This window comes from Haemophilus sp. oral taxon 036 (assembly GCF_002998595.1).
Taxonomy (GTDB): domain Bacteria; phylum Pseudomonadota; class Gammaproteobacteria; order Enterobacterales; family Pasteurellaceae; genus Haemophilus; species Haemophilus haemolyticus_K.
In genome coordinates, this window is sequence record NZ_CP027235.1 from 1129214 (window position 1) to 1186884 (window position 57671).

46 protein-coding genes and 2 pseudogenes (2 of these 48 running past the window's edge) are annotated in these 57671 nt (G+C 37.5%); 35 read left to right on the forward strand and 13 right to left on the reverse strand.

All coding sequences use genetic code 11. The annotated features are described in order from the left end of the window. From C3V42_RS05505 to pnuC, 4 genes are all read left to right on the forward strand, one after another. On the forward strand, positions 1–721 hold the 3' portion of the coding sequence (locus C3V42_RS05505) for an amino acid ABC transporter substrate-binding protein (RefSeq protein ID WP_106013926.1). Its footprint begins 53 nt before the window's first position; 721 of the gene's 774 nt are visible here — the last part of the coding sequence; its start codon lies off the left edge, out of view; it ends in the stop codon at positions 719–721. After that, a complete protein-coding gene (locus tag C3V42_RS05510) occupies positions 705–1421 on the forward strand; it encodes an amino acid ABC transporter permease (protein ID WP_005633396.1) in 717 nt (238 codons plus the stop codon). Before C3V42_RS05505 ends, C3V42_RS05510 begins: the two co-directional genes overlap by 17 nt. Before the next feature lie 9 nt (positions 1422–1430). Further along, positions 1431–2198 (forward strand): amino acid ABC transporter ATP-binding protein, encoded by a 768-nt coding sequence (locus tag C3V42_RS05515; RefSeq protein ID WP_106013927.1) that lies wholly within the window; start codon positions 1431–1433, stop codon positions 2196–2198. 151 nt (positions 2199–2349) lie between these two features. After that, a complete protein-coding gene (gene pnuC / locus C3V42_RS05520) occupies positions 2350–3027 on the forward strand; it encodes a nicotinamide riboside transporter PnuC (protein WP_106013928.1) in 678 nt (225 codons plus the stop codon). Between the two features lie 69 nt (positions 3028–3096). Here pnuC and gorA read toward each other — a convergent pair whose 3' ends face one another. The 3 genes from gorA to ispB form a co-directional block, all read right to left on the reverse strand. Continuing rightward, positions 3097–4467: a glutathione-disulfide reductase gene (gorA, locus tag C3V42_RS05525; RefSeq protein ID WP_106013929.1), complete on the reverse strand. Its 1371-nt coding sequence runs from the start codon at positions 4465–4467 to the stop codon at positions 3097–3099. Positions 4468–4623: 156 nt separating this feature from the next. After that, a complete protein-coding gene (locus C3V42_RS05530; protein WP_106013930.1) occupies positions 4624–5361 on the reverse strand; it encodes an epoxyqueuosine reductase QueH in 738 nt (245 codons plus the stop codon). A 50-nt stretch (positions 5362–5411) separates the two neighbouring features. Beyond that, complete coding sequence (gene ispB / locus C3V42_RS05535; protein WP_106013931.1) at positions 5412–6401, reverse strand: octaprenyl diphosphate synthase; 990 nt, start codon at positions 6399–6401, stop codon at positions 5412–5414. A gap of 213 nt (positions 6402–6614) precedes the next feature. On the opposite strand from ispB, the gene rplU reads away from it, so the two are divergent. The 5 genes from rplU (at position 6615) to C3V42_RS08745 (ending at position 9573) form a co-directional block, all read left to right on the forward strand. After that, positions 6615–6926 carry a 50S ribosomal protein L21 gene (gene rplU / locus C3V42_RS05540; RefSeq protein WP_106013932.1) on the forward strand — a complete coding sequence of 104 codons (312 nt, stop codon included), beginning with the start codon at positions 6615–6617 and terminating at the stop codon, positions 6924–6926. Between the two features lie 20 nt (positions 6927–6946). Further along, complete coding sequence (rpmA, locus tag C3V42_RS05545; RefSeq protein ID WP_005626413.1) at positions 6947–7204, forward strand: 50S ribosomal protein L27; 258 nt, start codon at positions 6947–6949, stop codon at positions 7202–7204. A 79-nt stretch (positions 7205–7283) separates the two neighbouring features. Beyond that, entirely contained in the window at positions 7284–8204 is a 921-nt protein-coding gene (locus C3V42_RS05550; protein WP_106014315.1) for a DMT family transporter, read from the forward strand. 27 nt (positions 8205–8231) lie between these two features. Further along, positions 8232–9401 (forward strand): Obg family GTPase CgtA, encoded by a 1170-nt coding sequence (cgtA, locus tag C3V42_RS05555; RefSeq protein ID WP_106013933.1) that lies wholly within the window; start codon positions 8232–8234, stop codon positions 9399–9401. A gap of 64 nt (positions 9402–9465) precedes the next feature. Continuing rightward, positions 9466–9573: a hypothetical protein gene (locus C3V42_RS08745; RefSeq protein ID WP_346426120.1), complete on the forward strand. Its 108-nt coding sequence runs from the start codon at positions 9466–9468 to the stop codon at positions 9571–9573. Positions 9574–9637: 64 nt separating this feature from the next. On the opposite strand, the gene typA is transcribed toward C3V42_RS08745, so the two are convergent. Next, positions 9638–11488: a translational GTPase TypA gene (gene typA, locus C3V42_RS05565; RefSeq protein ID WP_106013934.1), complete on the reverse strand. Its 1851-nt coding sequence runs from the start codon at positions 11486–11488 to the stop codon at positions 9638–9640. A 247-nt stretch (positions 11489–11735) separates the two neighbouring features. Between typA and glnA the strand changes: the two genes are divergently transcribed. From glnA to wbaP, 13 genes and pseudogenes are all read left to right on the forward strand, one after another. Beyond that, on the forward strand, positions 11736–13154 hold the full coding sequence (gene glnA / locus C3V42_RS05570) for a glutamate--ammonia ligase (protein ID WP_106013935.1): 1419 nt from the start codon (positions 11736–11738) through the stop codon (positions 13152–13154). Positions 13155–13278: 124 nt separating this feature from the next. Further along, positions 13279–14343, forward strand: coding sequence for a dTDP-glucose 4,6-dehydratase (gene rffG / locus C3V42_RS05575; RefSeq protein WP_106014316.1), 1065 nt, complete (start codon positions 13279–13281; stop codon positions 14341–14343). Positions 14344–14415: 72 nt separating this feature from the next. Continuing rightward, complete coding sequence (rfbA, locus tag C3V42_RS05580; RefSeq protein ID WP_106013936.1) at positions 14416–15288, forward strand: glucose-1-phosphate thymidylyltransferase RfbA; 873 nt, start codon at positions 14416–14418, stop codon at positions 15286–15288. 1 nt (position 15289) lies between these two features. Then, positions 15290–16168 (forward strand): dTDP-4-dehydrorhamnose reductase, encoded by an 879-nt coding sequence (gene rfbD, locus C3V42_RS05585; protein WP_106013937.1) that lies wholly within the window; start codon positions 15290–15292, stop codon positions 16166–16168. A 12-nt stretch (positions 16169–16180) separates the two neighbouring features. Next, the gene (locus tag C3V42_RS05590; protein WP_106013938.1) at positions 16181–16756 is read left to right on the forward strand and encodes a GTP pyrophosphokinase; all 576 of its coding nucleotides are present in this window, start codon (positions 16181–16183) and stop codon (positions 16754–16756) included. Continuing rightward, positions 16753–17295 (forward strand): dTDP-4-dehydrorhamnose 3,5-epimerase, encoded by a 543-nt coding sequence (rfbC, locus tag C3V42_RS05595; protein WP_106013939.1) that lies wholly within the window; start codon positions 16753–16755, stop codon positions 17293–17295. The genes C3V42_RS05590 and rfbC overlap by 4 nt, the downstream gene beginning before the upstream one ends. Before the next feature lie 11 nt (positions 17296–17306). Then, entirely contained in the window at positions 17307–18092 is a 786-nt protein-coding gene (locus C3V42_RS05600; RefSeq protein ID WP_106013940.1) for an ABC transporter permease, read from the forward strand. Between the two features lie 6 nt (positions 18093–18098). After that, on the forward strand, positions 18099–18833 hold the full coding sequence (locus C3V42_RS05605) for an ABC transporter ATP-binding protein (protein WP_106013941.1): 735 nt from the start codon (positions 18099–18101) through the stop codon (positions 18831–18833). A gap of 14 nt (positions 18834–18847) precedes the next feature. Then, the gene (locus tag C3V42_RS05610) at positions 18848–21604 is read left to right on the forward strand and encodes a glycosyltransferase (RefSeq protein ID WP_106013942.1); all 2757 of its coding nucleotides are present in this window, start codon (positions 18848–18850) and stop codon (positions 21602–21604) included. Beyond that, positions 21604–23196 (forward strand): LTA synthase family protein, encoded by a 1593-nt coding sequence (locus tag C3V42_RS05615; RefSeq protein WP_106013943.1) that lies wholly within the window; start codon positions 21604–21606, stop codon positions 23194–23196. The genes C3V42_RS05610 and C3V42_RS05615 overlap by 1 nt, the downstream gene beginning before the upstream one ends. A gap of 4 nt (positions 23197–23200) precedes the next feature. Then, a complete protein-coding gene (locus C3V42_RS05620) occupies positions 23201–24061 on the forward strand; it encodes a glycosyltransferase family 2 protein (protein WP_106014317.1) in 861 nt (286 codons plus the stop codon). A gap of 7 nt (positions 24062–24068) precedes the next feature. Next, a complete protein-coding gene (locus C3V42_RS05625) occupies positions 24069–24986 on the forward strand; it encodes a glycosyltransferase (RefSeq protein ID WP_106013944.1) in 918 nt (305 codons plus the stop codon). A gap of 1 nt (position 24987) precedes the next feature. After that, positions 24988–26405: pseudogene (gene wbaP, locus C3V42_RS05630) on the forward strand (undecaprenyl-phosphate galactose phosphotransferase WbaP). A 180-nt stretch (positions 26406–26585) separates the two neighbouring features. Here wbaP and hrpA read toward each other — a convergent pair. The 3 genes and pseudogenes from hrpA to C3V42_RS05645 all read right to left on the reverse strand — a co-directional run bounded on the left by hrpA (position 26586) and on the right by C3V42_RS05645 (position 31320). Continuing rightward, positions 26586–30496 (reverse strand): annotated as a pseudogene (gene hrpA, locus C3V42_RS05635) (ATP-dependent RNA helicase HrpA). Next, on the reverse strand, positions 30493–30867 hold the full coding sequence (locus tag C3V42_RS05640) for a DUF423 domain-containing protein (RefSeq protein WP_106013945.1): 375 nt from the start codon (positions 30865–30867) through the stop codon (positions 30493–30495). The pseudogene hrpA and the gene C3V42_RS05640 overlap by 4 nt, the downstream one beginning before the upstream one ends. Then, the gene (locus C3V42_RS05645) at positions 30868–31320 is read right to left on the reverse strand and encodes a DUF441 domain-containing protein (RefSeq protein WP_106013946.1); all 453 of its coding nucleotides are present in this window, start codon (positions 31318–31320) and stop codon (positions 30868–30870) included. 132 nt (positions 31321–31452) lie between these two features. Here C3V42_RS05645 and C3V42_RS05650 point away from each other — a divergent pair, with 132 nt between their 5' ends. Then, positions 31453–33315 carry a monovalent cation:proton antiporter-2 (CPA2) family protein gene (locus C3V42_RS05650; protein WP_106014318.1) on the forward strand — a complete coding sequence of 621 codons (1863 nt, stop codon included), beginning with the start codon at positions 31453–31455 and terminating at the stop codon, positions 33313–33315. A gap of 79 nt (positions 33316–33394) precedes the next feature. Here the strand turns inward: C3V42_RS05650 and tal are convergent, their stop codons facing one another. The 4 genes from tal to C3V42_RS05670 form a co-directional block, all read right to left on the reverse strand. Then, positions 33395–34348, reverse strand: coding sequence for a transaldolase (gene tal, locus C3V42_RS05655; protein WP_065265422.1), 954 nt, complete (start codon positions 34346–34348; stop codon positions 33395–33397). 123 nt (positions 34349–34471) lie between these two features. Next, a complete protein-coding gene (locus C3V42_RS05660; protein ID WP_106013947.1) occupies positions 34472–35338 on the reverse strand; it encodes a DUF535 family protein in 867 nt (288 codons plus the stop codon). A 158-nt stretch (positions 35339–35496) separates the two neighbouring features. Beyond that, positions 35497–37494: a transketolase gene (gene tkt / locus C3V42_RS05665; protein WP_106013948.1), complete on the reverse strand. Its 1998-nt coding sequence runs from the start codon at positions 37492–37494 to the stop codon at positions 35497–35499. A 111-nt stretch (positions 37495–37605) separates the two neighbouring features. Next, on the reverse strand, positions 37606–38244 hold the full coding sequence (locus tag C3V42_RS05670; RefSeq protein WP_106013949.1) for a YtjB family periplasmic protein: 639 nt from the start codon (positions 38242–38244) through the stop codon (positions 37606–37608). Positions 38245–38300: 56 nt separating this feature from the next. Between C3V42_RS05670 and serB the strand changes: the two genes are divergently transcribed. The 6 genes from serB (at position 38301) to ispC (ending at position 44514) form a co-directional block, all read left to right on the forward strand. Continuing rightward, a complete protein-coding gene (gene serB / locus C3V42_RS05675) occupies positions 38301–39245 on the forward strand; it encodes a phosphoserine phosphatase (RefSeq protein WP_048952760.1) in 945 nt (314 codons plus the stop codon). Positions 39246–39262: 17 nt separating this feature from the next. After that, complete coding sequence (locus C3V42_RS05680) at positions 39263–39754, forward strand: YajQ family cyclic di-GMP-binding protein (RefSeq protein WP_005629625.1); 492 nt, start codon at positions 39263–39265, stop codon at positions 39752–39754. 83 nt (positions 39755–39837) lie between these two features. Then, a complete protein-coding gene (gene hslO / locus C3V42_RS05685) occupies positions 39838–40719 on the forward strand; it encodes an Hsp33 family molecular chaperone HslO (protein ID WP_048952761.1) in 882 nt (293 codons plus the stop codon). A gap of 173 nt (positions 40720–40892) precedes the next feature. Next, positions 40893–42509, forward strand: coding sequence for a phosphoenolpyruvate carboxykinase (ATP) (gene pckA / locus C3V42_RS05690; protein ID WP_046939458.1), 1617 nt, complete (start codon positions 40893–40895; stop codon positions 42507–42509). 150 nt (positions 42510–42659) lie between these two features. Continuing rightward, positions 42660–43217, forward strand: coding sequence for a ribosome recycling factor (frr, locus tag C3V42_RS05695; RefSeq protein ID WP_106013950.1), 558 nt, complete (start codon positions 42660–42662; stop codon positions 43215–43217). A 109-nt stretch (positions 43218–43326) separates the two neighbouring features. After that, positions 43327–44514 carry a 1-deoxy-D-xylulose-5-phosphate reductoisomerase gene (ispC, locus tag C3V42_RS05700; RefSeq protein ID WP_106013951.1) on the forward strand — a complete coding sequence of 396 codons (1188 nt, stop codon included), beginning with the start codon at positions 43327–43329 and terminating at the stop codon, positions 44512–44514. Positions 44515–44623: 109 nt separating this feature from the next. Here the strand turns inward: ispC and C3V42_RS05705 are convergent, their stop codons facing one another. Then, positions 44624–49138, reverse strand: coding sequence for a S6 family peptidase (locus C3V42_RS05705; protein ID WP_106013952.1), 4515 nt, complete (start codon positions 49136–49138; stop codon positions 44624–44626). 130 nt (positions 49139–49268) lie between these two features. Continuing rightward, positions 49269–51164, reverse strand: a complete 1896-nt coding sequence (gene gss / locus C3V42_RS05710; RefSeq protein WP_106013953.1) for a bifunctional glutathionylspermidine amidase/synthase — start codon at positions 51162–51164, stop codon at positions 49269–49271. 229 nt (positions 51165–51393) lie between these two features. Here gss and yedE point away from each other — a divergent pair, with 229 nt between their 5' ends. The 6 genes from yedE to C3V42_RS05740 all read left to right on the forward strand — a co-directional run. Next, a complete protein-coding gene (gene yedE, locus C3V42_RS05715) occupies positions 51394–52452 on the forward strand; it encodes a YedE family putative selenium transporter (RefSeq protein ID WP_106013954.1) in 1059 nt (352 codons plus the stop codon). Between the two features lie 103 nt (positions 52453–52555). After that, complete coding sequence (gene rnr / locus C3V42_RS05720) at positions 52556–54904, forward strand: ribonuclease R (protein ID WP_106013955.1); 2349 nt, start codon at positions 52556–52558, stop codon at positions 54902–54904. Between the two features lie 55 nt (positions 54905–54959). Further along, positions 54960–55703 carry a 23S rRNA (guanosine(2251)-2'-O)-methyltransferase RlmB gene (gene rlmB, locus C3V42_RS05725; RefSeq protein ID WP_065265410.1) on the forward strand — a complete coding sequence of 248 codons (744 nt, stop codon included), beginning with the start codon at positions 54960–54962 and terminating at the stop codon, positions 55701–55703. 211 nt (positions 55704–55914) lie between these two features. After that, entirely contained in the window at positions 55915–56457 is a 543-nt protein-coding gene (gene aroK, locus C3V42_RS05730) for a shikimate kinase AroK (RefSeq protein WP_065265409.1), read from the forward strand. 20 nt (positions 56458–56477) lie between these two features. Beyond that, positions 56478–57566, forward strand: a complete 1089-nt coding sequence (gene aroB, locus C3V42_RS05735; RefSeq protein WP_065265408.1) for a 3-dehydroquinate synthase — start codon at positions 56478–56480, stop codon at positions 57564–57566. A gap of 1 nt (position 57567) precedes the next feature. Continuing rightward, positions 57568–57671, forward strand: the 5' end (the start) of a protein-coding gene (locus C3V42_RS05740; RefSeq protein WP_065265407.1) for a Dam family site-specific DNA-(adenine-N6)-methyltransferase. It continues 751 nt past the right edge of the window; only the first 104 of its 855 coding nucleotides appear in the window; it begins with the start codon at positions 57568–57570; its stop codon lies beyond the right edge, outside the window.

Below are 57671 nucleotides of genomic sequence, written 5' to 3' on the forward strand. Positions count from 1 at the left end.
CACACTTTCAAACGCAGGTGAAATTTCAGAACGCGTTGAGAAAACAAAGACATTGCTCGTAGGGACAGAAGGGACTTATGCGCCATTTACTTTCCATGATAAAAGTGGAAAATTAACAGGCTTTGATGTAGAGGTTATTCGTAAAGTGGCTGAAAAGCTCGGTTTGAAAGTAGAATTTAAAGAAACACAATGGGATGCAATGTATGCAGGGTTAAATGCAAAACGTTTTGATGTGATTGCAAACCAAACTAACCCAAGCCCAGAGCGTTTAAAAAAATACAGTTTCACAACGCCTTATAATTATTCTGGTGGGGTGATTGTAACAAAATCATCGGATAACAGCATTAAATCATTTGAAGATTTGAAAGGGCGTAAATCTGCGCAATCTGCAACAAGTAACTGGGGGAAAGATGCAAAAGCTGCAGGCGCGCAGATTCTTGTAGTAGATGGTTTAGCACAGAGCTTAGAGCTCATTAAACAGGGGCGTGCAGAAGCAACAATTAATGATAAATTGGCGGTATTAGATTATTTTAAACAACATCCAAATGCTGGTTTAAAAATTGCTTATGATCGTGGGGATAAAATTCCAACAGCCTTTGCTTTTTTACAAGGTGAAGATGCATTGATTTCAAAATTTAATCAAGCACTTGAAGCGCTTCGCCAAGATGGTACATTAAAACAGATTTCAATTGAATGGTTTGGTGATGATATTACTCAATAATTGGTTGGCGAGTCTTCCATTTATGAGCGCAGAACGAGCTGATTATGTAATCAGCTCGTTTTGGCCTATGTTGGAAGCAGCAATTTTATACACATTGCCATTGGCAGTCATTTCCTTCTTCTGTGGTTTGCTTATTGCAGTGATTGTTGCGGTTATTCGTACTTTGCCTAGCCCTAATTTACCCTTAAAATTGTTACAGGCTTTATGTCGAGTGTATATCTCTATAATTCGAGGTACACCGATGTTAGTACAAATTTTTATTATTTTTTATGGATTACCTGAAGTTGGTATTACTTTAGAGCCCTTCCCAACAGCCATTATTGCATTTTCTATTAATATTGGTGCTTATGCAGCAGAGACAGTTCGAGCTTCAATTATTGCTATACCTAAAGGGCAGTGGGAAGCCTCTTATGCGATAGGTATGAATTATCGACAAGCATTTATTCGTACAATTATGCCACAGGCTTTACGTATTTCAGTACCATCGCTTTCTAATACTTTTATTAGTACAGTGAAAGATACTTCATTAGCTTCTCTTGTTTTAGTGACAGAATTATTCCGTGTGGCACAGAATATTACGGCAGCAAACTATGAATTTATTTTAATTTATAGTGAGGCAGCTTTGATTTATTGGATTTTCTGTTTTGTTTTATCTTTCTTACAAGATCGTCTTGAAATTCGCTTATCTCGCCATTTATAAGGAATGTTTATGTTAAAAGTAACCGATATTCAAAAAAACTTTAATGGCAATGATGTATTAAAAGGCATTGATTTTGAGATAAATAAAGGTGAAGTTGTCGCTATTTTAGGTCCCTCAGGCTCAGGGAAAACGACATTTTTGCGTTGCCTAAATTTGTTAGAGCGCCCAGAGAAAGGTAAGTTAGTTTTTACTGATGGTGATTTGAAAATTGATTTTAGTCGAAAAATTACGAAATCGGATGAATTAAGTTTACGCCGTCGTTCATCAATGGTATTTCAACAATATAATTTATTTCCTCATCGTACAGCACTTGAGAATGTAATGGAAGGGATGCTGGTGGTTCAAAAACAACCGAAAGAGCAGGCTCGAAAAAAAGCATTAATGTTGTTAGAGAAGGTTGGGTTAAGAGCTAAAGCAGATTTATTTCCATCACAACTTTCTGGTGGGCAGCAACAACGAGTTGGTATTGCTCGTGCCTTGGCGGTACAACCAGATTTAATTTTATTAGATGAACCTACATCTGCGTTGGATCCTGAATTAGTAGGCGAGGTATTGCAAACCCTTAAAATGCTTGCACAGGAAGGATGGACTATGATTATTGTTACTCATGAAATGCAGTTTGCGAAAGATGTTGCAGATCGTGTGATTTTGATGGCGGATGGGCATATTGTAGAACAAAATACAGCAGATAAATTCTTTACTTGCCCAAAACAAGAACGCACTCGACAATTTTTAATGCAAGCTAAAATGCCTTTAGACTTAGATTACTGTATTTAACTTTCTTATTACTTTTAAAAGAGAGTGACTACTCGTTTTTATTGGATAAAATTTGGTGTACAAATAACGTTTAGAATAATCTGATAGAATGTTTTACATAAAAAGAATAATTGTGTAAAAATGCCGACCTGAAAACTTAAAAGGAGTAAAAATGACTTTAATTGAACGTCTTAAGCAAGAGTTTATTACTGGCTGGAAGCCTTTTGAAGTAATATGGCTTGCGCTTTTCATCATCGCGCAGATTTTGGCTTATGTACAAGCGCCAGATTCTTGGTTAGCAATGATTTCTGGTATTTCCGGTATTTTGTGTGTGGTATTGGTAAGTAAAGGTAAAATTAGTAATTATTTCTTTGGATTAATTTTTGCTTACACTTATTTTTATGTCGCTTGGGGATCAAATTTCTTAGGCGAAATGAATACCGTACTCTATGTATATTTGCCTTCTCAATTTATTGGTTACTTCATGTGGAAAGCTAATATGCAAAATAGTGATGGTGGAGAAAGTGTGATTGCAAAAGCGTTAACTGTTAAAGGGTGGATGACATTAATTGTTGTGACTACGGTTGGTACTTTGCTTTTTGTTCAAGCATTACAAGCAGCTGGTGGTAGTTCAACAGGTTTAGATGGTCTAACCACAATTATTACAGTTGCTGCACAGATTTTAATGATTTTGCGTTATCGTGAACAGTGGTTGTTATGGATTGCTTTAAATATCCTTTCTATTTTCTTATGGGCAGAAACTCCAGCCATGTACTTAATGTACTCAGCCTACTTACTTAACTCGTTGTATGGTTATTATAACTGGACGAAATTGGTTAAACGTAGCTAAACACACTTAAGCAAAATTAGAAACAAAAAAGAGCGGTAATTTACCGCTCTTTTTTCTTTGCTTTGAAGATTAACGCATGGTCACGAATTCTTCTGAACCCGTTGGGTGAATAGCCACGGTGTTATCAAAATCAGCTTTTGTTGCGCCCATTTTGATTGCTACGGCAAATCCCTGAATCATTTCATCTACACCGAAACCAATACCATGTAAACCCACAACTTTTTCATCTTTACCCACACAAACTAATTTCATTTTGCACGGTTGGCGATGTTGCGTTACCGCAGTGTACATTGCAGTGAAAGAGGATTTATATACCTTAACATTTTCAGCACCATATTGTTCGATAGCTTGAGGTTCAGTTAAACCTACAGTGCCGATTGGTGGATGGCTGAATACAACGGTTGGAACTAAATTGTAATCTAAATGTTCAGTCGGTTTATTATTGAATAAACGCTCAGAAAGGCGACGACCTGCTGCAACTGCAACTGGTGTTAATTCAATGCCGTTTTCGATAATATCGCCTACTGCATAAATGCCTTTCACATTAGTATTTTGATATTTATCTACTTTGACATAGCCGTGTTCATTTGTTTCTACACCTGCATTTTCTAAGCCAATTTTATCAGTCGCAGGAACACGACCAGCAGCCCAAATAACACAGTCCACAGTAATATCAGATTGACCATCACATTTTACTGTAAGAGATCCATCTGCATTTTTAACAATTTCTGATGGTGTGGAATTGGTATGTAATTGAATTCCATCTTGCGCAAGCACTTCCACTAATGTTTCTACGATTAATGGATCTTGATTACGCATTGGCGCATGACGACGTACTAATAAATGCGTTTCCACACCTAGGCTGTTTAATACACCAGAAAGCTCAACGGCAATATAGCCAGCCCCAATAACAGCAGCGCGTTTTGGTAATTCGGTTAATGCAAAGAAACCATCTGAATCAATGCCGTATTCCTGTCCTTTAATGTTTGGACGATATGGGCGACCACCGGTTGCGATTAAAATATGATCTGCGGTTACTTGTTCTTTTGTACCATCAGCAAGTGCTACTTCAATAGTATGAGCATCGACAAATTTTCCGAAACCGTTAATTACATCAATGTTATTTTTTGCTAATACATTGTTATAAGATGTATGAATACGACCAATATAGGCTTGGCGACTTTCAATCAGTTTTGAAAAATCAAATTTTTTCACTTCAACATCAAAACCATAATCTGGCGCATAATTGTTAATTGCTTCTGCAATGTGTGCACCATAAAACATTACTTTTTTAGGTACGCAACCTACATTTACACAAGTGCCGCCAAGATGCTTGGTTTCAATGATTGCGCATTTTTTTCCATAGCTTGCAGCACGATTTAGAGAAGCAATACCGCCACTGCCACCGCCAATAGCGATGTAATCATAATGTTTAGTCATAGTTTGATCCTTTTTTGAACTCAAAAATTTTCCGTATTTTGCCTAATTTTTATGAAGAATGCTATAAATTGATGTAATTGGTCTTTTTAAATGTCTATCAATCTTAATTTTAAAAGAAAATAAGGCTGAAAATATCAGCCTTATTAAAGAGAGAGCTTAATCTGGCGTATAATAAAGTTTACCAATTTCAATTTTTTGACGCCCCGTCTCTTCACGCCATTTATTACTATCACGTAAAGAATACACACAACCGCAATATTCCTGTTGATAAAACCGCTCCCGTTTACTAATCTCAATCATGCGTTGCGAGCCACCTTCTTTTCGCCAGTTATAATCCCAATAAATAACATCATCATATTTTTCTGCAGCGCGATGCCCACAGTCATTTATTTGATTCATATCCTTCCAACGAGAAATACCCAAGCAACTAGTAAATACAGGGAAACCATGTTCATGAGCATATTCAGCAGCTTTTTCAAAGCGCATATCAAAACACATAGTACAACGAATTCCCCTCTCAGGCTCCCATTCCATTCCTTTGGCACGATCAAACCAATTTTGACGATCGTAATCTGCATCAATAAATGGAATACCAAATTTTTTAGCAAAACGAATATTTTCTTCTTTACGAATTAAATATTCTTTGAGTGGATGAATGTTTGGATTGTAAAAATAAATCGTAAATTCAATACCAGATGCAAGGATTGCTTCCATCACTTCACCCGAGCAAGGCGCACAGCATGAATGTAAAAGGAGTTTATTATGTCCATCTGGCAACTCTAGTTTTTCACGAATAAAAGGTGCATTAGGATCTTTACGTACCTTTTGTTTACGAGTTTTACCTTGAAAATTAACCGCACTTTGCTCAGGTTTAGATTGAAGTTCTGTATTCATAAAGTTTAATTAAAATTAATGGGTACCAAGTATATAAGCTAAATTAAGAGCTAATAATTTCTATCCACAGACAAATAAGCCAAAGAAATCAACGCTTTCTTATAATCACTGTCTGGCAACATTGCAATTGCATCTACTGCCTTTTGAGCTTCTTCTTTTGCACGATTCATCGTGTAATCTAAAGACTTATGCTCAGCCATAATGGCTAATACTTCATCAATAGCTTCACGTTTACCGCCTTGCTCAATCGCTTCGCGAATTAATGCAGCCTGTTGAGCATTACCATGACGCATAGCGTGTAGCAGAGGAAGGGTTGGTTTTCCTTCAGCTAAATCATCACCTACATTTTTACCTAGAGCTTGCGCATTTGCACTATAATCCAATACATCATCCACGAGCTGAAATGCAGTTCCAAGATAACGCCCATAGTCTTGTAAAGCCTTTTCTTGATCTTCTGTTCCACCTGCGACAATTGCAGCAGCCTGACCAGCCACTTCAAACAAACGGGCAGTTTTGCTATAAATTACACGCATATAATTAGCTTCGCTCGTTTCAGGATCATTAACATTCATTAGCTGCTGAACTTCACCTTCCGCTAAAACGTTAGTCGCATCGGCCATAATTCCCAAAATCTTCAATGACTCTAATTGTGCAACTAATTGAAATGCACGCGTATAAATAAAGTCTCCTACCAGTACACTGGCAGCATTTCCAAATTCTGAATTCGCCGTAGCGCGCCCACGACGCATATCGGACTCATCCACCACATCATCATGTAGTAAAGAAGCAGTATGAATAAATTCAACAAAAGTAGCACAAGTAATTGAATTAGAGCCTTCGAATCCTAAAGATCGAGCTGCAAGAACTGCGATCAATGGACGGATCCGCTTACCACCGCCTTGAACAATATAAAAACCTAACTGTCCTATTAACGGAACATCTGAATTAAGCTGAGCAAGAATATTTTGATTAACTTTTTGCATATCGGGATCGGCAAGCTTCTGGATCTCGTCTATGCTCATAAGATCTTGTTTCTTCATTTTTTCATCAATTATTAGTCAAAAGTGCGGTGCATTTTACCTGAATTTTCAGACTTTCTGAAATCAATCCGCAAATGAAGGGAATTTTTTTATTTTATTGTAAATAAATTCTTGCCATAGGTAAGATTTTTCCGTAGAATTTACGACCTATTTATATGAATTTTTAAGTGTGGACTGCTAAAGAGCAGGGAAACACAATTAAGCGGAGTATTTATGTACGCAGTTTTCCAAAGTGGCGGTAAACAACACCGTGTGAGCGAAGGTCAAGTTGTTCGTTTAGAAAAACTTGAACTTGCAACTGGTGCAACAGTTGAGTTCGATTCTGTGTTGATGGTCGTTAATGGTGAAGATGTTAAAATCGGTGCACCAGTAGTTGCTGGCGCAAAAGTAGTGGCTGAAGTAGTTGCACAAGATCGTGGCGAGAAAGTTAAAATCGTTAAATTCCGTCGTCGCAAACACAGCCGTAAACAACAAGGTCATCGTCAGTGGTTCACAGAAGTGAAAATCACTGGGATTCAAGCATAATTTCAGAGGAGATCAAGTAGATGGCAACTAAAAAAGCTGGTGGTTCAACTCGTAACGGTCGCGATTCTGAAGCTAAACGCCTTGGTGTTAAACGTTTCGGTGGCGAATCTGTATTAGCAGGTAGCATCATTGTTCGTCAACGTGGTACTAAGTTCCACGCGGGTAGCAACGTAGGTATGGGTAAAGACCACACCTTATTCGCAACTGCAGATGGTAAAGTTAAATTTGAAGTAAAAGGCGAGAAAAGCCGTAAATACGTAAGTATTGTTACTGAATAATTTAAAATCTATTCGATTCAAACGCCCTACAATTTTGTGGGGCGTTTTGTCTTTTTTAATTTCACATAAGCGAGCAGCAATGAAACAACAACCTTTATTAGGCTTTACCTTTGCGCTTATTACCGCTATGGCTTGGGGATCCTTACCTATCGCTCTCAAACAAGCTTTATCTGTAATGAATGCGCAAACTATCGTATGGTATCGTTTTATTGTAGCCGCAATCTCATTATTAGTCCTACTTGCTTATAAAAAGAAATTACCTGAATTAATGAAAGTCGGCCAATATGCTTGGCTTGCTCTTATTGGGGTAATTGGTCTTACCGGCAATTTTCTATTATTTAGTAGTTCGCTGAATTATATTGAGCCTTCAGTTGCACAAATTTTTATTCATTTATCCTCTTTTGGAATGCTCATCTGTGGTGTACTGATCTTCAAAGAAAAATTGGGGCTGCACCAAAAGATTGGGCTTTTCTTATTGTTAATTGGTTTAGGATTATTCTTTAATAATCGTTTTGATGTTTTTGCCGGACTAAATCAGTATTCAACAGGAGTCATCTTAAGCGTAGCAGGCTCTCTTATTTGGGTCGCTTATGGAATGGCGCAAAAATTAATGTTGCGTAAGTTTAATTCACAACAAATCTTGCTAATGATGTATTTAGGTTGTGCCATAGCCTTTATGCCGATGGCTGAATTCTCGCAAGTACAAGAACTCACACCTTTAGCTCTGATTTGTTTTATTTACTGCTGTTTAAATACCTTAATTGGATACGGCTCTTATGCGGAGGCACTTAATCGTTGGGATGTATCAAAAGTCAGTGTTGTTATCACACTTGTACCTCTTTTCACAATCCTATTTTCTCATATTGCCCATTATTTTAGCCCATCAGATTTTGCAGCACCAGAATTGAATAATATTAGCTATATTGGCGCATTTGTTGTAGTATGCGGGGCAATTTTATCCGCGATTGGACATAAATTATTACCGCATAAAACTCATTAAAGTGCGGTTTATTTTGGAGAACTTTTAATGAAATTTATTGATGAATCCCTTATTCGAATTGAGGCTGGGGATGGTGGCAACGGTTGTGTAAGTTTCCGTCGAGAGAAATTTATTCCTAAAGGCGGCCCTGATGGTGGCGACGGTGGTGATGGTGGCGATGTATATTTACAAGCGGATGAAAACCTTAATACCTTAATCGATTATCGCTTTAATAAACGCTTTGCCGCAGAGCGTGGAGAGAATGGACGGAGTTCAGATTGTACAGGACGTCGCGGTAAAGATATTATTTTACCTGTTCCCGTAGGAACTCGCGCTATTGATAACGACACTAAAGAAACCTTGGGAGATTTAACCCAACACGGTCAAAAAATGTTGGTAGCCAAAGGTGGTTATCACGGTTTAGGGAATACCCGTTTCAAATCATCGGTAAACCGTGCACCGCGTCAAAAAACAATGGGAACACCGGGCGAAAAACGAGATTTATTATTGGAATTAATGCTACTTGCTGATGTGGGAATGCTCGGTTTACCTAATGCTGGTAAATCCACTTTTATTCGTGCCGTTTCAGCAGCCAAACCAAAAGTTGCAGATTATCCATTTACTACCTTAGTGCCAAGTCTCGGGGTTGTGAAAGTGGACGACTCACACAGTTTCGTAGTCGCCGATATTCCAGGATTAATTGAGGGCGCAGCAGATGGTGCAGGGCTAGGAATTCGCTTTTTAAAACATCTAGAACGTTGTAGAGTGCTTATTCATTTAGTCGATATTGCTCCAATTGATGGTTCTAATCCTGCAGATAATGTTGCTATTATTGAATCTGAACTTTTCCAATACAGTGAAAAATTATCAGAAAAACCACGTTGGTTAGTATTCAATAAAATTGATACGATGAACGATGAAGAAGCTGAAGAGCAGGCTCGAGAAATTACTGAACAATTGGGTTGGGAAGAAGATTATTACCTAATTTCAGCTGCAACAGGGAAAAATGTTCCACCACTTTGTCGTGATATTATGGACTTTATCATAGCGAATCCACGCGAAGCTGAAATACAACAAGTTGCACCTGAAGAAGTAAAATTCAAATGGGAAGATTATCATCAAGAACAACTAGCTGAGCATCAATTTGATGATGAAGATTGGGATGATGATTGGACCGAAGAAGATGATGAAGGCATAGAGTTTATCTATAAACCTTAATAAAATAGCGGTTCTAGTAGTTCATAAGCTATATGTTTCTAAATACTTAAAAGAGCTTTGTGATATAGGTGTTTTGAGTGAGATATCTTTGGGAAGAGATAAATTATTTATTCATCCTAAATTGATGTCGTTACTACGAGGTGAAAATAACGAATTTACACCTCATATATAATTTTCATAAAACTTTATGATGGATTTAGGAAAATAAAAATGGGATCTTAATGATCCCATTTTTGTTAGTGAGTACTCGTGCTGGTTGTCGTACGGTTTGCACGTTTACGATCGTTTTCCGTTAAGAGTTTTTTACGGATACGGATCGATTCAGGTGTCACTTCCACTAACTCGTCATCATCGATAAACTCGATGGCTTGTTCAAGTGTAAATTTCACCGGTGTGGTTAAGACGATTGCATCATCTTTACCTGATGCACGCATGTTAGTGAGTTTTTTACCTTGTAAACAGTTAACGGTTAAGTCGTTTGTACGGCTGTGAATACCGATAATTTGACCCTCGTAAACTTCTACGTTGGCTTCGATCATTAATTTACCACGCTCTTGTAAACTAAATAGCGCATAAGCAAGTGCTTTACCTGTTGCGTTAGAAATTAATACACCGTTTTTACGTTGGCCGATTTCACCAGGTTTGATGTCATCGTAGTGATCGAAACTAGAGTAAAGCAAACCGGTACCTGACGTCATAGTCATAAATTCACCACGGAAACCGATCAAGCCACGGCTTGGGATGATGTATTCTAAACGAACACGGCCTTTTCCATCTGGCATCATATCGCGAACTTCACCTTTACGAATACCTAATGCTTCCATGACAGAACCTTGATGTTGTTCTTCTACGTCGATAGTCACTTGTTCGTAAGGCTCTTGTTTTCTACCGTCGATTTGACGATAGATTACTTTAGGACGAGAAACTGCAAGCTCATAACCTTCACGACGCATATTTTCAATTAATACAGAAAGGTGTAATTCACCACGACCAGAAACACGGAATTCATCTGGGTTTGGTGTTTCTTCTACGCGTAATGCCACGTTGTGAACTAATTCTTTGTTTAAACGTTCAAGAATTTGGCGAGAAGTCACATATTTACCTTCTTGACCTGCAAAAGGTGAAGTATTTACACAGAAGAACATGGTTACAGTTGGTTCATCAACAGTTAATGAAGGTAAGGCTTCAACGGCATTGATATCACAAATAGTATCCGAGATATTTAATTCACCTAAACCGGTAATGGCAATGATGTCTCCTGCGTAAGCAATATCTTCTTCATAACGTTGTAAACCAAGGTGACCTAATACTTGCCCCACACGGCCTTGACGAGTTTTACCTTCGCCATCAATGATAGTCACCGGTTGATTTGGTTTGATTGCACCACGTTTGATACGACCGATACCGATAACACCCACATAGCTGTTATAGTCTAATTGGGAAATTTGCATTTGGAATGGTGCATCTAATTCCACTTTTGGTGGTTCTACGTGTTGAACGATCGCTTCAAATAACGGCGTCATATCTTCCGCTAATTCTTCGTGTTCAAGTCCTGCGACACCATTTAATGCAGATGCATAGATAATAGGGAAGTCTAATTGTTCATCCGTTGCGCCAAGGTTAACGAATAAATCGAAGACTTGATCCACCACCCAATCAGGACGTGCACCTGGGCGGTCAACTTTGTTGATAACTACGATTGGTTTTAAACCGTGAGCAAAGGCTTTTTGGGTTACGAAACGCGTTTGTGGCATTGGACCGTCAAACGCATCTACCACTAAAAGTACAGAGTCCACCATAGAAAGCACACGTTCTACTTCACCACCGAAGTCGGCGTGTCCCGGGGTGTCTACGATGTTAATGCGATAACCATTCCAGTTAATTGCGGTATTTTTTGCAAGAATGGTAATACCACGTTCTTTTTCAAGATCGTTTGAGTCCATTACGCGTTCATCAACATCACCACGAGTGGATTCAAATGTACCAGATTGTTGAAGAAGTTTGTCAACGAGGGTGGTTTTACCATGGTCAACGTGAGCGATAATTGCGATATTGCGCAATTTGTTAATATCAATGTCGTTTTTCATTTATTACTTTCTTAAAGTTTAAGTTTTATAGGATGGAATTTTTATACCACCGAATAGTCCAAGTAGTTTAAATTGGTGAGTAGAACTCACCCTACAAGAGAATGTTGAAATGGCAAAAATTATACACGATATTTCGTTACTCTGCTATGCTGGTTGATAAAATAAATCCCATGAAAAAAGCAAGTGGTTGCGTTATAATACTCTTTTAATTTTTATAAAGATTATATAGCAAAATAGAGGACTCCTTATGCCAAATGCAAATGTAATTGCCAACGTATTCAAACTGATCGAAGAGAACGATATTAAGTTCGTGCTACTTCGCTTCACTGACATTAAAGGTAAAGAACACGGCGTTTCCATCCCGGTTAGTCTTGTCGATGAAGATATGTTTGAAGATGGCAAAATGTTCGATGGCTCTTCTGTTGAAGGTTGGAAAACCATTAACAAAGCCGATATGCTTTTAATGCCAATTGCTGAGACAGCAGTAGTCGATCCATTTGCGCAGATCCCAACACTTTCAATTCGTTGTAGCGTTTATGAGCCAACAACCATGCAAAGCTATGATCGTGATCCGCGTTCAATCGCTATTCGTGCAGAAAACTATATGCGTTCAACAGGCGTTGCAGATCAGGCATTCTTTGGTCCAGAACCAGAGTTCTTCTTATTTGATGATGTGCGTTTTGATGTATCAATGAACCGTGCTTCTTTCGCCATTGATGACATTGAAGCCGCTTGGAACACCAATAAAAAATATGAAGGTGGTAACAATGCTTATCGTCCATTGAAGAAAGGTGGTTATTGTGCGGTAGCTCCAATTGATACGGCTCATGATATTCGTTCTAAAATGTGTTTGATTTTAGAAGAGATGGGCTTAGTCATCGAAGCTCATCACCACGAAGTGGCAACCTCGGGTCAAAACGAAATTGCAACTAGATTCAATAGTTTAACCTTAAAAGCGGATGAAACGCAAATCTATAAATACGTGGTACAAAACGTTGCACTAGAACACGGTAAAACCGCTTGCTTTATGCCGAAACCAATCACAGGTGATAATGGTTCAGGCATGCACTGTAATATGTCATTAAGCAAAGATGGTAAAAATATTTTCCAAGGTGATAAATATGCCGGCCTTTCTGAAACCGCGCTTTATTACATCGGCGGTATCATTAAGCACGCTAAAGCATTAAATGCCTTCACCAACCCAAGCACTAACTCATATAAACGTTTAGTGCCAGGTTTTGAAGCGCCAGTGTTGTTGGCTTACTCTGCAAGCAACCGTTCTGCTTCAATCCGTATCCCGGCAGTAACCAGCCCGAAAGCAATCCGTATTGAAGCGCGTTTCCCAGATCCATTGGCAAACCCATATTTAGCATTTGCTGCATTATTAATGGCAGGTCTTGATGGTGTGGTGAATAAAATTCATCCAGGCGATGCAATGGATAAAAATCTTTACGATCTTCCACCTGAAGAATTAAAAGATATTCCAGCAGTCGCGAGCTCGCTAGAAGAAGCATTGAATTCATTAGAAAAAGATTATGAATTTTTAACGCAAGGTGGGGTGTTTACTAAAGACTTTATCGAAGCATTTATTAATATTAAACGTAAAGAAGTAGAGCGTTTAAATATGACGCCACATCCAGTTGAGTTTGAGATGTATTATTCTTAATTAATATTAATAAAAGGATTTCATTAATACAGGAAGTGCGGCTAATATTAGCCGCATTTTTATTGTGAATTATTCTATTTAATATATAATGCCGCAAATTTTTAAACTTTGAGAAAATATGAATATGAGTAAAAAAATTCTTATTACCGGTGGTGCAGGTTTTATTGGTTCTGCGTTGGTTCGTCATATTATTGACAATACACAAGATAGTGTTGTGAATGTCGATAAACTTACTTATGCTGGAAACTTAGAATCTTTAGAATCAGTGGAAAATAATCCTCGTTATACATTTGAAAAGGTAGATATTTGTGATGCAAGGGCGTTAGCTAATGTATTTGAACAGCATCAACCTGATGCAGTGATGCATTTAGCGGCAGAAAGTCATGTTGATCGTTCTATTGATGGTCCTGCTGCCTTTATCGAAACTAATATTGTGGGAACTTATACCCTATTAGAAGCGGCTCGAGCTTATTGGAATTCTTTAAATGATGAGAAAAAAGCGACATTCCGTTTTCACCACATTTCAACAGATGAGGTATATGGTGATTTAGAAGGCACTGATGATTTGTTCACTGAAACTACACCTTATGCTCCTAGCAGTCCTTATTCAGCATCTAAAGCTTCAAGTGATCACTTAGTTCGTGCATGGTTACGTACTTATGGTTTACCAACGATTGTGACTAACTGCTCAAATAACTATGGTCCATTCCACTTTCCCGAAAAACTTATTCCATTAATGATTTTAAATGCACTAGATGGAAAATCATTACCTGTTTATGGAAATGGTCAACAAATTCGTGACTGGTTATTTGTAGAAGATCATGCTCGTGCATTATATAAAGTAGTAACCGAAGGAGAAGTAGGAGAAACATACAATATTGGTGGGCATAACGAGAAAGCAAATATTGATGTAGTACTTACTATTTGTAGTTTATTAGAAGAACTAGTGCCAAATAAACCAGCAGGTGTAGCGAAATACGAAGATTTAATCACTTATGTGAAAGATCGACCAGGTCACGATGTGCGCTATGCGATTGATGCAGCTAAAATTGGACGTGAATTAGGCTGGAAACCACAAGAAACCTTTGAATCAGGCATCCGCAAAACAGTGGAATGGTACTTAAACAATAAAAAATGGTGGAGTCGCGTATTAGATGGCTCATATAATCGCGAACGTTTAGGTAATTAATTATTAACAAGCGGTGAGATTTTTATATTACAAAAATCTAAGAAATACCCCGCTCTTTTGAAAGGTATCCTTATGAAAGGTATTATTCTCGCAGGCGGCTCTGGTACTCGCCTTTATCCCATTACTCGAGGAGTGTCTAAGCAACTATTGCCTGTTTATGACAAACCGATGATTTACTATCCACTTTCAGTATTAATGTTGGCAGGCATTCGAGATATTCTTATTATTACTACCCCAGAAGATAATGAAAGTTTCAAGCGCTTGTTAGGTGATGGTCGTGATTTCGGGGTGAATTTACAATACGCAATTCAACCAAGCCCAGATGGTTTAGCTCAAGCATTTCTTATTGGTGAAGAGTTTATCAAGGGTGATAGCTGTTGCTTAGTATTGGGCGATAACATTTTCTACGGCCAACACTTTAGTCAAATGTTGCAAGAGGCAGTTAAACAGCCCCACGGTGCCACAGTATTTGGATATTTAGTGAAAGATCCAGAGCGCTTTGGCGTGGTGGAATTTGATGAAAACTTCAAAGCGGTTTCGATTGAAGAAAAACCAGTTCAACCAAAATCAAATTATGCCGTAACAGGTTTATATTTTTATGATAACCGCGTGGTGGAATTTGCAAAACAAGTGAAGCCATCAGCGCGTGGAGAATTGGAGATTACTACTCTTAACGAAATGTATTTAAATGATGGATCACTCAATGTGCAATTGCTCGGGCGTGGTTTTGCTTGGTTAGATACCGGTACACATGAAAGTCTTCACGAGGCAGCTTCTTTTGTTCGTACTATTGAGAATGTACAAGGATTACAAGTTGCATGTTTAGAAGAAATTGCTTGGCATAATGGCTGGCTTACCTCGGAACAAGTAGAGCAATTGGCTAGACCTATGGAAAAAAATGAATATGGGCAATACTTACTCCGATTAATCAAAAAGGATAAATAGCATGGCAAAATTTTTGATTACAGGAGCAAGAGGGCAGGTAGGCTATTGCTTAACCCAACAATTACAAGGCAAGCACGATATTCTTGCCGTAGACCGTGATGAATTAGACATCACTGACCAAAGTGCGGTGCAACAAGCGGTCGAAAAATTCCACCCAGATGTGATTATCAATGCAGCTGCACATACGGCAGTAGATCGTGCGGAAACGGAAATTGAGCTTTCAGAATCGATTAACGTGAAAGGTCCACAATACTTAGCTGAAGCGGCTAATTCTGTTGGCGCTGTTATTCTCCACATTTCAACTGACTATGTGTTTGATGGTCAACGATCAGGCAAATATAAAGAAAGTGATACCACCGATCCACAAGGGGTTTACGGCAGAACTAAACTTGAAGGTGAGCGAGCAGTTGCAGCGGCTAACGACAAATTTATCGTCCTTCGCACCGCTTGGGTATTTGGTGAACATGGCAATAACTTTGTCAAAACGATGTTACGTTTAGCAAAAACTCGCGATACATTAGGCGTCGTAGCAGACCAAATTGGTGGACCGACTTACGCAGGTGATATTGCGCGTGTTTTAATCCAAATCGCTGAAAAAATTATCAATGGCGAAACTGTTGAATACGGTGTTTATCACTTCACTGGAGAGCCTTATGTCAGCTGGTGCGAGTTTGCCAAAGCGATTTTTGCTGAAGCTATTTCGCAAAACGTATTAGAAAAATCACCGCTTGTGAATGCTATTACCACAGCTGATTACCCAACACCAGCCAAACGTCCAGCAAATTCTTGCTTAGATTTAACTAAAATCCAACAAGTGTTCGGCATTCAACCAAGCGATTGGCAAACTGCATTGAAAAACATTAAGGCATATACAGAATAAAAAAGGGAAAATATGCTTGAGAAAATAGAGCGTTTAATTAATGAAATCAATAAAGTTCATCTTGCTTTTTCAAAAGATTATTTTGAAACAGATAAAATTGAGAAAGTTAATTTAAAACATACGCTGGCAAAAGTGCCTGTTGAGCATATTTTATCTTACCGCTTAAATTTACACGAATCGATTAATGATTATTTATATCGTGCAGATTTATATGATGTACCTTACTTTTACCGAGTAAAAACATCAGAATCTATTTTAGATAAAATTGAACGATTCAAACAACGTAGTGAAGGCTATCCAGTTAATAGCATTTTAAATGATATTTTTGGCGCGAGAATTATTGTTTCTTCTAAAGACATTGGTCAAGTGATGGAGCAATTAGATAATTGGAAAGAAAAATATGGCTTAAAAAATTGGTATTTACGCGATAAAGATGAATATGTAGGCATTCATATTTATTTCAAAAATGCCAGCAACTTTTATTATCCTTGGGAATTGCAAGTTTGGGATAAGAAAGACGCCGAAAAAAACATTCAAAGCCACCGAAAATATAAACGTAATTTTGTAAAAAATAAGGATTCTCAATGAAAATTATTGACACCAAAATTCCCGATGTAAAATTATTAGAACCACAAGTGTTTGGCGATGAACGAGGTTTCTTTATGGAAACCTTTCGGGACGAATGGTTTAAACAAAACATAGCAGACCGCACCTTCGTGCAAGAAAACCATTCAAAATCAGCGAAAGGCGTATTGCGCGGGTTACATTATCAAACCGAGAATACGCAAGGCAAATTGGTGCGCGTTGTTTCTGGTGCAGTGTTTGATGTAGCAGTAGATATGCGCAAAAGCTCTCCAACTTTCGGGCAATGGGTCGGTGAGATCTTGTCTGAAGAAAACAAACGTCAGTTATGGGTGCCTGAAGGTTTTGCCCACGGTTTTTATGTATTAACCGATGAGGCTGAATTTACTTATAAATGTACGGATTACTATAATCCAAAAGCAGAACATTCGCTCATTTGGAATGATGAAACTGTCGGCATTGAATGGCCGCTTGAGGGGACGCCAAGTTTATCTGCTAAGGATTTATCAGGGAAGGTGTTAGCTGAAGCGATGAAATTTAAATAGGTTTTACTATTATGAATAAAAATAATTATTTATTTGAGTTATTTAATTATAGAGAATTATTAAATCAGTTAGTTATAAAGGATATTAAATTAAAATATAGAAGAAGCTATCTAGGATATATATGGAGTATATTAAATCCATTACTCATGATGTTTGTATTAGTGATTGTTTTTTCTAACTTATTTAAGTTTGATATACCTAATTTTGCTGTTTACTTATTAACTGGTCAAGTTATATTTGGGTTTATTGCTGAAGCTACATCTATGGCAGTCAACTCAATTACAAGTAATGCATCTTTATTAAAGAAAACTTATGTTCCAAAGTATATATTTACAATTGCAAAAGTAACTAGTTCATTGGTTAACTTATTATTCTCATTAGTAGCTTTAGTTTTAGTAATGATTTTTACTCAAGTTGAACCTACTTTGAATATCTTGTGGTTCCCAATTGTTATATTACAAGTTTATATTTTTGGTTTAGGTATTAGTTTAATACTCGCTGCAATGGCTGTTTTCTTTAGAGATATTCAGTATTTATGGGGAGTATTTATATCTATTTGGATGTACTTAACACCAATTATTTATCCTATTTCTATTATCCCTAAAGAGTATTTATGGGCTTATCAGAATTTTAATCCTATGTATAGTTATGTTCAACAATTTAGGAGCGTAGTTTTAGAAGGTTCATCATTGCCAATAGATCTATTAATTCAAGGAACAATATGGAGCCTTGTTGTTTTAGTGTTAGGGATTCTAATTTTTAAAAGAAAACAAGAAGAGTTTATTTTATTTATCTAAGAAACTATGAGTGATTATATTATAAATATTAATAATGCTAGTGTAAGATTTAATAAAGCATCTGAAAATATAACAGGCTTGAAAGAGTATATTATTAAACTAGTAAAAGATGAGCTAATGTTCCAAGAATTTTTTGCATTAAAAGATATTAATTTCAAGGTAAAACGTGGAGAATCTTGGGGACTAATAGGAAATAATGGTTCTGGGAAATCAACCTTATTAAAATTAATTAGTGGAATATTAAAACCATATCAGGGAACTATTACAATATCTGGTCAGATTTCACCGCTAATTGAATTGGGTGCAGGATTTGATCCTGAATTAACTGCCAGAGAAAATATTTATTTAAATGGGGCCCTTTTAGGGTACAGTAGAAAATTTATTCATAGCAATTTTAATAAGATAGTAGATTTTGCAGAACTACAGGATTTTTTGGATATTCCTATTAAAAACTTCTCATCAGGAATGTCGGCTAGACTAGGATTTGCTATTGCGACTGTAGAAAAACCAGATATTCTCATTGTTGATGAAGTGTTAGCTGTGGGAGATATAGGCTTCCAACAAAAATGTAAAGCAAAAATGGAAGAGCTTCTGAGTGGTGGGACAACATTATTATTTGTGTCCCATTCTATTGAACAAGTGAAAGAGCTTTGCCAATATGCTATATGGTTAGATAAAGGTGAAATCAAAGCTATGGGGAACATTTCGGAAGTATCTTCTGCCTATCTTTCAAGTGTTTAATTTTTGGGGAAATAATGAACAATTTTGAATTTAGAAATCTAGTTAAAGAGAATCAAAAACTAAAATATGAGCTATCTTCTCTTTCTAAAGACTCTAAGAAAACTCAACAAGAGCTAAAAGATGAAATTAATAAGTTACGAGAAATTAATGCATTTTTTCATGAGAAAATTCAAGAATTAGAAAAAATAATTTCTTTAATGGAGAATAGTCGTTCTTGGAAGATGACTAAAAATGCCCGGAATATAGGTGATAAATTAAGAAAAATTAAAAGAATTTATCAATTGTTTCCTGTTGCGATTAAAAGTAAAGGAGGGGTTATTAGTTTTAGTAAATTATTCTATTCAAAAATTAAGCAAGGTGGGATAAAAAATTTAAGGTATTCAATACAGACTTTTATAAATCATAATCAGGCTCAACATATTCCAACTATAACTGGAAATCATAAAGAAAATATTGATTTTTTATTTAATGTTAATAAGAATCCAAATGATATCTTTAATACTACAGTAGTCATTATAGCGGAAATGAGTATACCACAATGTACCAAATATCGCGTTACCCAGAAAAAAGAATTATTTGAATCTTTAGGAATTAAATGTGAAGTAGTATCTTGGACTGATTATTTTAAAGCAAAGCATTTATTATCATTAAGTAGTCTAGCTATATTCTATCGGGTTCCTGCTTACGATAGCGTTATGTCATTAATTGGAGAATGCAAACGTTTAGGAATTAGAACATTTTGGGAGGTTGATGATCTTATTTTTGACACTAGAGTATTGGAAAATAGTCGTACAATAAATTCCTTAGATAGCAATACTATATCCTCACTATTAGAAGGAGCTAGATTATATAGAGAAGCAATGATAGCCTGTGGCGAAGGAATTGCATCAACTCCTGGATTAGCTCAGGAAATGATAAACGCTGGTTTGAAAAATGCCTATATTATTGAAAATGCACTAGATCTTCAAACACTCAACACAGCAACAGCAATTACAAGTCAATCAGTGAAATCAGAGCCTGATAAATTAATTAGGATTGTTTATGGTTCAGGTACTTCTACACATAATATTGATTTCGAAGAAGCTGCCCCTAGTTTGGCTCGTATTTTGAAGGAAAATAAAGATGTTATCTTTAGGATTATTGGTATTCTAGATTTACCTGATTATTTTAATGGATTAGAGTCTCAAATTGAGCGTATAGGTTTTTGTCAATATGATGAGTATTTAAGATATTTATCTGAATGTGATATTAGTATTGCACCACTAGAGAATTATATATTTAACGAATCAAAAAGTAATATTAAGTATATTGAAGCTTCTATTGTAAAAGTTGCTTCTATTTCTTCTCCATTAAGTGCTTTTACATCTGTTATCACAAATGGGGAAAATGGGCTTATTGCTAAAACTCAAGATGAATGGTATCAAGGTTTTAGTAAACTGATTAATGATAAAAAGTACCGTTTAGAACTTTCAGATGCAGCTTATAAAAATGTATTACAACATTATGAACCATCTCAGATTGCTAAACAGTTGAAAGTATTATTACCTAAACAGGTTAAAAAGCAAAGAAAACGACTTATTTCATTTAATGTATTTTATCGTCCACGCTCTTTTGGTGGAGCAACTATAGTTGCTGAACAAATTAATGATTTAATTGTTCAAGATCAAGATTATGAAGTTTTTGTTGTTACTACGTTACCTCAAACAAGTTATTTACAGCCATATAGTGTCATGCGATATGAGTTAAATGGTACAACAATTTTTGGAATTTGTGTGCCTAATGAGGCCATGGAACAATATGAGAATAAGAATGTTTATAATGTTATTTCTGATATTCTTGATCTTGTAGATCCAGATATTGCACATATTCACTGTATTCAAGGTTTGGGTGTAGGAGCGTTAGATGCTTGTACTCAACGTAATATAAAGACAGTGGTGACATTACATGATGCTTGGTGGATTTGTCCTCGTCAATTTATGATTAAAGGTAATGGTAAATTTTGTAATCAATATAAAATTGATCGGAAAGAATGTATTAAATGTATTAATAGTACATCAGAATATTTATATCGAAGTAATACCTTATTAAATAGTTTAAATAAGGCTAATATTTTACTTGCACCAAGTAAGTATTTTACAGATTTATATGAAACCAATTTAGGAAGAAAAGTATTTCATAATAAAAATGGAATTAAAGTGCCTAAACTACAATTACCGAAATTTAGAAACAAACTCATTAGATTTGGTTATGTAGGCGGCAGAACTAATATTAAAGGAATTCATCTAATTCTAGAAGCATTTAAAAAATATCAATTTAAAAATGCTGAATTAATTGTTGTCGATAATCTTCTGAATTTGGGGCAGAAATCTTATCCAGAAAGTGATTTTGATGGTATCGCTAACTATGAAATTCTTCCAGCATATACACAAGATAATATTGATGACTTCTTTAATTCTATTGATGTGCTGTTGTTTCCAACACAATGGAAAGAAAGTTTTGGTTTAACTGTTCGAGAAGCTATTATTAGAGATGTTTGGGTAATTACAACAGACGCTGGTGGACCAGTAGAAGATATAATTGAAGGGGTTAATGGTAATATTATTCCTTTTGCTAGTGACTATAAAGTATTAGCAAAAGCAATCCAAAAAACTATTGATTTATATATGGAGAAAGATCTTGATGATGAAATAGTGCTAAAAAAAGAACATATTGCAACATTTAAAGAACAGAAAAATGAGTTGATTAGTATTATACAAGGAGACGATGAGTGATGTTAAATATTATACCTTTTTTATATTCAAGTGTTTTTACTCTTATTCTATTTTTTATATATTCTTTAGAATATAGTTTTATACCCTATGTTATTGGGGAGCTTTTGATATTCTATTTAGCATCAATATCTTTTAGAGGGCGAATTTTACGTTCTATTTTATGGCTTATTGGTATTAATATTGTATCATTACAAGTTATATCTATAATATCCACTGGTGACTATATACTGCCTTTAACTTTCTCAAATTTAAATGCTTTTAGATCTGTAGGCGGGGGGGCTCTAACAAAGTTTTTACTTGTTTATTCTTTATATCTAATTTCTTTTATTTTATTATTTTTTACATCAAGAAAAATAGCAAAAGTATTCATCTTGCCAACTTTTCTCTTATTTTTGCTTAATGGACCAACTTATAATTTGTTAAAATCTTTATTTGATTATTATAGACAGGAGAGTTTTGTTTCTAAGTTTGATAAGTCTATTCTTGATAAATATTATAAGAAGGATATTGTTTTTAATAGTGATAAATCTAATCTTCTTGGTAAGACAAATGTAAGAAATGTTATTATTATTTTTATGGAGGGAACATCTGCTATAATCCCCGAGTATAAATTAGGTGATACTTATATTATGCCAAATTTTAATAAGTTATTAAGTAACTCTTTTAGTGTTGAAAATTTCTTTAACCATACAGCAGCAACTTATAGAGGTCTAAGAGGTCAGCTAAGTTCATCTTATCAACTTAGAGGGGGATTCTATATAGAGGATCGCAATAAAGGTATCGGGCAAATGTCAAATAGTGATATTGTAGCTAAGTATAGTAATGGTATTGTTACATTGCCCAAGATCTTAAATAGCGTTGGTTTTAATACTAGTTTTATCGTGAATGAACCCGCAACAGGGAACATGACAACTTATATTAAATCGTTAGGATTTAAAAAAGTTTATAGTAGTGAAGAATCTGGTTGGAATTCAAAAAATTCACTACCGGATAAATTGGCTTTTGATAGTCTAAAAAGAGTTGTATCTAATCAGGGGGCTGATAAACCATTTTTTATAGGTATTTATACAGCTGGGACGCATCATGGAATGGATAGTGATGATCTAAAATTCAAAGATGGTAAGAATCCTTATTATAATAAGTTTTATAATGCTGATGTTTGGCTAGGCGAGTTTGTTAATTGGTTCAAGAATAGTGAGTACTATAATAATACTCTTTTAATTATAACCGCTGATCATGCAACTTTTCCTGCTCCAGATTATAAAGAAAGCTTTAATACTGATGTTTCTCATTTTGTGGATCGTGTTCCACTAGTTATGATTGGCGCCGATATGCCAATAAAAAAATTTGATGCTGAAGGACGTACAAGTATAGATCTAACACCGACAGTGTTAGATCTACTGGATATTAATAAATTTGATAATTATTTTCTTGGATGTTCATTATTTGATAAGGGATGTAATTCTAAGTTCTCTCATTCTACTGCTATTGGACATGGGTTCTTTGATATTAGAAAAGAAAATGGTGTATATAAAGCAATTTTGACAGAACCAAATAGTGATATTATGGAATATTATAATATTAGTGAGTAAGTATATGATATATGCAGTAATTGTATGTTATGAACCAACTATAAATATTATAACCCTCATGAATTCTCTTATAGCTCAAGGAGTTTATCCCATAGTTATAGATAATTCAGAAAAATGTTTTATTGATATTTCTGTTAGTAAGTGTATTTATTATAAAGTTGGAGAGAATATAGGAATAGCTGCAGCGCAAAATATAGGTATTTCTATTGCGTTATCTAATGGCGCTAAAGCAATCGTTTTTTTTGATCAAGATTCCATGATTCCAGATAACTTGATTAGTACTCTATATTCTCCAATACTTGAAGGTAAGTCGAAAATATCTGTTCCAATTTATATAAATATAAAAGGTGATTTTTTTTATCAGATTGTAAAGTGTAATACTCTAGGTTTAAGAAAAAAGATAACCCCATATATAGGGATGAAAGACTTTCACACTAATATAGCTATTTCATCAGGTAGCATGGTTTCTGCTAATTTATTTGAAAATGTTGGATATATGGAAGAACGATTATTTATCGATCATGTTGATACAGAATGGTTTCTTCGAGCTGCAAGTAAAGGTTACAGAGCTTTGGTTGTAACTAATGCAATAATGGAGCATACCATTGGAGATAACTTTATTGATTTGAAAGTAATGAAGATTCCTGTTCATTCTCCGATTCGTAGGTATTATCGAGTGCGAAATGCTTTTCTTTTATTAAAATATAAGCATATTCCTAAGTTGTTAGCGCTGAGAGAGGTTCTGTTTTCATTTTTTCATCAATTTATTATTTTTATCTTTTCTAATAAAAAGAAAGCATATTTTTTATACTTCTGTAAGGCAATATGTGATGGTGTAAATAATAAAACAGGTAAAATAAATTAAATTAAATATGCGAATTCTCTTGGTTATTCCAACCTACAACGCAGGTAACCAATGGCGAGATTGGCTCGCAGCCTATCAATCCCAATCCTTAAAAGCTGATAAAGTAATTGTGATTGATTCTTCTTCTTCTTCTGATAATACGGTAAAATTAGCGGAAGAAGCAGGATTTTCAGTCTATTCTATTCCGCAATCGGTCTTTAACCATGGTAGAACGCGCAATCAAGCGGTCAAATTAGCAGAAAGTTCTGCAGATATTGTAGTGTTTATGACCCAAGATGCGATTTTGGCTTCGCCTGATGCATTAGCGAATTTGCTTGCACCTTTTGAAGAGCCTGAAGTGGCTGCCGTTTGTGGGAGACAGTTGCCACATTATAATGCAACACCGATAGCTGCTCATGCGCGTTATTTTAACTATCCATCTGAATCAAAAGTGAAATCACAGGCTGATATTTCCATACTTGGAATAAAGACAGCATTTATGTCAAATTCTTTTGCGGCTTATCGCCTATCCGTTTTTGAGGAATTAAGTGGATTTCCGGATAGTACTATTTTAGCGGAAGATATGTATTTAACGGCAAAAATGATCTTATCGGGGTATAAAGTTGCTTACTGCGCTGAGGCAACGGTATTTCACAGTCACAACTATACACTAAAACAAGAGTTTCAACGTTATTTTGATACAGGTGTATTTCAGCGTGATCAGGCATGGCTTCAACAAACCTTCGGTAAAGCTGTCTATGAGGGGAAAAAGTTCGTGCTTTCGGAATTAAAATTTCTATCTAAAAATGCACCGCACTTATTATCTAAAGCGCTATTATCAACGTTTGCCAAATGGATTGGTTTTAAATTAGGCTATTATTATGAAAGGTTGCCCTACCAATGGTGTAGACGGCTTAGTATGCATAAAGAATATTGGAATAAGTAATATGAATAAAACCAATTTTATTAAGTTTCTTCAGATTTCTGTAGATTTTTTTTCTTTTTTTATTTCCATTTTTTTAGCATTTATCCTCTTAATCGGATATAGGGGGCAGGAGAAAAATATTTTCCTTTGGATGAGTTTTCATCTTTTATTTTTATTCATTGTACTATAGGATTTTGTTGTGTTATTTGGTTTTGGATTCGTTTACGACATTATTCTTATCGGAAAACCTTTTGGCTTGAGTTAAAGGAGATATTTAGAACATTATTGATTTTTTTTGTTATTGAACTTGCTATTATTGCTTTTTCTCGTCTTTATGTTTCTCGTTATTTTTGGTCTATTACTTGGCTTTGTATTTTTATTTTAGTGCCATTAGGTCGAATTTTAATCAAATATTTACTCATTAAAAATGGATACTATCTAAAAGAAACCATTATTATTGGTAATGGTAAAAATGCAAAGGAAGTATTTGACGCATTAAATAATGAGCTATATTTAGGGTTTGATATTAAGTTGTTTGTAGCTACTGAAGAAAATGGTTCTACTTCTATTGAGGGCGTGCCAGTAGTGCGCCATAATCCTGAATTATTGATTAAACTAGTATCCCGAGAGTTTACGCAGTTTATTCTTGCTGTAGATGAAGAAAATAGAGAAAAACAGGATTTCTGGTTGCGTTATTTAATTCGAAAAGGTTGTCGCTCTATTTCTGTTATCCCTGATTTTAGAGGGATTCCACTTTATGGTACCGACATGTCTTTTTTATTTAGCCATGAAATGATGCTCTTCAGGGTGAACAATAATTTAGCAAAACGATCATCTCGACTTATTAAGAGGCTATTTGATATATTTGGCTCATTTTTTCTTCTTTTCTTATTATGTCCGTTTTGTATACCATTATATTTTCTTATTAAGAAAGATAGCGGTAAATTTATTTATGAACATTCAAGGATTGGTCAGCATAAAAAAGAATTCAAATGCTTGAAGTTTCGAACAATGGTGAATAACTCGGATAAAGTTTTAGAAAAAATTTTAGAAACAGATGAGAATGCTAGATTAGAGTGGGAAAAAGATTTTAAACTTAAAAATGATCCGCGTATTACACCAGTTGGAAGATGGTTAAGAGAGAGAAGTTTAGATGAACTGCCACAACTTTGGAATGTGTTAAAAGGTGAAATGAGTTTAGTCGGGCCTCGTCCAATTGTAAAAGAAGAATTACCTTACTATCAAGACGATGTGGATTATTACCTTATGGCGAAACCCGGAATGACAGGTTTATGGCAAGTAAGTGGAAGAAATAATGTGAGTTATGATACGCGAGTTTATTTTGATTCTTGGTATGTTAAAAATTGGTCTTTATGGAATGATATTGTGATTTTACTTAAAACAGTGAACGTTGTTTTGAATAAGACAGGTGCTTATTAGTAATACTTGGTCTAACTCATACGATTGATTTGTAACGATTCAAAATCTAGTTAGGTTAGATATGAAATAAATCATTTTAATCTACTATAAGGAAAAGTGTAGAATAATATCTGAGTAATAGATATATACTAAGAAGATATAATGATAGAAACGTATTCAAAATATTTCAGGTGTTTGTATTTATATTTCTCTCATTATATTCAAAATTCTCTTATCTGATATCTGATACTTCGTCCCTAATTGCTGCGCAAATAAGCTCACACGTAATTCCTCGATCATATAACGAATTTCCGCAACTTCATCAGAAATCGGTTTAGATTTCGGTAATTTGGCAAGAAGCTGCTGGTAGGCTTGTTGTACTTGTTCCACGCGTAGCATCGCTGCACGATCTCGATTCACATCTTGAGCCAGTTTATCAATACGTTTATCAACGGCTTGCAGATAACGCTGTAAATCTGGTAGACGATCGTAACCGCTCTTTTGCACAAAACCTTGATACACCAAGCCTGAAAGTTGTGATTTGATGTCGGACAATGCGAATGCCATAGTGAAATCCATTTTGCCTTTTAAACGTTGGTTTAAGGCATGGTTGAGGGAGAGAATTTGCTCCACTTTCTGCGCAATATCCACAGTCACTTCGTTAAGGTTTTCTCGAACAAAATCACGCAATTTTTCAAAACCGGCTTCATCCCATACAAAACCGCCAAAATCGGCAATCAGTTTATCTACGGCACAAGCGATACAATCATCGATCAAATCCAACACGCGACCGAATGGTGTAAAATACAGCCCCAATTTAGCTTTATTCGGCAATTTTTCATGCAGATATTTAATCGGTGACGGCACGTTGAGCAACAACAAGCGACGTAAACCTTGTTGCATTGCCACCGCTTGTTCAAATTCCGTTTCAAACAGTTTAATGCCCACCGCATCTTTTTCGTCCACAATGGCAGGAAAGGCTTTCACACTGAAACCGCTCTGTTTTTGTTCATAACACTGCGGCAGCTCGGCGAAACTCCAAATATGCAGTCCGCTTTGCTCAATACCATCGTCCGCCACGGCAGAAATGCTTTCTTGCACACGATCTTTTAAGCTAAATTTCAGCTCGTCTAAATTCATAGATTCGGCGATTTTCTTGCCGTTTTCATCCACCACACGGAAAGTCATTTTCAAATGGCTCGGGATTTGTTCCCAATTCCAATGTTCCGCTTCTACGGTGACGCCCGTCATGCGACGCAATTCATAAATCAGCGTATCCAATAACGGTTTTTCCAACGGCACGGCACGCCCTAAAAAGGCTTGGGCATAATTTGGTGCCGGAACAAAATTACGGCGATAAGATTTCGGCAAAGACTTAATCAGCGCAATCACCAGTTCTTCCCGCAAGCCCGGAATTTGCCAGTCAAAACCCGTCATTTCCACTTGATTGAGCAACGGCAACGGAATATGCACGGTCACGCCGTCCGCATCCGTACCCGGTTCAAATTGATAGGTCAGTTTGAGCTTTAAATTGCCTTGATGCCAGAAATTCGGGAAATCCAGCTTGCTCACTTGTTCCGCATCATCGTTAATCAAGAATGAGCGTTCAAAATTAAGCAATTCAGGATCTTTTTGCTGCGCCTTTTTCCACCAGGTATCAAAATGTTTTTGGGAAAACACTTCCGTACCAATACGCTGATCGTAAAATTCAAAAAGCGTGCGGTCATCCACCAAAATATCACGGCGGCGGCTTTTGTGTTCCAATTCCTCTACTTCTCGAACGAGTCGTTGATTTTCTTTGAAGAATTTATGTTTGGTATTCCAATCCCCTTCCACTAAGGCAGATTGAATAAAGATCTCGCGGCTTACCGTCGGATCAATAGAACCGTAATTCACTGGTCGTGCAGCCACAATCGGCACACCGTAAAGCGTGACTTTTTCATCGGCAATTACCGCCCCACGGGATTTCGACCAACGCGGTTCTGAATAGGATTTTTTAATTAGATGCTCGGCAAGTGGTTCGATCCATTCTGGCTCGATTTCCGCCACCATACGCCCCCATAGCTTGGAGGTTTCCACTAACTCTGCCGCCATCACCCATTTCGGTTGTTTTTTGAAAAGCACAGAATTGGGGAAAATCGCAAAATGGGCATTACGTGCGCCAAGATATTGTTGTTTTTCCGCTTCTTTTAGACCTATATGAGAAAGCAAACCGCTTAAAAGTGCGGTATGAATTTGCTGATATTCTGCTTTTTCGGAATTAATCGGCAAGCCCATTTCACGCACGGTTAAACGAATTTGATGATAAATATCCTGCCATTCACGAATACGTAAATAATTTAAGAAATCCTTTTGGCATTGACGGCGGAATTGGTTTTTCGTCAATGCTTTTTGCTGTTCTTGCACATAATTCCAGAGATTCAAGAACGCCAAGAAGTCCGATTTTTTATCGGCAAAGCGGCGATGTTTTTCATCGGAAGCCTGCTGTTTTTCTGTCGGACGTTCACGCGGATCTTGAATGGATAACGCCGAGATAATAATCATCGCTTCATAAACGCTGCCAAAATTGACCGCACTTAAGAGCATTTTAGCAAGGCGCGGATCAACAGGGAGTTGGGCAAGTTGGCGACCGATTGTTGTTAATCGACGTTTTTCACCTAATTTAGTTTGAATAGTTTCAAACGCCCCCAATTCTTCCAACAGTTTTATCCCATCTTGAATATGGCGTTTATCCGGCGCATCGACAAAAGGAAACGCTTCAATGTCATCCAAACCCAATGCTGTCATTTGCAAAATAACGGAAGCCAAATTGGTGCGTAGAATTTCAGGATCGGTAAACTCTGGACGAGAATTAAAATCCTCTTCCGAATATAAACGAATACAGATCCCTTCACTCACACGACCACAACGACCTTTACGCTGATTAGCTGATGCCTGTGAGATAGGTTCAATCGGTAAACGTTGTACTTTGGTGCGATAGCTATAACGGGAAATACGCGCGGTACCTGGGTCAATCACATATTTAATGCCAGGCACAGTCAATGAAGTTTCTGCGACGTTGGTCGCTAATACAATGCGATTTAAACCACTTGGATGGAAAATTTTATTTTGTTCTTGCGCAGACAAGCGAGCAAAGAGCGGTAGAATTTCCGTGTGTTTTAGATTTTGTTTTTGTAAAGCTTCGGCGGTATCACGAATTTCTCGCTCACCGTTCATAAAGATCAAAATATCGCCTCGACCTTCCGCTTGCAGTTCATCCACCGCATTGAGAATGCCTTGTAGCTGATCTTGATCGTCTTCTTCCACTACGGGACGATAACGCACTTCAACAGGATAGGTTCTGCCCGACACTTCGATAATCGGCGCGTTATTAAAATGTTTAGAAAAACGTTCCACATCAATGGTGGCGGAGGTGATAATGACTTTTAAGTCCGGACGACGTGGCAGAAGCTGTTTCAGATAACCGAGAATAAAATCGTTGTTCAAGCTACGTTCGTGTGCTTCATCAATAATCAGGCAGGAATATTGATTGAGGAAACGATCCGTTTGAATTTCAGCCAGCAAAATCCCGTCCGTCATCAACTTGATTTGGGTGTTATCGCTAATCAGATCGTTAAAACGAACCTTATAACCAACTAAACCGCCAAGCTCCGTTTCCAGTTCTTCCGCAATACGCGCAGCCACAGAACGCGCGGCAATACGGCGTGGTTGAGTATGACCAATCATGCCCAAATTGCCGAAACCTAATTCCAAACACATTTTCGGCAACTGCGTGGTTTTACCCGAACCGGTTTCCCCTGCCACCACAATGACCTGATGTTCAGAAAGCAGTTTTTGAATTTCTGCTTTGCGTTGGCTAACCGGCAAACTCTCTGGAAAAACAATCGGATGTTTAACCGCACTTTTACGATTTTTACACGTAATTGAGCCTGTTCAATCTGCAGTTGGATTTCAGCGGCAACAGCTTGTTGAGCCTCTTGGCTTTTAATTTTTCCAATACCATGAATGCGGGCGGATAAACGACGTTGATCCACCAACATGATGTCATTTAATTGAGAAAAAAGAAATTGTTGTAAAGGAGTTAATGTGTGTTTTACCGATCTGTTTTTCATAGCGATTTACTTTTGAAACTTCCGTAAGCTAAGCTAATCCATCCGATTAAAAATAAAGTCCCGCCAATAGGCGTAATCCACACGATTACATTGCTTGCTCCGAAAGCGAGGGCGTATAAACTTCCACTAAATAATAAGGTTCCAATTAACCAAGAAGACATGGATAATCGGGCGAATTTTTTGTCACGTAAAGCAGATAATGCAACGGCAAGTACTGTAATAGTATGGAACATTTGATATTTTAAACCCGTATCAATCCATGATAATGCTTTGGCTTCTAATACATGGCTTAAGCCATGAGCTGCAAATGCGCCTAGTGCGACGCAGAAGAATCCGCTTAAAGCGGCAAGAGTAAGGTATTTGTTTTTCATTTAAATTTTCCCTAAAAGTAAAGCTAATATACCTGCAGCAATAAGTGGACCAACGGGTATGCCACCAAAGAAAGATACGCCGATAACCGTACCAATCATAAGCCCTGTGACGAGAACGGGTTGATTTGTCATTAAGTCAACACCTTGGCCTGCAAGCCAGGCTACAAAAATACCAACGCCAATAGAGGAAAACATTTTCCAGTGAATAAAGGCAGAAAGTTCAGGCAATGGAATTTTCCCTGACACTAAAGGGCTGAGGACACCGAGGGTTAAAACCATAATTCCCAGTTTTAAACCATATTGATCGATCCAAGGAATATACTGTGATAAAAAAGTTTGCTGCATAATGAGCAAGACGGCAGCAGAAATTGTGATTGCGCTATTATGGCTGAGTAATCCGAGAATAATTAAAATCACCAATAATAAGGCGACGATATTAAATTGTAACGTCATAAGTAAAAGTGCGGTTAAAAGTGGTGAAGAATTATAGCAAGTTTAGATAATTGATGTGTTCTTTATTTCAATAAAACAGGCTAAAATACAAGCTACATTTCAGTTTTATTGAGCGTTTTTATGTCGAATACTATTGAGCATCTAGCTAACCATGAACTCATCAAAACCGTTATTTTACTCGCTTCCAGTGTAACCATTGTACCACTATTTAAACACCTTGGTCTTGGTAGTGTGTTAGGTTATTTGGTGGCTGGTTGTCTAATTGGGCCTTCTGTATTTGGCATAATTCAAGATCCTGCTGCAGTGGTGCATTTGGCTGAACTTGGTGTGGTAATGTTTTTATTTATTATTGGTCTTGAAATGCACCCTGAACGCCTTTGGGCAATGAGAAAAGCAATTTTTGTACGTGGTTTTTTGCAAGTGGGATGCTGTGGTGCATTACTTACTTTAGCTGGAATTTATTTGCTCGATTTACCAAAAGAAGTCGCGTTTATAGCAGGCATGGGATTTACACTTTCTTCAACTGCTATTGTGATGCAAACTTTGGAAGAACGTTGTATTACCAGCACATCTAAAGGTCAGCGAATTATTTCGACTTTAATTTTTGAAGATATTGCTATTGTACCATTATTGGCATCAGTGGCGTTTCTTGCGCCTCATTCTGAAGAAAGCACTCATACCGATTGGATGTCAATCGGCATAGCATTAGGCGCGGTAATCGGCTTGATTGTTGCGGGTAAATGGTTAATGAATCCGTTATTCCGATTAATTTCTAAAGCACATATTCGCGAGATGATGACAGCAGCCGCTTTATTAGTTGTACTTGGCGCGGCATTAGCCATGGAAATAGGTGGACTTTCAATGGCAATGGGGGCATTTGTAGCGGGCGTTATGCTGTCAGAGTCTTCGTTCCGCCATCAATTAGAAGCGGATATCGAGCCATTTCGTGGTTTATTGCTTGGCCTGTTTTTTATGGGCGTGGGTATGTCATTGGATTTGAGGTTAGTGTTTAATCACTGGTTATTACTACTCGGAATTGTATTCCTTTACATTATTGGCAAAGGGCTTTCCGTTTATGTCGTTGCCCGAATCACTCGCTTAGAACATAGAGAAGCAGTAGGAAGAATGTCACTCTTGGCGCACGGTGGTGAATTTGCTTTCGTACTTTTCTCTGCCGCAACAACAGCAGGCGTAATGAGCAACCATGAAAACGCTACTTTTACTGCAGCGGTAATTATTTCCATGTTGTTTTCTCCATTTATTACACAAATTACTCGTAAATTAGCGCAATGTGGAGAGAGAAAATCGGTGACTCAACCAGATACGAGCGATCTGTCGCCTATTGATGATTTAGAAGATAACGTGCTTGTAATTGGTTTTGGGCGTTTTAGCCAGATCGTATGTCAAACATTATTAATCCGTGGTATCAGCGTTTCAGTGATTGATCGTAATATAGAAAATATCCGTGCTGCGGCAAAATTTGGTTTTAAAGTCTATTATGGTGATGGTATTCGTTTGGATGTACTTTACGCCGCTGGAATTGAAAAAGCTAAATGTGTGGTGATTGGTATTAATGATACAGATCGCATTGAAACGATTGTGAGCCAACTTAAAGGGGCTTATCCAAACTTGCCGATTTTAACCCGCACTTATGATAGAAAAACGACCGTGAGCCTAATTAAGCAAGATGTGGATTTTATTGTGCGTGAAACTTTTGAATCCGCCATTGCGCTTAGCCAAGCAACATTGATGAAACTTGGCATTGATAAGATTGAGGCTGATGAAGTCATTAAAGAAGTGCGAGCATTGGATCAAGAACGTCTAAATGAGGAGGTTCTGCATGGTTTTTCTAATGAAATTGTGAAAAAGTATTGGACGCCAAAACCTTTTATTAAACCTCATGCTGATGCTCAGGCTTTAAATGATGAAACGGCAGAATTGTTAATCGATGAGGATGATTTACATCAAGACAGAGAAGAAACAATACAGAAATAATTTATTTTTAATTTTTCAATAAAAAACTCGCCATATATGGCGAGTTTTGACATAAAGATATGTTAGCACTTTCATGCAACTAAAGTTTTGCTGAAAGCATGGTTTCCAATTTTTCTTGATCAACAGCAAATTTACGAATACCATCTGCTAATTTTTCAACAGCCATAGCATCGCTGTTATGTTGCCAGTAGAACTCAGCTTCTGTTAATGGTTGTGGTTTCGCTTTTACTTCGCCTTTGTATTCTAGTTTGCGTACAAGTGCGGTTGAATTTTCTTGTAATTCTTTCAGTAATGCTGGAGCAATAGTTAAACGATCACAACCTGCAAGTTCAGTAATTTCACCTACATTACGGAAGCTTGCGCCCATCACAACGGTGTTGTAGCCATATTCTTTGTAGTAATTATAGATTTTGGTAACAGAAATAACACCTGGGTCTTCTGCTGGCGCATATTCTTTTTTATCGGAGTTTGCTTTGTACCAGTCTAAAATACGGCCTACGAATGGAGAAATTAAGTAAACGCCTGCTTCTGCACAAGCACGAGCTTGAGCTTCAGAGAATAATAAGGTTAAGTTACAGTTGATGCCTTCTTTTTCAAGGATTTCTGCAGCACGAATTCCTTGCCATGTTGATGCAATTTTGATCAGAATTCGATCATTTGAAATACCTGCAGCATTGTAAAGTGCAATTAATTTACGTGCTTTTTCAACTGTTGCTTGCGTGTCATAAGAAAGACGGGCATCCACTTCAGTAGAAATACGTCCTGGAACGATTTTTAAAATTTCTAAACCAATGTTTACCGCTAATTTATCTTCTGCATCAATGAGTTGTTGGGATTTGTCATTGCTTTGTGCTTTTGCATAAGAAACAGCTTCGTCAATAAGTGGTGAATATTGTGGTAGGGCAGATGCACTTAAAATTAAAGATGGGTTAGTTGTTGCATCTTGTGGTTGGTATTTTTTTATGGCCTCAATATCGCCAGTATCAGCAACCACAACGGTCATATTACGAAGTGAATCTAATTGAGTTGTCATCAGTCTCTCCTATTCAAATGAAATGGAATAAATAATCTCAGCTACGATAGCATAAATTTATGACGAAAAGGAAAAATTTTTCAATAGAAAAAATAGGTGCAGACATTGATCTGCACGGAAGATTTACATTTGAAGTTTATTTTTAAGTGTGGTTTCAATTTCATCTAACATAGCATAACGTTTACGATACATTGAGCGTTTTTTACTTGGAACATCGTCTAGGTTTGTATCTCTAATAAGAGGTAACATCCAATAATTTTTTCGTTCACCACCAGCTTCTGAAAATATGGCGTCATAATCAACCACAAAATGTTTACTTTGAACAAAGCGAGATTTGTTTTGGTATTTTTGAGGAATACCATAAAGTTTGTCATAGCCTAATATTTTTGTGAGCGATTTCATTATTTCAACCATTAGATAGGCTGGGCGTAATCCGTGGCAAGTTTTAGTGAGTTGTTTTACCATTTCTTTAGCGCCTTCAAAATTTGGGCCTTGCACAACAGAAATAAGCAATGCCTCCTCTAACTTCCCAAATGTGAGTAGATAAACTTCAGTATCAGTGGGTTTATAACGTAACTCTAATGTCCAAAAACCTTCCATTGGTTGGTGATTGCTTAGCATGAATAGCAATTCAAAATCAGGAATAATTTCACCAAAAGAAATTGGGGTTTCTAAAATAGAAGGAGATAGGTTTGATAATTTTTGTGGTACAAATAGAAAATTATCACAAATGGTTGATAAACGTTTTTGGGTATTGAAACGTTTATCTAAAAAACGATGAACTAAGGGATAGCTATAATTGGGACGTTGTGTTAGTAAGTTAATCAGAACTGGAGTTTGATTAACGAAGGCTTCAAATTTTTTTATTGTTTTCCAATGTAAGAGTGAACGAAGACGATAACGTAAACGTTTTGCTGCATAAGATTTATTAGGTCTATCAGGATAAATCAATTCGGCTTTAGGCCACTGATATAAGGTTGGTACAGTCATGTGGATTCCTTAAAAGTGCGGTCAAAAATAAACGATGAATACCGATCCGCAAAATGCAATGAATTCTGACATAATTTTGGAAATATTGCTATTTGATGTGAAGTTTAGGAAAATCAAAAGCGGCCAGCTTTTGCTGACCGCTTTTTATCATGAGGGAATTATAAAATCTCTTTCGCTTTCGCTACCACGTTTTCAACAGTGAAACCAAAGAGTTTGAATAATTGATCCGCTGGTGCTGATTCGCCGAAGCTATTCATGCCTACCACATGACCTTCAAAGCCAACGTATTTATACCAGAAGTCGGCAATACCCGCTTCAATCGCAACACGTTTGGTTACAGCTGTAGGTAATACGCTTTCACGGTACGCTGCATCTTGTTTATCGAAACGGTTAGTGCTTGGCATAGAAACGACACGTACTTTTTTACCTTCACCGGTTAATACATCCGCTGCTTTCACTGCTAATTCCACTTCAGAACCTGTTGCGATGAAAATTAATTCTGGTGTACCTTCGCAGTCTTTTAATACATAAGCACCACGTTTCACTGCATCTAATTGTGCAGAAGTGCGGTCCATTTGTGCTAAGTTTTGACGGGTAAAGATCAACGCACTTGGGCCATCTTGACGTTCAACCGCTTGTTGCCATGCGATGGCTGATTCCACTTGGTCACATGGGCGCCATGTTTCAAGGTTTGGAATTAAGCGTAGTGATGCAGTTTGCTCAACTGGTTGGTGAGTTGGACCATCTTCACCTAAACCGATAGAGTCGTGAGTATAAACGAATAATGAGCGTTGTTTCATTAATGAAGCCATACGTACTGCGTTGTGTGCATATTCGTAGAACATTAAGAAGGTTGCGCCGTAAGGAATGAAACCACCGTGTAAAGCAATACCATTCATAATCGCTGACATACCGAACTCACGAACACCATAATTGATATAGTTACCACCCACGTTTTCGTGTGCGCGAATTGGTTTAGAACCACTCCATAACGTTAAGTTAGAGCTTGCTAAGTCTGCAGAACCACCTAAGAATTCAGGTAACACATGAGCATATGCTTCGATTGCATTTTGTGATGCTTTACGGCTTGCAATGCTTGCTGGATTCGCTTGTAATTTTTCAATGAACGCTTTAGATTCAGCCGCCCAGTTTGCTGGTAATTCACCGTTTACACGACGTGTAAATTCTGCGGCAAGTTCTGGATATGCTTTAGCATAAGCGGCAAATTTTTCTTCCCAAGATTTTTCTGCTGCAGCGCCTTTTTCTTTTGCAGACCATTCAGCATAGTATTCAGCTGGAATTTCAAATGGTGCGTAATCCCAGTTTAAGGCTTTGCGGGTTAATGCAATTTCTTCATCGCCTAATGGTGCACCGTGACAATCATGTGACGCTGATTTATTTGGTGAACCGAAACCAATGATGGTTTTGCAAATAATTAAAGTTGGTTTTTCTTTTTCTGATTGTGCAAGTACAACAGCCTGACGAATTTGTTCAGCATCGTGGCCATCCACATTGCGGATTACTTGCCAGCCATAAGCTTCAAAGCGTGCTGCGGTATCATCGCTGAACCAACCGTCTACATGACCATCAATCGAAATGTTATTGTCATCGTAGAATGCGATTAATTTACCTAGACCTAAGGTTCCTGCTAAAGAGCAAGCCTCGTGAGAAATCCCTTCCATTAAACAGCCATCTCCTAAGAACACATAAGTGTGGTGATTAACGATTTCATGACCTTCACGGTTAAATTGGCCCGCTAAGGTTTTCTCAGCAATCGCCATCCCTACTGCATTAGTAATACCTTGTCCTAATGGACCTGTCGTGGTTTCAATACCAGGCGCATAACCATATTCTGGGTGGCCTGGAGTTTTAGAATGTAATTGACGGAATTGTTTTAAATCTTCGATAGAAAGATCATAGCCAGTTAAATGTAAAAGGCTATAAATCAACATAGAACCATGGCCGTTAGAAAGTACAAAACGATCTCGGTCAGCCCATTTAGGATTGGTTGGATTGTGTTTTAAAAAGTCACGCCATAATACTTCTGCAATATCCGCCATCCCCATTGGTGCACCAGGGTGACCAGATTTAGCTTTTTGCACAGCATCCATTGATAAGAAACGAATTGCATTGGCTAATTGTCTACGAGTTGCCATTTTGTTCTCCTGTTATAATTCGCTTTGAAAAAATAATCTTGCGCATTCTACCTTATTTCTGAAGGAAATTTAGCAAAAATCCGCACTCAATTTAATAGTTTGTGACAATAATCAAATTCTACGGCGACGCTGGTGAAAACGCGTGCTACTCGATTTTACTTTCAAATTTACCGCACTTTTTTTCTCTTTGGGTTTGCGATAAGTCCGTCGATAGTGACTTAAAAAATAATGAATAGAGCTTGCCATCACCGCGCCAAGTAAAAAGACAATAATGAGTTCACCATATAATTGGTGAAAAATTTGATTAATTTTTGATTGGTTAGATTGCGTATATTGGGCATCAATGGTGACACGTAAAAATCCTTTAATGCCGCTTTGGGCGTAAAGTGGCTCTACAATTTGTTGATTATTTTTATCGGGTGAATTGTGAGTCTCGCGACTTTGAGCCAGTAATTTTCCTTCGCCATCATATAAGCTCGCATCTAAAATAAAGTCTTCTTTGACTATTTGATCAAGATTGTCCGTTAATTGCTCTGTTTTAGCATTATTTGTGAGTAAAACTGAAAATAAATTGGCTTGTTGACGAACTAAAATATGTGAGATGTTCGCCACTTGGTTTACGCTAGCAAATTGTGAACTCAGCTTAAATTGTTTTACACCAAATAAGATAACGCCAAGTGCAGTTAGGCTTAGCACAATAATCGTTGTAAGCATGGTTGATTTGATTAGTTTTTCTTTAATTATTTGCACTTTTTCAACTCACATCGGTTAAAATCTTTTCATTCGCCACAATTTACAGGATTTTTATGCAAATTCAACGTTTCGAAAGCATTACACAAAAATACCCACAATTTCCTACCGCGCTTTTAGCCAATGAGGATCCAATACAGAGCGGAGAGCCTTTTATCTTATACGGCACAAAGTTGGACATGACTAAACTGGAAAATTTTCAACAAAAGTGCGGTCAAAATTTTCAGATTTTTGATGTTTGGATGGTGGAGAAAAATATTGTCGTTTTATTGAAAGGCCAGTGGTTTGTTGATTTCATTAACTTTGCTCATGACCTTGAAGTAGATATTGCTAAATTAGATTTTAGTCCTAAATTGTCTCAAGCTGGGTTGTTGGTGATGGATATGGATTCTACCGCTATTCAAATTGAGTGTATTGATGAAATTGCGAAACTAGCAGGTGTTGGCGAACTTGTTTCTGCGATTACGGAAAGTGCAATGAGAGGCGAATTAGATTTCGAGCAAAGTTTGCGTCGTCGAGTTGGTACATTAAAAGGTGCGCCAGAAAGCATTTTGCAGCAAGTTAGAGAGAATTTGCCGCTAATGCCTGGATTAGTTGAAACGATCCAAACCTTACAGAAATATGGTTGGAAAACCGCAATTGCTTCAGGTGGATTTACTTATTTTGCGGATTATTTGAAAGCGTTATTACAGCTTGATTTTGCTGCATCAAATCAATTTGATATTGAGGATGGAAAACTCACTGGCTTAGTTAAAGGCGATGTGGTTGATGCCCAATACAAGGCTAAAACGTTGCAACGTTTGTTAGAGGAATACGCTATTGATTCACAACATTCTATTGCTATTGGTGATGGGGCAAATGACTTGGCAATGATGAATGTGGCGGGGTTAGGCGTTGCATTCCATGCTAAACCTAAAGTGCAACAACAAGCGCAAATTGTGATAAACTTCGCCGACTTAACCGCACTTTTATGCCTTTTAAGTGCTAATGATCGAATTTAATAAAATGGGAGAAGACTATGCCATCTTTTGATATTGTTTCTGAAATTACTTTACACGAAGTCCGTAATGCAGTGGAAAATGCAAACCGAGTGCTTAGCACGCGTTATGATTTTCGTGGTGTAGAAGCGGTAATTGAATTAAATGAAAAAAATGAAACGATTAAAATCACCACTGAATCTGATTTCCAACTTGAACAATTAATTGAGATTTTAATTGGATCTTGTATTAAACGTGGTATTGAGCACAGTTCTTTAGATATTCCAGCAGAAAGTGAACACCACGGTAAACTTTATAGTAAAGAAATTAAACTTAAACAGGGTATTGAAACAGAGATGGCGAAGAAAATTACTAAATTAGTAAAAGATTCTAAAATCAAAGTTCAAACTCAAATTCAAGGTGAGCAAGTGCGTGTGACAGGTAAGTCACGCGATGACTTACAGGCAGTCATTCAACTTGTTAAAGGCGCTGAATTAGGCCAACCATTCCAATTTAATAATTTTAGAGACTAGGATATAGTTATTGGGGTTTAAACTCATAGAAGTATGCAAAATTACCGCATATTTTTCAATGTATTATCGATGAGAAATAGTTAATGACAGAACAGGAAAAACATATTCAAGACAATGACAAGCTTTACCGTTATCTTTTCCAAAATCGTGCGGTTCGAGGGGAATGGGTTCGCTTAAATAAAACATTCACTGATACATTAAATACCCATCACTATCCTAAAGCAGTACAGGATTTATTGGGTGAAATAATGGTGGCGACTAATTTGCTTACTGCCACACTAAAATTTGACGGCAATATCACCGTACAAATTCAAGGCGATGGTCCATTACGCTTAGCATTAGTAAATGGCAATGATCAACAACAAATCCGCGCCCTTGCTCGAGTAGATGGCAACATCACTGAAAATATGAGTCTGCACAATATGATTGGCAAAGGCGTATTGGTCATTACTATTGCACCAAAAGAAGGCGAACGCTATCAAGGTGTAATTAGCTTAGATAAACCGACGATCACAGAATGCTTAGAAGATTATTTTGTACGCTCAGAACAGCTTCAAACTCAATTAATTATTCGTACTGGAGAATATGAAGGAAAGCCGGTGGCAGCAGGTATGCTATTACAGATTATGCCTGATGGTTCTGGTACACCAGAAGATTTTGAGCATTTAACTACGCTCGCAGCAACAGTAAAAGATGAAGAATTATTTGGTCTCCCTGCAGAAGAGTTACTTTATCGTTTGTATCATGAAGAGACCGTCAATCTTTATCCAGCACAAGATGTACAATTTTTCTGTGGCTGCTCTGCAGAGCGTTCTGGTTCTGCATTACTTCTCATCTCTGATGAAGAAATTGACGAAATATTAGCCGAGCATAAAGGCAGTATTGATATGCAATGTGAGTGTTGCGGCACACATTATTTCTTTAACAAAGAAGCAATTGAAAAATTAAAATCAACAAAACTTTAAAATCAATCCCGACGCTATGTCGGGATTTTTGATCTACATCATCAATACACCTAAAAATAGGTAATGAAGAGCTATAATTTTTCAAAAATGAGATCTAGTTAACATTTTTTTGCATTGACATTCTTTAGAATAGGCGACAGTTAAATTTTAATCTTAAATATTAGAGGTGACTTATGACAGACTTAAACAAAGTAGTAAAAGAACTTGAAGCTCTAGGCATTTATGACGTAAAAGAAGTTGTCTACAATCCAAGTTACGAGCAATTGTTCGAAGAAGAAACCAATCCAGGTTTAGAAGGCTTTGAAAAAGGTACTTTAACTACGACTGGTGCAGTAGCTGTAGATACTGGTATCTTCACTGGCCGTTCACCAAAAGATAAATATATCGTGTTAGATGAAAAAACCAAAGATACTGTTTGGTGGACATCTGAAGCAGCAAAAAATGACAACAAACCAATGAATCAAGCTACATGGCAAAGTTTAAAAGACTTGGTGACTAACCAACTTTCTCGTAAACGCTTATTTGTGGTTGATGGCTTCTGTGGCGCTAGCGAACACGACCGTATTGCAGTACGTATTGTCACTGAAGTTGCATGGCAAGCACACTTTGTGAAGAATATGTTTATTCGCCCAACTGAAGAACAACTCAAAAATTTTGAACCAGATTTCGTTGTAATGAACGGTTCTAAAGTAACCAATCCAAACTGGAAAGAACAAGGTTTAAATTCAGAAAACTTCGTTGCCTTCAACTTAACTGAGCGCATTCAATTAATCGGTGGTACTTGGTACGGCGGTGAAATGAAAAAAGGTATGTTCTCAATGATGAACTACTTCCTACCACTTAAAGGTGTAGGTGCAATGCACTGCTCAGCTAACGTTGGTAAAGATGGCGATGTAGCTATCTTCTTCGGCTTATCTGGTACAGGTAAAACAACCCTTTCAACCGATCCAAAACGTGAATTAATCGGTGACGATGAACACGGTTGGGATGATGTGGGTATCTTTAACTTTGAAGGTGGTTGCTATGCGAAAACCATTCACCTTTCAGAAGAAAATGAACCTGATATTTACCGCGCTATCCGTCGCGATGCATTATTAGAAAACGTGGTTGTTCGTGCAGATGGTTCTGTTGATTTTGATGATGGTTCAAAAACAGAAAATACTCGCGTGTCTTACCCAATTTATCACATCGATAACATTGTAAAACCAGTTTCTCGTGCTGGCCACGCAACTAAAGTTATTTTCTTAACTGCAGATGCATTTGGCGTATTACCACCAGTATCTAAATTGACACCAGAACAAACTAAATACTACTTCTTATCTGGTTTCACAGCAAAATTAGCAGGTACTGAACGTGGTATTACTGAACCAACTCCAACTTTCTCAGCATGTTTTGGTGCAGCGTTCTTAACCCTTCACCCAACTCAATATGCAGAAGTGTTAGTAAAACGTATGCAAGCAGCAGGTGCTGAAGCTTACTTAGTGAATACTGGTTGGAATGGTACAGGCAAACGTATCTCAATCAAAGATACTCGCGGAATCATTGATGCAATCTTAGATGGCTCAATTGAAAAAGCTGAAATGGGCGAATTACCAATCTTCAACTTAGCAATTCCTAAAGCATTACCAGGTGTAGATTCTGCAATCTTGGATCCTCGTGATACTTACGCGGATAAAGCACAATGGCAATCAAAAGCTGAAGACTTAGCAGGTCGCTTTGTGAAAAACTTTGTTAAATATGCCACTAACGAAGAAGGCAAAGCTTTAATTGCAGCTGGTCCTAAAGCTTAATTAAAAGTACTAAAAATATTAACCGCACTTTGGGTGACTGAAGTGCGGTCATTTTTTATCTGTTTTCAAGATGATAAATGTATTCAAAAATTGACAAAAATCCAGTAAAATCACCGAGTTTTAACTTTCGTCAATTAAAAGGACAATGCAATGCTTAACCAAATTAAAAAAGATGCTCAAGATCGTATGGAAAAAAGCCTTGAAGCATTAAAAAGCCATATTTCGAAAATCCGTACTGGTCGTGCACAACCGAGTTTACTTGATGCAATTCAAGTTGAATATTATGGTGCAGCGACGCCACTTCGCCAATTAGCAAACGTAGTAGCAGAAGATGCACGTACTTTAGCTGTAACTGTTTTTGATCGTTCTTTAATCTCTGCGGTAGAAAAAGCAATTTTAACCTCAGATTTAGGTTTAAACCCATCTTCAGCGGGTACCACAATCCGTGTTCCACTTCCGCCATTAACAGAAGAACGCCGTCGCGATTTAATCAAAATTGTAAAAGGCGAAGGTGAACAAGGTAAAGTTGCGGTGCGTAACGTTCGTCGTGATGCGAATGATAAAATCAAAGCATTATTAAAAGACAAAGAAATCAGCGAAAACGAACAACATAAAGCAGAAGAAGAAATCCAAAAAATCACAGATATTTACATTAAAAAAGTAGATGAAGTATTGGCGGATAAAGAAAAAGAATTAATGGATTTCTAATCATAAAAAATGCAAAAGGCAGGCAGTTTTGTCTGCCTTTATTTTATTAGGTATGCTTATTTAGACGTACCAATGAAAATATAATCAACAAAAGTGCGGTAAAGATTCTATGCAAAAACAAAACATTGTCATTCTTGGTTCAACGGGATCAATCGGTAAGAGTACCCTTTCTGTTATCGAAAATAATCCTCAAAAATATCATGCATTTGCACTCGTAGGCGGAAAAAATGTAGAAGCAATGTTTGAACAATGCATAAAATTCCGACCGCACTTTGCGGCGCTTGATGATGTAAATGCGGCTAAAATTTTACGTGAGAAATTAATTGCGCATCATATTCCAACGGAAGTATTAGCAGGACAACAAGCTATTTGTGAACTTGCAGCACATCCTGATGCCGATCAGATAATGGCGTCGATTGTTGGTGCAGCAGGATTGTTACCGACTCTTTCAGCGGTTAAAGCGGGTAAACGGGTATTACTGGCAAATAAAGAATCACTGGTAACCTGCGGACAGCTTTTTATTGATGCTGTAAAAAACTATGGAGCGAAGCTTTTACCAGTAGATAGTGAACATAATGCGATCTTTCAATCGTTACCGCCAGAAGCACAAGAAAAAATTGGTTTTTGCCCACTTTCTGAATTAGGTGTAAGTAAAATTATACTCACTGGGTCTGGCGGACCATTCCGTTACACGCCACTTGAACAATTCACCAACATCATACCAGAACAAGCGGTTGCACACCCTAATTGGTCTATGGGTAAAAAAATCTCTGTCGATTCAGCCACAATGATGAATAAAGGCTTAGAATACATTGAGGCTCGCTGGCTTTTCAACGCAAGTGCGGAAGAAATGGAAGTCATTATTCATCCACAATCAATTATTCATTCTATGGTACGTTATGTTGACGGCTCAGTCATTGCTCAAATGGGAAATCCAGATATGCGTACACCAATTGCAGAAACTATGGCATATCCTCACCGCACTTTTGCTGGAGTAGAACCACTCGATTTCTTTAAAATCAAAGAACTGACGTTTATTGAACCTGATTTTAATCGCTATCCAAATTTAAAACTGGCTATTGATGCCTTTGCTGCGGGTCAATATGCGACAACAGCAATGAATGCAGCTAATGAAATTGCTGTACAAGCATTTTTAGATCGTCAAATTAGTTTTATGGATATTGCAAAAATTAATGAGCGTACTATTGAGAAGATTACACCGCAATCTATTCAATATATTGACGATGTATTGGAAATTGATCATTTAGCGAGAAAGATTGCTGGAGAACTAATATAAAAGTGTGATGTTGCGTTTATATTCTTATTATGGATGGAGTTTGTTTACTACTAATAAAAAAGTACGGCAAAACATAGCCGTACTTTTTTTATTTACTTACTAGATAATGCTACCAAGTAAAACCGACCTTTAATGAAGCAAATTTCTGTGGTGCCACATCAGATCCCTTAAGTATTCCAATATTCGTGCTAATATTCCACTGTTTAATCTGCGCATTAAAACCAAGTTCATGAGTAAAATAACGTCCGAATTGTTGTTTTAATGCAACATCATTGACACTTAATATACCATCAAGGGCAAGTTTTTGTTGAGTGGCATCATAGTAATTGCTTGAGAAAGTTGGGGTGAATTTTACACCATTTATATCAAAGGTTTTATCTAACATTATACCTGCTCGGTAAGTAGTTAAATATAACGTTTTACTGTTGATATTTGCACCATCTAATTGGTAGTTTGTGCTAGATAGACGGTAGTAGCGCATACCAACTGAAGGTGTGACGTGAATTCCCCAGTCTAAAGAAGCCCCAATATTTCCACCTGCACTAAAAATATTACGGTGGAACGTTTTGTTTTCTTCGTCAAATTTTACATTGTTACGGCTGCGTCCATAACCTAAGTCAAAACTTGCAAAGACACCATTATTCCACTCGCCTTTAACAAAACCATTTATGCCTGTTAGTCGGCTTGTACCCGATACATTTTCATCAAACTCATTATTCGCACGAGAATGAGAAAGCACCGCACCAATTTGCATATTCGAATTTAATGTCTGAGCGACGCCAACTTGAGTCAATGTTAAATTTTGCTTATATGGACGATTATAGTCGGAGCGATAAGTTCTCTGACTAGCTTCCGTATTCACCCAAACATTAGATTTATCTTGGCTTAATAAATGACGCTCTAAATTTCGTCCAATTTGTAATACCGAATTAACGTTTGCAGAAAGCTCTGATAAAGCCGTATTGGAATAACGACTGATCAATTGAGCCTGTACAGGTATTGCCACATTTTCAGGTATCTCACCTAAGAAATGATTAATATCACCTAAAGTTGTATAAGTATCTTCAAGCGTATTAATGAGAGATCGTATAGCTTGATCTAAATTTTCTTGCGCAAAATGAACCGCACTTTCATCACCTGATGCTTTAGCATGTTCTAATGCTTCTTGAGCAAATTCTACTTGTTCAATATTTACATCAAGTTCCGCTTCAAAAGCCGCTAGATCACTATCATTTGCGACTTTAGCAACTTTTCGACATACATCAGATGAAAGCCCTTGGGCTGTGCAAAGTTTTTGCGCTTGTGCAATTTTATTTGCATAACCCACTTGTAAACGATTTAATTCTGCTTGCAAATTACCTTGTTGAGATGAAAGTGAATTAACTTCATTTTTTATTGAATTAACACCATTAAGTACCGAAGATACTTGTTGCGTATAATAATTTGCTTGAGAATTAAGGTTGCGATATTCATTACGTTGATTTTCTAATTTAGACTTATATTGCGTAAATTGCTCATATAATCGTCGACGTTTAATAAAACGGATACGAGGCGTACGATTGTATTCATTAAAAGCATTATCAATTTGATTATTGGTTTGGTTTATATCTGAAAGCAATCGTGCAACATGTGATTTATAAGTATTTTCTTTTGCTTTCACATCCTCATATTGAGCATTTAATCGATTTAGCTCTTGTTGTTTTTGATTAAGTAATTGATGCACTTTATCAAATTCACGCTGACTATTTGCAATAAGTTGCTCATTACCTTGAAAAGACTGTTCAGCCTCGCGCAACGGGTTATATAAGCGATAATCATTGTTGCGATTAGCTAAAATATAACGATATGCCCCTAAATCAACATAACCATTTTCAAGTGCGAAACGAGCTTGCCCCATTCGCTGATTTGGATGATTTAATTTAACAAGGCTTAATGGATTTACTTCATTAGGCTCTTTCCCCGTATTTTTTACAGAAAGGATATAAGAACCAGAGGCAAGCCCATTTACTGTAATATGATCGCCTCTACGTTCCGCCACATTCGTTAAGAAACGGAAGTGACCATTCCCTGTCAATTTTCCATTAATTGTTAACTCATTAAATTGAACCCAACCACGATAGTTTTTATTCACATCATCATAGCCTGTATTTAATGTGATCTGGCTATTCGGTAAAAGATCTAAATTTCCTACTGCACTATTTCCATTCAATGTCCATTGGCTATTAGGTTGTAAACGAATTTGTGTCATTGGCATCGCATTAATACGCCCAACTAAATGCGCTTTACCTAAATTAAGCTGGCTATTATTTTTTAAATCAATGTTACCGAATACAACTGTAACAGGCATGCGATTAAAAGCTAAATTCCCTAAAGTCTTATTCTCAGAACAAGCTGTGTAACCTGTATAAGATTCACGAATGCATTCATTGGATTTACCTTGGGTAAAACCTAGCTGAATTTGGGCTTGATGTCGAGCGTTGAAATTCCCTTCTAATAAGCTTACATTACGACTACTTTCTAGTTTTGCATTGCCTGAAACATTAAATTCACGCGCTTTGAATTGGCGATTAATCCAACTATTTTCATCTATAACTTCTTTTTGGTTTAAATGATCATAAGCGTGAGGAGTGGGAATACCTGAAAGTACTAAGTGCCCCGCTGATACGTTTAAATTACCATTTAAATTCGTACCGCCGTTCAATACAAGCACACTATTGTAATAGTTAGGGTTGTAATTAAACGTTAACGCACCGTTATAACGTTGAGAATCATACTCGCCAAGGAAACCACTAAACGTATCTAAACGTTTTTTAGAATTTTCTTTTAAAACCTCATTTCTTACAACTTTTTGTTTGTCGTTACCTAAAAATTCCCAATCATTGGTGGTTGTCATATCCAAAGGGAAATAAGCTCGAGGATTTTTCCCATCTTTTAGACGGAAATAATCTAATCGGTTATTTCTGTGGATGTTTTTATATTCATAAAGCGCAAATGAAGTAGTTGGTTCCTCTCCCCACTTTACCCATTCTATATTTTGAGCTGTTACATCATTACGACCAATTACATTAATTTCAGCGGCGTAAGTGCGGTGATTATTGACAATTTTTGCACCGTCATCAGTATTTTGAATACGATGAAAAGTAAGCGAATTTCCATTAACATCTAATTGCCCACCTCGGAAACCAAAGTAAATATTGTCTGGATTGACCTGCTTATTATTGGCAAGAATAACCGTTCCTCGGCCACTTGTTATCCCAACTTGATTAAAAGCTTGCTGCTGTCCATTAAACGGCTTTTGATCAAGTACTACAGTTCCATCGCCTACACTAATATCACCTAGGTTTTTGCCTTGGCCATCAACATAAAGTGTGCCCGTTCCTAATTTTGACAGACGGTCATTAATAGGATTTTTTACGCGCCAATGAACCGTTTTATCACCGTTAACGACAATTCCCGCTCCTAGCCAAGTCGTATCATTATTTTCTGCGCGAACAATGGTATTTTGATTGAAGTATAAAGCCCCCGCACCTTGGTTAATACTATCTTTAAGGATTAGAGTTGAACCATCACCACCTTGGAAATGAATAGTTTTACCATTATCTAAAGAAGGGCGTTGCGTATTTTGATCTAATGATTTTTTAGATGAACTTTCTAATGCTACATGAATATTTTCAGTACCATTTTTTAATACACTATCGCCATTACCTAAATTCCGCCATTGGATCTCTTTAGCGCGAAGTGGAATCTGAATCTCATCATTTTTAAAAGCTTGTGCTATAACATCAGGTTGAATAATCGTATAAATGTTCTCTGTGCGATCATAATTTGCAAAAGTAGATAACACCGCTGCTAATACCCAGCGTTTCTCTTTAGCATCATAAGCAAATAGTGGTGAGCCACTATCACCAGGCAAACCATAAGTTGCTAATCCATCATAAATATCACCATTGAATAACACCCAATTATCCATTGATGAGCGCGGTGTAAGTGGTATACCACCTGTAAGATAGTTGTATGCTGAGGTTAAAGACGTTTTTTCTTTGCCATCTTTACTTCTTAAATATTGACGTCCAGAACCTACTCGTACAAAGTACGGATAACGATTTTTATCTAAAAAAGCGCCATTATGTGGCCCTGTTTTTTTAGCATTATCAAAAGCAATATTATTTAGAGGTATCGGTGCAACTTCGGTCACTAATTTATGTAACCGCGGGGCGTGAAAATCCAATCTGCTATGATTATTTCGCTCTGTAATAAGATAATTAAAATAATGACTATCTGAATTATTGCCACTATCACCAAATTGTACAGAACCATAACCTGAGTTATGTTTTACACTGGCGATATACTGAGGATTAAACAAGGTTGCAATACCACTTACCCTATTTGCCACATGTAAATCAGGCATAGGTAAATTAGGTAATACAGTTGCAATCTTCTGACCTTGTTTATTAAAAACGGGAATATTGCTAGATCCGACTGAAAATTGTCCTTTATTTTCAGCAAAATCACGGAAGAATTGGTAGTCCACATCATTACGGACCATTGAGGCTTGCGCGTAAGAATTCGCAAAAGCAAGACTTAATGCCAAAAGTGTTGGACGAAACAAATTGATTTGATGCATTATGGTTGCCTTATAATTTATAAATAGAAAAATATAAATTCGAGTAAAGTGCGGTAAAAATTCCGTAAATCTTTAAAAATTAGATCCGTTAATTTTACCCTATTTTCGTAGGTAATGCACGGTAACCTGATTATTTCTTTCGTCCAAAAAATACTTTATCCTTCAACACCCTCAAAGGCTGCATATCACTATTTCCCATGATGACACGACTTGAATCAGAACGTAGGCAAGTGCCGCCATAATGCCCTCCCACTGTAAAAGTACAGATTTGCAAATATTGATCTTCCACTTGCGGTAAGCACCAAAGTTGTTGATAAATACTATCTTGCTGACCAAACTGCCCATCGGTTGTGTCTAGCATGGAATTATTTTCACCAATCAATTTAACGTTATCACCCCGGCGACCTGCAATTGGTTTTTGTGCGTAGCCGTTTTGGATTAAGTTCGGTGTAAGATGAAAACTTGCCTCTAACAAATAACGATGATTAGGGAATAAAGACCAAAGCACAGGCAAAATCGCCTTATTACTTGGAATTGCCGTCCAAAGCGGTTCATAAACCAACACTTCAGGGCGAAGTAGTACGTCAATTAACCGCACTTTATCTTCAGGATAACCAGTGCGAATAGGTGGTGCGACTTCCATTCCTGTTGCATCTTCACGAAGTTGTTCCAGCATGGTTTCCCACGCCCAGGTTTTCCAAACAGTTTGAACTTGGTTATTTTCCTCATCAATGAGGCGACCACGATTATCCCAATGTAAACCCTCCGTGCCATGAATAATTTTGGCTTGAAATCCCGCTTGTACCAATGCCTGTTGCATAAACATGGCGTGGTAATCTTCTTCATCATCGTGATCTTGCAGAATATGAACTAATTTTGAGGCTTGACTATGTTGCCAACAATCAGCTAACGCATTACGCAAGCCATCAGACGGATTTTCCCCCAATATGCAACCAGCTTGTTTTGCCCAACGATTCATAATATCGCCTGCCTCAGCATGGCAAGAAGCTGAATCTGCATTATATTCATAGACTTTCAAACCTCGTTCACTCATACAAAAATCTAAACGACCAGTAATCGTTTGATAACGGCGATTTTGCCAAGAAAGTCTTAAGCGTGGCCAAAGGAGTTTCGGAATATTGAAATACTGCAACAGATTATCATCTTTAAGTACCTTGTCTGTCGCATGCAAATACATTAAATGCAGTTCATTAGTGGCGTGAATCAATTCCTGTTGAGCACTTTCAGACATAGCAAAATAGCGATATTGATCAGAATGGCTCACTTTGTGCCCGAGCATTGCCTTAATATATGCCGCATCAAATGGCTCATTTTCATTTAACCATTTCCCATTAAATTGACCGTGATTGTCAACATGATGAGCTTGTAACTGAAGTGCGGTTGATTTTGGGAAAGGTTGGGGTTCTGAAAATTCAGTATCGTTTGTTTGAATCATCCAACCAAGAATTTTAGTATCATCAAAAGTATCTTGTAGAAAATAACCTTGTTCTGAAACAATCATCGGCAATTCACGCGTCCATTGCTGACCACTTGGCAAGCGGGAATGAATCACATTTTGCTCGGCGATTCGAATGCGATCAGGCAATACCTCGGTGATAATTGCCACATGCCCCGTGTGTTTAAATTCGCCCCCTTCTTGCCAAATTAATAAGGAACCAGCTTGAGGTTTACGTTTACAACCATTCGCAAATGCTTGCAAAGGCAACAAGGCATCGTTTACCACTTGGCGTAAAAAACGTAACGAAAAAATTTCATACGCCATACCAACATCGGCAAACACAACACCATGATTGAGATATAAATAACGACGTGCAAATTCCACACACTGCCATTTATAGCCCATATATTCTCGACCTAGATAACTCCGAAATGCGGCATCATTCGGGAACTCTTTATCATCTGCAGTATTGTAATCAGAGGAATAAATTGCCACGCCACCAGGCGCATATCCAAGCAAGCTACCAAAAGGATCGTGGGTAATGATATTGGCGGAACGTTCTGTCATAGTTTCTTCCGAGTAAAAAAATGAACGCTATTAGTATAGATCTTTTATTTTCATTACGGAAATCAATAAAATTTTTACCGCACTTTCGTCCTATCAAATTTTTGATTTATCTCATTTTTTCATCAAATCATTCTTTATCATTTAACTTCTTAGATTAAAATGAACGTGCTTTTCGAGTATTCGAGAGTACACAATTTAGTTTAACTTTAGATATCACAAGGGTTTCATTATGAAAGGATCAAAATGGCCTGTGGTTGCAGGTGCTGCACTTGGTATCATCGCTCCACTACTTACTTATAGCGGAAATCCCGGCAACATGGGATTCTGCGCAGCCTGTTTCTTACGCGATATAGCAGGCTCCATTGGCTTACATCAAGCCGCTCCACTTCAATATATTCGCCCAGAACTCATCGGATTAATTTTCGGTGCGTTAGTGAGTGCGTTATTTGCAAAAGAATTCCGTGCTCGTGGTGGTTCATCACCATTCATTCGCTTAATTTTAGGCGCATTTGCCATGATTGGTGCCCTCACCTTCTTAGGTTGTCCATGGCGGGCATATTTGCGTTTAGGCGGTGGCGATTTATCTGCGATTGCTGGTATTGTCGGTTTATTTGTCGGTGTACTAGGTGGAATTTACTTTAGCAATCGAGGATTTTCTCTCGGTAAATCAAAAGAACAATCGCCTGCTACAGGTTGGATTTCTGTCATTATTGCGGGTTTATTACTTATTGGCGTTATCACACAATTTAGTTTTGGCGAAGGTTTACCGCTTTATTTCTCACAAAAAGGCCCTGGCACACAACATGCATTTTGGACGTTATCTTTAGCCGGTGGGCTAATCGTAGGGGTATTAATGCAAAAATCACGTTTCTGCTCAATCGGTGCATTCCGTAATTTCATTCTATTCCGTGATTCTTCCTTATTGAATGGTGTCATCGCTTTAGTGGTATTTGCTGCTATTACCAATGCTTTACTTGGTCAATTCCATTTAGGGTTTGAACAACAACCTGGCGCACATAATCAATATCTTTGGAACTTCCTCGGTATGGCACTTTGCGGATTATGCTTCGCCCTTGGCGGTGGTTGTCCTGGCAAACATTTGGTTCATCTTGGTGAAGGCGATAATGACTCCGCTATTTTTGTGCTTGGTATGCTTTTGGGTGCAGCCGCTGCACATCGTTTAAGCCTTGCAGCTTCAGGCTCTGGCATTGGTGAATTCACGCCTTACGCTTTAGTTCTTGGATTTATATTCTGCGCCTATATTGGCTTTACCAAAAAATCGGCTTAATTCACTTTCTATCTGCACTCATCACGAGTGCAGATTTTCTTTTCCTTGCATTATCCCCCTTACAGTGTCAAACTCTCCGCACTTTTTAAAACTGTAAAAAATAATGACAAAAAAACGTAAAAACTTAATCAACCAAGATCCGCATTACAAACGAGAATTGGAAAAATACGGCAATCCAATCCCGAGCCGTGAATTCATTTTAAGCGTTATTCGAGACAATAATGCACCGATGAATCGGGATGAAATTTTGACTGCACTTTCCATTCGAAATGAAGATCAAATAGAAGCGATACGTCGCCGATTACGTGCGATGGAAAATGACGGCCAATTAGTGTTCACCAAACGTAAACGCTATGCCTTACCAGAAAAATTAGATTTATTTAAAGGCACGGTAATTGGTCATCGCGAAGGTTTTGGTTTTTTACAGATCGATGGCAAAAAGGATGATTTATTCATTCCGAACCATCAAATGCAAAAAGTCATGCATGGAGATTTTGTCTTAGCGCAACCTGCTGGATTAGATCGTCGTGGTCGCCGTGAAGTGCGAATTGTGCGCGTATTAGAAAGTCGTAAAAAACAAATTGTGGGCCGCTTTTTCTTAGAAAACGGTTTTAGCTATGTGGTACCTGATGACAGTAGAATTGGCCGAGATATTCTCGTGCCTAATGAACATCGTAATGGCGCACGTATGGGACAAGTTGTCGTTGTCGAATTGCAAGAACGCTCTGCCAGTTTTAGCCAGCCAATTGGCGTGATCACTGAAATTCTAGGCGATAATATGGCGAAAGGAATGGAAGTGGAAATCGCCTTGCGTAACCACGATATTCCCCATAAATTTCCAAGTGCGGTGGAAAAATACGTCAAAAAATTCACTGAAGAAGTCCCTGAAGAAGCAAAAAAAGGTCGTGTGGATTTACGCAATTTACTGCTTGTGACCATTGATGGTGAAGATGCTCGCGATTTTGACGATGCTGTTTATTGTGAAAAACATGGCAAAGGCTGGAAACTTTGGGTAGCGATTGCGGATGTCAGTTATTACGTACGTTTGCGTTCCGCTTTGGATGTAGAAGCGCATAATCGTGGTAACTCGGTCTATTTTCCGAACCGAGTTGTACCAATGCTACCTGAAATTTTATCAAACGGCTTATGCTCTCTTAACCCTCAAGTGGATCGTTTGTGTATGGTGTGTGAGATGCAAATTTCTGCCAAAGGTAAGCTAACAGATTATCGCTTTTATGAAGCGGTGATGAATTCTCACGCCCGCCTCACTTATACCAAAGTAGCCAAAATGCTTGAAGGCGATGAAGAATTACGATCTCGTTATTCTACGCTGGTACCTCATTTAGAAGAACTTTATAAACTCTATCAAACTTTGCTTAGTGCACGTCATCAACGTGGTGCAATCGATTTTGAAACCATTGAAACCAAGTTTATTTTCAATGCAATGGGGAGAATTGAGCGCATTGAACCCGTTGTTCGAAATGATGCCCACAAAATCATTGAGGAATGTATGATTCTTGCTAATATCGCAGCCGCCAATTTTATGGAAAAACATAAAGAACCTGCGTTATATCGCATTCATGCCACCCCGAGCGAAGAAAAATTAACATCGTTCCGCACTTTCTTAAGTGAGTTTGGTTTAAATTTAGAAGGTGGCTTAAAACCAACCACAAAAGACTATGCTGCTCTCTTAGAAAAAGTTAAAGAACGACCTGATCATGAACTTATTCAAACAATGTTGCTACGTTCATTAAGTCAGGCTGTCTATCACGCTGATAATATTGGGCACTTTGGTTTGGCTTTGGAAGAGTATGCACACTTTACTTCGCCAATTCGCCGTTATCCGGACTTAACACTTCATCGAGGCATCAAGTATTTACTCGATAAAGAACAAGGCGCAAAACGTAAAACAACGGATACTGGTGGTTATCATTACTCTTTTGATGAAATGGATTTACTTGGCAATCACTGTTCTATGACGGAACGCCGCGCTGACGACGCTACTCGTGAAGTGGCTGATTGGCTGAAATGCGAATATATGCAAGATCATGTCGGCGGTGAATTTAGCGGTGTTATTTCATCTGTGACGGGATTTGGTTTATTTGTACGCTTAGATGATTTATTCATCGATGGTTTAGTTCATATTTCTACCTTAGAAAACGATTATTACCAATTCGATGCAGCAAAACAACGTTTAATTGGCGAAAATAGCGGAATGCAATATCGCTTAGGCGATAAAGTTTGCATCAAAGTTGAGGCGGTACATTTAGAAAATAAAATGGTCGATTTCTCGCTGATGGGGAGTGAACGTAAGCCTCGTCGTGCGGGAAAAACCGCGAAAGAAAAAGCCAAGAAAGTCTTTAAAGAGCTACCCTCTAAAGCCTCCAAAAAACGAAAAAGTGCGGTAAAAAAGAAAGAAGTTTCGAAGAAAACATCTAGAAAACGAAAATAATTCAAATCCCATTGTGGGAATATATTAAAAATTCAAATAAGAAAAAGAGAAATTTATGTCAGAACAAATCTACGGTATTCACGCTGTTAATAGTATTTTAACCCATTCACCAGAACGTTTAATCGAAGTCTTCGTACTTAAAGGCCGTGAAGATAAACGTCTACAGCCACTTTTAAACGAGCTTTATTCCCTAGGAATTGGTGTGCAATTCGTTAATCGACAAACACTTGATAAAAAAGCAGATGGTGAGGTTCATCAAGGTGTCATTGCTCGAGTACAAGCGGCAAAAGAACTTAATGAAAATGATCTTGATGAAGTTCTTGCGAATAAACAAAATCCTCTTTTATTAGTTTTAGATGGCGTGACGGATCCACACAACTTGGGTGCCTGCCTGAGAACAGCTGATGCGGCTGGCGCAGTGGCAGTGATCGTACCAAAAGATAAATCGGCACAATTAACGTCTATCGCGCGTAAAGTTGCTTGTGGTGCAGCAGAAACCGTGCCGTTAATTCGTGTAACCAATCTTTCTCGCACACTACGCGATTTACAGCAAAATCATAATATTTGGGTAGTCGGCACTGCTGGCGAAGCCACTGAAACCATTTATCAAAGCAAACTGACAGGGCCACTAGCACTTGTTATGGGAGCTGAAGGCGAAGGAATGCGCCGTTTAACGCGTGAACATTGCGATCAACTGATTAGCATTCCAATGGCTGGTTCAGTTTCATCATTAAATGTATCTGTCGCAACAGGGGTATGTTTATTTGAAATTGTGCGTCAGCGTTTAGCATACATTTAAGTTGGAAGCGTTGTAAATTTCACCACTCTTTTATTTTCCTTTTTCGTTAAAGAAAATAAATTCCCTCAAAAGGTTGAAAAATAGGGGGATTTATTGCGATAATCTAAACCATTTCGGGAAAATCTTTTTAACTACTGAAGTTTATTTTGGCTTGTTTATTTTTTGTTAGAAAGATTAGATTTTTATTTCACCTTTAAACTAGATAAGAACAATGGCGGAAAAACGTAATATTTTTTTAGTAGGGCCAATGGGGGCAGGAAAAAGCACGATTGGTCGTCAGTTAGCGCAACAGTTAAATATGGATTTTGTTGATTCAGATGCCGTAATTGAAGAACGTGCTGGCGCAGATATTAGCTGGATTTTTGATCTGGAAGGCGAAGAGGGCTTCCGCAAACGTGAAGAACGTATTCTTAACGAACTCACACAAATGCAGGGGATTGTCCTGTCTACTGGTGGAGGTGCTGTGCTTTCTAAAGATAGCCGTAATTATTTATCTGCACGTGGTATTGTAATTTATTTAGAAACTACTGTAGAAAAACAATTTCAACGTACTCAGCGTGACAAAAAACGTCCACTGTTGCAAGGCGCAGAAGATCCTCGTCAAGTATTGGAAGACTTAGCAAAAATTCGTAATCCACTTTATGAGGAAGTAGCTGACATCACCCTACCTACGGATGAGCAAAATGCCAAAGTAATGGTAAACCAGATTGTTGATCTCATTGATAATATGAATGGATTAAATGGCGCACTTTAAGTGTGTCTAAGGATAAATTTATGCTGTGCGTAAACGTGGAATTACAGGAGCGTCGTTACCCAATTTTAATTGGTAATGGACTATTGCAAGATGAACGCAGTTATCCGGTTAAGCGAGGAGATCGCGTGATGATTGTGACGAATCCCACGGTAGCACAGTTTTACTTAGATACGGTAACATTTGCGCTAAAAAAACGCGGGTGCGAAGTCGATCATGTTCTTTTGCCCGATGGTGAGAAGTATAAAACGCTTGAATCCTTAAATTTAATTTTTACTGCGCTTTTACAAGGTAATCATGGGCGTGATACAACAATTATGGCACTAGGTGGTGGTGTGATTGGTGATGTGGCAGGATTTGCCGCAGCAAGTTATCAACGAGGAGTACGATTAATTCAAATTCCAACCACTTTACTTTCCCAAGTGGATTCTTCTGTTGGAGGAAAAACAGCAGTGAATCATGAACTTGGGAAAAATATGATCGGTGCATTTTATCAACCCTCTATGGTTATTATTGATACGCATACTCTTGGCACGTTACCAAAACGTGAAGTAAATGCGGGGTTGGCTGAAGTAATAAAATATGGCGCAATTTTAGATTACGAATTTTTTGAATGGCTTGAAGCTCATATTGATGAGCTTGTTGCATTAAATAACGAATCCCTACAACATTGTATTGCTCGTTGCTGTCAAATTAAAGCGGATGTAGTTGCTCGTGATGAAACAGAAAAAGGTGATCGAGCTTTACTTAATCTTGGTCATACCTTTGGACATGCGATTGAAACTCATCTCGGCTATGGTAACTGGCTCCATGGTGAAGCGGTATCTACCGGAATGATGATGGCTGCCGCGCTTTCCGAGCAGTTGGGTGATATTTCTGTGGCAGATGTTTCACGCTTAGAAAAATTACTCGCACGCGCTAATTTGCCCACCTTATCACCGGATTCGATGCAGCCGGAGGACTATCTACCGCATATGATGCGAGATAAAAAAGTTCTAGCAGGTAAGTTGCGTCTGGTGTTACTTAAATCACTAGGTCAAGCTTATATAGCAACTGATACTGATAAGGATCTTGTGTTAAACGCTATTAAGCGTTGTACCCAAATGGACTAAGATGTTACGTCCAAAAAAACATTCCCTAAAACCGAAACTTAAACACCGTCCATTTTTGAAATGGGCTGGTGGGAAGTTTCGTTTAACAGATGAAATTAATAATAT

Coding starts and splice junctions, on each gene's coding strand:
- C3V42_RS05510 (WP_005633396.1), top strand. CDS start 705: ATGATATTACTCAATAATTGGTTGGCGAGTCTTCCATTTATGAGCGCA.
- C3V42_RS05515 (WP_106013927.1), top strand. CDS start 1,431: ATGTTAAAAGTAACCGATATTCAAAAAAACTTTAATGGCAATGATGTA.
- pnuC (WP_106013928.1), top strand. CDS start 2,350: ATGACTTTAATTGAACGTCTTAAGCAAGAGTTTATTACTGGCTGGAAG.
- gorA (WP_106013929.1), bottom strand. CDS start 4,467: ATGACTAAACATTATGATTACATCGCTATTGGCGGTGGCAGTGGCGGT.
- C3V42_RS05530 (WP_106013930.1), bottom strand. CDS start 5,361: ATGAATACAGAACTTCAATCTAAACCTGAGCAAAGTGCGGTTAATTTT.
- ispB (WP_106013931.1), bottom strand. CDS start 6,401: ATGAAGAAACAAGATCTTATGAGCATAGACGAGATCCAGAAGCTTGCC.
- rplU (WP_106013932.1), top strand. CDS start 6,615: ATGTACGCAGTTTTCCAAAGTGGCGGTAAACAACACCGTGTGAGCGAA.
- rpmA (WP_005626413.1), top strand. CDS start 6,947: ATGGCAACTAAAAAAGCTGGTGGTTCAACTCGTAACGGTCGCGATTCT.
- C3V42_RS05550 (WP_106014315.1), top strand. CDS start 7,284: ATGAAACAACAACCTTTATTAGGCTTTACCTTTGCGCTTATTACCGCT.
- cgtA (WP_106013933.1), top strand. CDS start 8,232: ATGAAATTTATTGATGAATCCCTTATTCGAATTGAGGCTGGGGATGGT.
- typA (WP_106013934.1), bottom strand. CDS start 11,488: ATGAAAAACGACATTGATATTAACAAATTGCGCAATATCGCAATTATC.
- glnA (WP_106013935.1), top strand. CDS start 11,736: ATGCCAAATGCAAATGTAATTGCCAACGTATTCAAACTGATCGAAGAG.
- rffG (WP_106014316.1), top strand. CDS start 13,279: ATGAGTAAAAAAATTCTTATTACCGGTGGTGCAGGTTTTATTGGTTCT.
- rfbA (WP_106013936.1), top strand. CDS start 14,416: ATGAAAGGTATTATTCTCGCAGGCGGCTCTGGTACTCGCCTTTATCCC.
- rfbD (WP_106013937.1), top strand. CDS start 15,290: ATGGCAAAATTTTTGATTACAGGAGCAAGAGGGCAGGTAGGCTATTGC.
- C3V42_RS05590 (WP_106013938.1), top strand. CDS start 16,181: ATGCTTGAGAAAATAGAGCGTTTAATTAATGAAATCAATAAAGTTCAT.
- rfbC (WP_106013939.1), top strand. CDS start 16,753: ATGAAAATTATTGACACCAAAATTCCCGATGTAAAATTATTAGAACCA.
- C3V42_RS05600 (WP_106013940.1), top strand. CDS start 17,307: ATGAATAAAAATAATTATTTATTTGAGTTATTTAATTATAGAGAATTA.
- C3V42_RS05605 (WP_106013941.1), top strand. CDS start 18,099: ATGAGTGATTATATTATAAATATTAATAATGCTAGTGTAAGATTTAAT.
- C3V42_RS05610 (WP_106013942.1), top strand. CDS start 18,848: ATGAACAATTTTGAATTTAGAAATCTAGTTAAAGAGAATCAAAAACTA.
- C3V42_RS05615 (WP_106013943.1), top strand. CDS start 21,604: ATGTTAAATATTATACCTTTTTTATATTCAAGTGTTTTTACTCTTATT.
- C3V42_RS05620 (WP_106014317.1), top strand. CDS start 23,201: ATGATATATGCAGTAATTGTATGTTATGAACCAACTATAAATATTATA.
- C3V42_RS05625 (WP_106013944.1), top strand. CDS start 24,069: ATGCGAATTCTCTTGGTTATTCCAACCTACAACGCAGGTAACCAATGG.
- C3V42_RS05640 (WP_106013945.1), bottom strand. CDS start 30,867: ATGAAAAACAAATACCTTACTCTTGCCGCTTTAAGCGGATTCTTCTGC.
- C3V42_RS05645 (WP_106013946.1), bottom strand. CDS start 31,320: ATGACGTTACAATTTAATATCGTCGCCTTATTATTGGTGATTTTAATT.
- tal (WP_065265422.1), bottom strand. CDS start 34,348: ATGACAACTCAATTAGATTCACTTCGTAATATGACCGTTGTGGTTGCT.
- C3V42_RS05660 (WP_106013947.1), bottom strand. CDS start 35,338: ATGACTGTACCAACCTTATATCAGTGGCCTAAAGCCGAATTGATTTAT.
- tkt (WP_106013948.1), bottom strand. CDS start 37,494: ATGGCAACTCGTAGACAATTAGCCAATGCAATTCGTTTCTTATCAATG.
- serB (WP_048952760.1), top strand. CDS start 38,301: ATGCAAATTCAACGTTTCGAAAGCATTACACAAAAATACCCACAATTT.
- C3V42_RS05680 (WP_005629625.1), top strand. CDS start 39,263: ATGCCATCTTTTGATATTGTTTCTGAAATTACTTTACACGAAGTCCGT.
- hslO (WP_048952761.1), top strand. CDS start 39,838: ATGACAGAACAGGAAAAACATATTCAAGACAATGACAAGCTTTACCGT.
- pckA (WP_046939458.1), top strand. CDS start 40,893: ATGACAGACTTAAACAAAGTAGTAAAAGAACTTGAAGCTCTAGGCATT.
- frr (WP_106013950.1), top strand. CDS start 42,660: ATGCTTAACCAAATTAAAAAAGATGCTCAAGATCGTATGGAAAAAAGC.
- ispC (WP_106013951.1), top strand. CDS start 43,327: ATGCAAAAACAAAACATTGTCATTCTTGGTTCAACGGGATCAATCGGT.
- C3V42_RS05705 (WP_106013952.1), bottom strand. CDS start 49,138: ATGCATCAAATCAATTTGTTTCGTCCAACACTTTTGGCATTAAGTCTT.
- gss (WP_106013953.1), bottom strand. CDS start 51,164: ATGACAGAACGTTCCGCCAATATCATTACCCACGATCCTTTTGGTAGC.
- yedE (WP_106013954.1), top strand. CDS start 51,394: ATGAAAGGATCAAAATGGCCTGTGGTTGCAGGTGCTGCACTTGGTATC.
- rnr (WP_106013955.1), top strand. CDS start 52,556: ATGACAAAAAAACGTAAAAACTTAATCAACCAAGATCCGCATTACAAA.
- rlmB (WP_065265410.1), top strand. CDS start 54,960: ATGTCAGAACAAATCTACGGTATTCACGCTGTTAATAGTATTTTAACC.
- aroK (WP_065265409.1), top strand. CDS start 55,915: ATGGCGGAAAAACGTAATATTTTTTTAGTAGGGCCAATGGGGGCAGGA.
- aroB (WP_065265408.1), top strand. CDS start 56,478: ATGCTGTGCGTAAACGTGGAATTACAGGAGCGTCGTTACCCAATTTTA.